This is a genomic window from Butyrivibrio sp. WCD2001 (assembly GCF_000424485.1).
GTDB lineage: Bacteria > Bacillota > Clostridia > Lachnospirales > Lachnospiraceae > Butyrivibrio.
The window spans coordinates 230686-288356 of the sequence record NZ_AUJZ01000001.1 but is presented as its reverse complement, the minus strand read 5'-3'; the positions used below and the strand labels follow the sequence as shown (position 1 = coordinate 288356).

Below are 57671 nucleotides of genomic sequence, written 5' to 3'. Positions count from 1 at the left end.
CTTGTCTTTAATATATCTACCGTTTACAAAAAAGTTTTCAAAATTTCTGTTTGATCTGTTAAGGGCCGGCTCCCCCAGATACCCTTCAATGGTATAATCGCCTTCTGTTACGGAAATAGGCACCAGACACATTGCCACATCACGTCCGAATATCCTGTAAATAATTTCCTTGAGGTCGCCGTTTCCCGAGGTGGTAAACCTATCATCTCTGTTATTTATAAAATGAAATGAAATCGAGGGATTGTCCATAGCGAGATGTTCCATAAGATCTCCCACATAGGATCCTTCGGTCTGATTTGTTTTAAGGAATTTTTTTCTGGCAGGCGTATTAAAAAACAAATCCCTTACAATAATAGTAGTACCTGTCGGAGCTCCGATCTCTTCAATAGATTCTTCATTGCCTCCGCTGACACAATACCTTGTGCCTATCAACTCATTTTCAGTTTTTGTAATGAGCTCTGTCTGTGAAACAGCAGCTATACTCGAGAGAGCTTCACCACGAAATCCCAATGATTTCAGCCTGTAAATATCATCAATGCTCATGAGTTTACTGGTTGCATGTCTCTTAAAAGCATTTCTTATTTCACTTTTGTCTATACCACATCCGTTGTCAGTAACCCTTATCATCTTGGTTCCGCCGTCATGTATTTCCACTGTTATAGACGTAGCACCTGAATCGATAGCATTTTCAACAAGCTCTTTTACTACGCTTGAAGGTCTTTCAACAACTTCTCCTGCTGCAATCTGGTCTATGGTATTCTGATCAAGCTCAAAAATTTTAGCCATTTGTCACGTCTCCTGCAAAGCCTTTCCATCTGTTTTTCAGTTCGTTTTGAAGCTTATATAACGTATTTAAGGCATCCATAGGCGTAAGATTTGAAATATCAATCTCCTGTAATTCCTTTATAACATCTTCATCTTTAACAGTATCAAAAAGTGACATCTGAGAAAGGTCAACAGAATCATAATGTTTTACCGTATTTCTTCTGTCATTTTTTTGATTAATCTCAATCCCCTGAACTTTATCCGTTATATCATTGTCGGAAAGTTCTTCGGCAATAGCCTTTGCCCTGTCTATTACCATATCGGGGATACCTGCAAGGCGGGCAACCTGAATACCATAGCTCTTATCAGCGCCGCCTTTTATAATCTTGTGAAGGAAAACAATGTCATCGCCCTTTTCTTTTACTGCGATGCAGTAATTATTTACATTGCCGATTTTTCCTTCAAGCTCTGTAAGCTCGTGATAATGTGTTGCAAATAAGGTTCTGGCTCCAAGCAATTTCCTGTTACTTATATGCTCTATGACAGCCCAGGCGATGGACAAACCATCATATGTTGAAGTACCTCTTCCTATCTCATCAAGGATAAGAAGTGACTTTGAAGTGGCATTTCTAAGTATATTAGCAACTTCATTCATCTCCACCATAAAAGTACTCTGACCGCTTCCAAGATCATCGGATGCACCGACTCTTGTAAATATCCTGTCCACGACACCAATCTGCGCAGACTCAGCAGGAACAAAGCTTCCAATCTGGGCCATCAGCACAATCAGAGCAGTCTGTCTCATAAAGGTTGATTTACCTGCCATATTGGGGCCGGTAATTATCGCAACAGCGTGCTTTTTATCATCGAGAAATGTATCGTTCGAAATAAACAGATCGCTTCTGTCAAGCATCTGCTCGATTACTGGATGTCTTCCTCCCGTAATCTTCAATGTTCCTTTATCATTTAGCTCCGGCTTGACATAATGATTTCTTTCAGCCACATAAGCCAGGGAACAATATACATCAAGAAGAGCTATTCCCTTTGCTGTACTTTGTATTCTCTCTATTTCAAGCGATATTGAATCTCTTATCTTACAAAACATCTCATACTCAAGATTATTGAGTTTATCCTGAGCATTTAAAATTGTGTCCTCAAGCTCTTTCAGTTCAGGCGTTGTGTATCTCTCACAATTTGTAAGTGTCTGCTTTCTTATAAAATAATCCGGTACCTTATCTTTAAAGGAATTAGTGACCTCAAAGGAATACCCGAAAACATTGCTGTATTTTATTCTGAGATTTTTAATATCAAGTTTTTCGCGTTCTTTTGCCTCAAGATCAGAAAGCCACTGTTTACCTTCTGTACTAGCTTTTCTGAAATGATCAATATCGCTGTCAAAACCGTCTTTTATTATGCCACCTTCTTTTATTGCAAGCGGTGGTTCTTCGATAATCGCCTTGTCTATTAGTTCATATATATCCTGCAGATCATCTATCTGCTCGTAAACTTCGGCAAGAGAAGCCGTGTCTTTCAATTCCTCAAGAACAATCCTGATCGCGGGTAGCATTTTGAGGGAATTTCTAAACGCCAAAAGATCTCTGGGATTTGCGGTATGGTAATTTATCTTCGCCATCAGACGTTCCATATCATATATAGGACCCAGATACTCTCTAAGCTCATCCCTTGAAATCGTATTTTTAAGCAAAGCTTCTACAGCGTTCTGTCTTCCGATAATATCTTCAACATCTATCAAAGGCTGCTCTATAAAGCTGCGCAGCATTCTAGCACCCATAGCAGTCTTGGTCTTATCAAGAACCCAAAGGAGCGTTCCTCTCTTCTGCTTATCTCTCATTGTTTCAATAAGCTCAAGATTTCTTCTTGTAGAAGAATCAAGAAGCATGTATTTACTCGTAAGATAAGGATAAATATGAATTATATTTGAAAGATCATCCTTTTGAAGCTCTGTCAGATATTTCAAAATTGCCCCTGCGGATAATATGCCGCTGGGAAAATCCGTGATTCCAAGTCCTGAAAGAGAACCCACCTTAAAGTGCTTCATAAGCACCTGCTTATCCGTTTCCTCATCAAAATATCTGGGATCTAGAGGATTGATTACCAGATTACTTCTGTCCTTCAGGTTCTCTATATCAACCCCGCTTACAAGAAAGGCATCATTACAGATAAGCTCTGAGGGTTGATACTTCTGAATTTCATCAAGGATGTCCTTAAGCTGATCCACTTCGGTAAGATAAAAATCTCCTGTAGTAACATCGGCAAAAGCAATACCACTTTTATCATCCGAATAAAAAACACACATCAGATAGTTGTTCTTTGATTCGTCAAGAGCCTGCATATTAAGATTGGTACCGGGAGTAACAACCCTTGTTACATCTCTTTTCACGATACCCTTTGCTTCCTTCGGATCCTCGAGCTGCTCGCATATTGCGACCTTATATCCTCTGTTTACAAGCTTACTCAAATAGCTGTCTACAGCATGATGAGGAACTCCGCACATGGGAGCTCTCTCCTCAAGTCCGCAGGCTTTTCCCGTAAGTGTAAGTTCAAGCTCTTTGGATGCAACTTTTGCATCCTCAAAGAACATCTCATAAAAATCCCCAAGTCTGTAGAATAATATACAGTCTTTATATTCATCCTTGGTGCGAATATAATTCTGCATCATAGGACTTAGTTTTTCAAAATCAATTTTCAACTTTCTCTCCCATATACTTCAAAGCTCGCTTTTATGCATGAACTTTCCCTGTGTAATAAAAGCCATGGCATTCTTCAAGATCTACATCCAGAAATTCACCTATCATTGATTCATCTCCGGGGAAATGAACCAGCGTATTATTTGACATACGCCCTGTGACAAGTGAAGAGTCCTGTTCGTTGATCTCTTCAACAAGAACCCGATGCGTCTGACCTGTAAAGCGTGATGCACGCTCTTTGGCTGTCTCCTGAACCACCTTCAGCAGCCTGTCAAAATTGGGCTTGCTGACTGATTCCGGTACCTGTTCCCATCCCGCAGCGGGAGTACCTGTTCTCTTGGAATAAATAAATGTAAAAGCATTATCAAAAGCCGCTTTTTTAACAACATCGATAGTTTCATCTACATCGCTGTCAGTTTCACCGGGAAAACCGACAATAATATCAGTTGTAATTGAAACATCGGGTATAGCTGCCTTGATCTTATCTACAAGAGAAAGGAAGCTCTCCTTTGTATAGTGTCTGTTCATCTTTTTTAATATTTCATCGGATCCGGATTGAAGTGGCAGATGTATATGTCTTGCCACCTTCTCATTTTCAGCAATAACCTTGATAAGATCATCGGAAAGATCCTTTGGATGTGATGTCATAAAGCGAACCCTCTCTATACCATCAACCTTACAAACCTCCGAAAGTAACTCGGCAAAACTGATCTGCTCACCTTCGGGAAGACCTTTTCCGTAAGAATTTACGTTTTGTCCAAGAAGCATAATCTCCTTCACTCCATCGGAAGCGAGATATTCAATCTCCCTTATAATATCTCTGGGATTTCTTGATCTCTCTCTGCCGCGAACATAAGGAACTATGCAGTAGGTGCAAAAATTATTGCAGCCAAACATGATATTGATTCCGGATTTGAATTTGTACTTACGTACAATGGGAAGATCCTCAACTATCTGATCTGTATCCTTCCAGATATCGATTATCATTCTGTCGGACTCAAACATAGTATTGAGGAGCTCGGCAAACTTAAAAATGTTATGAGTACCGAAAATCAGATCAACATGTCTGTAGCTCTTTTGAATCTTCTCAATCGCTCCCTGCTCCTGCATCATACAGCCGCAAAGCGCAATCTTCATCCATGGCTTTTTCTTCTTAATTCCGCCGACATATCCAAGTCTTCCGAACACTCTCTGATCCGCATTATCACGAACTGTGCAGGTGTTATAGATAACAAAATCAGCATCCTCCGATTCCACTTGTTCATAACCGATTTTGGTGAGTACTCCGATAAGCTTCTCGGAATCTCTCGCGTTCATCTGACAGCCAAAGGTCACAACACAGGCCGTAGGCTTTCTTCCAAGTTCCTTTGAAAGCTCTTCGACCTTCTGCTTTACCTTTTCCATAAATTCAAACTGTCTTTTTGTTTCATCACCGGCATTTCCGGCAGCTTCTGAATGAAGTAATGTATTTTCGTTTTTCAAATCTTAAAATCTCCATAAATCCCGCAAATCTCAAGGATAATATCCACAGTTTTTCTCATTTCACTTACTACTGCAAACTCATATCGGCCATGGTAGTTATACCCACCTGTACAAAGATTAGGACAGGGCAAGCCTTTATAAGAAAGCATTGCGCCGTCGGTACCGCCTCTTATAGGCACCTCTACAGGAACAACTCCCAGAGCTTCCATAGCTGCCTTGGCATTTTCCACCAAATGCATATGAGGCTTAATCTTCTCAATCATATTATAATATGAATCTTCCATAGTAAGCTCTACAGTGCCTTCTCCATATTTATTATTGAGAAAATCCACTATACTTTTTACAAGTTCCTTCTTTTTCGTAAATTTTGCCATGTCATGATCACGTACAATGTAATAAACAACTGCTTTTTCGCAGGTTCCTTTCATCATTGTCAGATGGAAAAATCCTTCTCTTCCTTCTGTATACATGGGATTTTGTGATACCGGAAGCATTGACTGGAATTCATATGCAATTAATGTTGCGTTTAGCATACGATTCTTTGCATCACCGGGATGAACACTTCTTCCGTTTATAATTAGTTCAACCTCTGCAGCATTAAAATTCTCGTATTCCAATGTTCCAAGATCTCCGCCATCCACCGTATAGGCGAACTGAGCCCCAAACCTGTCAAGATCAAAATTATCGGTTCCTTCGCCTATTTCCTCATCGGGTGTAAATGCTATTTTTATCTCTCCGTGAGGTATCTCGGGATTTTTAAGAAGAGTCTCGACCATTGTCATAATTTCGGCAATGCCGGCCTTATCGTCAGCTCCAAGAAGTGTACTTCCATCCGTAACTATCAGATCCTCTCCTTTTTTTGATGTCAAAATAGGAAAATCCTTCGGAGAAAGAATATATTTTCCGTCATCGGAAAGCTTTATGTCGCCACCTTCATATCCTTTTACAATTCGAGCCTTTACATCTTTGCCGCTTACAGCATCAGAAGTATCCATATGAGCAATAAATCCGATAATCGGAGATTCATCCTTTTTACCGTTTGTAGCAGGAATTGTTGCATAAACATAGCAATACTTCTGATCGTAATAAACGTCAGAAGCACCTAATTCAGTAAGCTCATTATATAAAAGCTTTGCAAGATCGTGTTGCCCCGGTGTTGATGGATGTACATTTGTATGTTCATCAGACTGGGTATCAATTTTTGTATAACGGATGAATCTCTCTATCAGATCCTCCGGTTTATTTTTTATAAGTTCATAAATATTATTCAATTCAAACTCTCCTCTAATTCTCTTTCCCAGCGACCTTTATCTTTTCCTGTAAGGAATATTTCCTTTATATATTTAAAAGTCGCAGCTTCTCCCTGATTTCCAAGCATATCCAGGAAGAATTCAAGTTTATTGAGTGTATCCGGATGTACGAGCTTTTTCAGTACCGGTTTCTCTTTTTGATAGTATTTCCAAGCATCCCACGAATCATACTCAGCACCTCTGTAGGTCATGCAGGCCGCAACTCTGTCTGCAATCATCTCAGCAACATACTTATTGGGCATGGGACACGGAACTATTCCGTCGCTATCCGGACCGCCCATTTTAAAAAAATCGATCCAGTACTCAAAATGATGCTTATTCCTGCCCTTGTGATGAAGCCAGGTTCTTGAGTATCCAAACAGTTCACGCTCTCTAGTATTTGGAGAACGAGTTCCCTGATAATATCTTGCACCATTCCAGAACTCAGAGGGAGAATACTTCGATAAATCATGAGTAAGTCCCTGAAAATAAAGCCCCATTTTAAAACAGTTACGCCTAACGATATGTCTGTGTTTAGTTATGGTTTTAAAGTGCATTAGTGCACCGCGAAATGTAATTCTATCGTTATTTTCCATTTTTATTTTGTTTTACCGGCCTTTTTACTGTCTTTTTAATCGGTTTTCCAACACCAATAAGAATTTTTACTGATCTTTCGGCGCATGCAATCTTAGTTTGATCCTTAACGGAATGCATCTTCAAATTGTCTGAAGCCGTATCAGTGTCACCAAGAACATGCCAGGTCATGCCGTCCGGAAGCTTTGGAAGAGCAAATGTTACCGGGTTCCAATGCATATTGTAAGCAACATAAAAGAAATCCTGCTCTTTATCAGCTTTTTCATAAAGTCCGCAATAAAGCATTCCTATGCTGTGGCTGTAGTTTGAAAGGTCCGGTCTCCAGGCTTCTATCCCATGATATGAAAGATCAGGATATCCGCAGGCTTTATAATCCATAAGCTTAAATGCTTTGGATTCATGCAATATCTTATATTTGAATCTAAGTTTTACAAGAGCTTTCAGATATTCTGTAATCCCCGGGTTGAAACCCTTTTCTGCCTGACTCCAGTCAACCCAGCCTGTAGCATTATCCTGGCAATAAGGATTATTATTACCATCCTGGGAGTTTCCGAATTCATCACCACCGAAAATCATCGGGGTACCTTGTGAAAACATGAGCATTGTAAGAGCGTTCCGTATCTGCTTTGCTCTTAGCTCCAATATTGCCGTTTTTCTGGTTTTGCCTTCTATACCGCAGTTCCAGCTAAGGTTATTGTCGGTACCGTCACCGTTGTTTTCTCCGTTTGTCTCATTTCTTTTATGTTCATAAGACACAAGATCTGCAAGACGAAGGCCTTCATAGTCACAAATATAATTGATGCAGCCGGATTCTGCGTTATTATTAAGCATTGCTTTTATGAAGTCGCCCAGTGAATTATCATCACCCTTTAGAAATCTTCGGGATGCATACATGAAATCCGGTTTAAACTCACCAAGTGTACGAACAGCCGGAGCTTTACCGCCATATATTCTGCCGTAATCAAAACCGTAGTACCATATTTTTATATCAGATAAAGCGGGATCTGCACATACCATTCCGGGAGCCGTATAACTTCCCTTCAGATGAACACCGTCGATATGATAATTAAATACCCAGTGTCTTATCGCTCCGCATACAAGATCTTCCGATGCATTGTCATTAAAATAAAACTGCATAATTACTTCTATGCCGTTTTTATGCATCATCCTGACCATATCCTTGAATTCAAGATCTGCATTCTGTGAATCCATGGCATAGGCAGTTCTCGGAGCAAAATAATAGCCTTCTTTGTATCCCCAGAAATTAATCTTCTGACGAACAGAATTGCCTTTTTGTATTAAACCGTTATCTGAAACAACAATCTTTCCGCTGGTTCTGTTATCGTTAAGAAATGATCCTTCCGGCATATTGCCGCTGTTTGAGCCGTTACCGAGCTTTGGAATATCAAGAACATTCATCTCGTAAGTAGGCATAAGTTCAACTGCCGTTACCCCAAGACTCTTAATATACGGAATCTTATCAATAAGCCCCTTGTATGTTCCGCGCTTCTTAAGCTCAAGACCACTTGAAGGCGCTTTGGTATAACCTCTTACATGGAGCGTATAAACAAAGGAATCTTCGTATTTTGTAAGTGGCGGTTTATCCTGGCCCCAATCATACTCAGTCTCATCCAACCTGCAGCGAAGATTTTCAGACTCTACATTTTTCCCCCATCTATCGAGTCCGTCAATATAAAAAGCATACGGATCAACAAATAGCTCTCCGTTCTCATAGAGCATATATCCTGTAAACTCATCCGTTTCGCCTACTATTTCAGAGCAAAAGACCTTACCGTATCTGCTGTTTTCTGAAAAAAGAATTCTGGTACCCTTTTTATCACTATTTCTGAAAAGGACAATACCGCAATCCTTTTTCCCCTTATATGCTGCGCAAACACGTATTCCTTTTGAAGTTCTGCTTACTCCCATTGGATAAGGCCGGGAGGCTGCCTGTTTCAGATTGTCTTTCATCATTCTTCCTTTTCAACTATACGACTCTATATTGTACCACAATTTGTGCCTGTTATGTAGGAAAGTAAATTGTATTACGTCTCAATATCAAAAAAGAGACAGTATGGATAAACCATACTGCCTCGTATTTTAAAACAATCTCGTATTATGATCTTCTCAGTCCTCAGGATCAGCCTCTATAAGCTCATCAAACTCTACATCATCGAGGTACTCGTCAAATGCGTCAGCCACAGCTTCGTACTCATCGTCATCCTCAATATAACCAAGCTCAGGCTCAGCATCCTTCGATGCTTGTTTAAATTCATAAAACCATACATTACCGTCATTATTCTGTCCGTGTTCATCAAGCGGAAGAAGAACTATATAATCCTTTTTATTTACGGTAAGTACGATCAGAACCGCGCAGGTAACTGTTTTGCCCTCATCAAGTTCAAGGTCAACCGTAATCTGCTCATCATTCTGAATTTTAGTGTTCATTTCTGTAGCGATCTCTGAAAAGATCATGTGCACCTCCGTTTAGACCGTAAAGTCAATCTTGTTGCCAAAGCCCTTGATGGGTGTAGCTTCAATCTGGCTCCAGTCTACATTTTTAATTTTCTCAAGAAGCTCGTCTACAGAGTCAGCATATATTGTAGTAACCTTCTCATAAGGAGCTTCCTTCTTTCCGTAAGGTTTGGTCCCTTGTCCCTCACGAAGCTTGTCCATCGCTTCATCTCGTTCCTTACGTTTTGCTTCCTTTGCTTCCTCAGCCTTTGCTGCTTCCTTGTCTGCGGCAACCTGCTTCTGATACTTCTCATTCTGCTCTCTGATCTTCGCAAAGAACTTTACTGTACCTTCAGCATCGATCTTCATACCAATGGAATCAATTTCCTGGCCGGACTCCTTAAGCTGCTCCTTCATCTCATCGAGCTTACCTGTCGACTCATCTATGATGCCCATATATTTATTCTTGACATCCTCATCTGCCGCCATCTGCTCTAAGATTTCAGGCTCAATCAGTACGCTGTACTCTTTTGTTCCGCGAGACATAATACTCTCGGCTTCCTCATCTGAAGAATAGTTTGACACAAAAAAGTCCATATTGCCATACTTTTCTTTGAGTTCGTCCAAAAGTTTTTTGGCGCCTTCGGATAATTCAACCCCTTCCTGGATATGTGTCTCCGAAGCAGCCTTATTTTTTTGCACGCCAATTTGAGAATCCGGTTTTTTTGCATTTTCCATCTTCTCTGTCCCATGTTTTTTAGGCTGATAAGCACTTAGCTGGTTCACAATATTGGAACCAAGGCCATTAACCATACTCATATGAAACCCTCCTTTGCTCTTTGAATCCGTGACTTCCGTGTCACCTAGATGGATATACTACTCCAATATTTTTATCGGAAGATTTACTTAATAACTTAACAGCTAAATAAAAATTTTTTTTAATTTAATCTGAAATAATTGTCTATCTTTGCATGCAGGGAAACTTTATCAATTGTCTTTAGAATATAATCCGCAGGTTTTAATGCCAGCACACGGACAATACTGGCCTTATCTCCCTTTGCAGTAAGGAACATTACCGGAATATCCTTAATGCTCATATCGCTTTTAAACATCTCCAGAACCTTAGGTCCGGGTGTAACAGGCATCTCATAATCGAGCAGAATAAGATCGGCTTTGTTCTTTGCAAGCCATGTTATTGCCTGAATTCCGGAGTTCGCCATTGAAACACGGTAGGAGTCCTTAAGCCAGTCTCTTATGGTTCTCATATAAGTTACATCATCATCAACAATCAATATGCTCTTCTTATGAGATTCCATCATCTCATCCATAAAGAACTTATTCATGGTCTCTATGAATTCATCCATCTGAAGCGGTCTTTCGAAAAAGTTCTGAACATGAGACTCCGGCAGATACTGCAAAGCTTCTTCATATTCCAATGGATTGCTGATGAAAATCACCTGCCTATGCGTTTCAAGGCATAAATCCTTCAAATAAATAAGGGATTTAGGCACAATCTCATCAAGATAATATATAAAAATATTAGCTGATTCCTCATTTTTTTTAAGATCCTCAACCTTATCAGAAGAAAAAGTAGCTTCAATACCTACATCTTTAAGCTTCATGATAAGCCCTTTTACCATAAATGTTTCATTTGAACTTATGATAGTCACGTTCTTTGCCATAGCATTCTCCGAATCTCAAAAACTTATTTTTCGTTTAAAAGCTTCTTCATATCTTCCCAGTTAAGACCGGTTAGAAATTTTTCCATCTCAGCAAATATCTTCTCATCTTTATCCGGTAATTTAAAATCTTTCATAGATTTTATAACCATATCAGCAAGATCAAAATCCATTGCATCAATAAATTCCGAGAGAGCTGCATAAGCATCATTTAAAGCAGACTCGTCAACCGGAGGCTTTTCTTCATCAGTGTCTGTTGACAGAAATGCCAATTTATCTTTAAACGATCTGTAGTCAGAAAGAAGTTTTTCAGTATCATTTTTAATCTTTTCAATGTTATTGTTATTTCCCGCTTCTTCAAGATCCTTCGCATCCGACCACAGCGCAAGTGCACCGACTATATTTGCTGAACTTTTTAGAGCATGAACCTTTATAGTGTAGTTTTTATAATCTTCATTTTTGTAATAGTTCTCAATTTCTTCGGATTTGACATCAATAGAATTATAAAAAATCCCAACTGCGGTAAAATATCCCTCCTCTGAACCACAAAGTGATATTCCCTTTTTATAATCTATTTCAGGAATCTGTGATATTGCCTTTATAAAGTCGCTTGTACCTGAATTATCTTCCTTCTTGGGGGCAGCTTCCGGCTTTTCATCTTTCTTGGAGTTCGCCGGAAGTTTCAAATCATTTCTTATTGCATCAGGCAAATACATTATTAGCACTGCCATAAGCTGTTTAAAATCAACAGGCTTATCAAGATAATTTGAAAATCCTGCTTCCAGGCACATTTTTCCTTCTTCTGGATCATCCGGTGATACCAGAGCTACTGTCGGTGTCGATTCATTTCTGTTGTCAATACCGCCATGAATCTGAGAAAGCGTCTGTATTCCGTTCATCGTAGGCATAAGGTAATCCATCAGAATGAGGGCATACTCATTGTTTCGAACAGCTTTTAGGCATTCTCGCCCGCCATCGGCTTCTTCCGAATCAACGCCCAGATATTCAAGGAGTTTTCGTATAAAAAATCTATCAAGTTCAGAATCATCAACTATTAAAACTTTCGCGTCCACCAGAACCTCCAAACTCTACTTTTGTATGTTTGCACGCTCCATCATAATACCGATCGCCTCATAGAGCTCTTTATCATCAAAATAATCTTCTCGCAGTTCTTCAATATTTGTTATCTTTGACTCGCCTATTTCTCCGGTCTTCGAGTATTTTTGAGGTTTCTTCTTTTTCTTTAAATCGTTGTCATTCTTATAAACCTTGTCTTCCGGCAGGTAATTTATCAGCATTTTTTCAAGAGCATCTCCGATAATCGGTTTTGAAAGATAATCCTGGAATCCTGATTTCCTATAAACATCCCTGGCTCCGGAAAAAGCATTTGCAGTAAGTGCTATGCTGGGAGTGTCTCTGTTGATATTCTTCTCATCACTCTTTAGCCTCCACAGCATCTCCATTCCGTCCATTTCGGGCATTCTATGATCAATTAGCATAAGATCATATTTCTTTTTTGCTGTCATCAAAAGTGCTTCCTTACCGCTTGAAGCAGTTTCTATATTGATCATCGTGTCTTTCAGAAGGTTTCTCGTAACCACGAGATTGATCTCATTATCATCTACAACAAGAATATCCGCATCGGGAGCAGTAAATAATTCTCTGTAATTACTGTCATCCTCAATGATCTTATCGTATGCTACCTTGAAATCTCCTATTGGCTCAAAGCTTCTTATTTGCTGTTCTACTACAAAGGAAAAGGTTGACCCTTTTCCATATTCACTTTTTACATATAGTTCCGAATTCATAAGTTTAAGGAATTTCTGAACTATACTCATTCCAAGACCTGATCCTTCAATATTTCTGTTTCTTGTTTCTTCAAGTCTTTCAAAAGGGTCATAAAGCCTATGCATGTCCTCTTCCCTAATACCAATACCGGTATCGGAAACAGATATTTTCAGTCCTATTGAACTGTCTTTATCCAAATGCCCGCCATCAATATAGTCGACAGCGAATTCAATTGACCCATGCTCGGTGTACTTTACTGCATTGGTCAGTATATTCAAAATAACCTGTTTAAGTCTGACATTATCTCCATACAAAAGATGCGGAATCTGACTGTTTACAATAGTGTTAAATTCCAGCCCTTTATTCTTTGCTCTTTCTTCAACCATATTTACAAGTTCCGAAATCATGTCAGCCAGATCATATTCCACATTATAAAGTTCCATTTTACCGGCTTCGATTTTGGAAAAATCAAGAACATCATTTATAAGTGTAAGCAGTGTATTACTGGCTGATTTAATATTATGAGCATACTTTTTCAGCTGATTATCATCATATTCTCGTAAAATTAGCTCATCCATACCGATTATGGCATTTATGGGTGTTCTGATTTCATGAGACATCTGCGATAAAAACTGAGTTTTCGCTCCATTGGCAGCAATCGCATTAGCTTCAGCTTCCGCTGCCTTGAATCTGAGTTCCTCGAGCCTTGCATTATTCAAAGCTTCTTTCATACGCAGATTTACCAATATAAACGTACATATAGCCGTAACAAACATAGAAGCTATTATCGCAAATATATCTCTGGAAAAATACAATCTGCTCTTCCAGAAATAGCAAAAAACAGCAAAGCCAATGCACAAACTCAGATCAAAAGCAAAGTAAACTCTTAGCTTGTCTATATATATAGTTGAAAACATTATCAAAAAAAAGGGGAAAAGTCCTGCCGGCTGCTCCTTATAGGGAAGAATGTCAATTACTATAAGCATCACATATAAAAGCCCATAAAAAAATATCGATTCAAGCCTGCACAACCTTAGACTTAATGCCCTGTTTTTTAGTTGCTGGTTTGATACAAAAAACAAAAAGAGAATAATGAATAAAATATAATAGGTTACATGTAGTCTGAAACCCTGCAGAAGCGCTTTTGCTACTATAAGCATGATTAAATAGATGCCTACAAGTGCGATAGACATCTTTCTTTGCACCGTCATGTTTATTTTCACTATATTTTTTTCGCAGATTTCAAAATATTTTTCTTCATCATTTCTAAAATCCGCTATGGTCTCACTGAGCATTTGAAAGACATCTCCGTATTATGCGCAGGTTACATACTACCACCAATAACTACTTTTTTTCATCATAACATTAGCGTTATTCAATAACAATAATATGAGTTATTAAAAAAGTATAAGAAAAAAATGCCCTTGGAATTTATAATTTCCAAGGGCATTTCATAAATATTAATTCATTTTTTTATTTATTTATCAGATTCATTATTGTCTGTATTTTCAGAAGTTTTATCTGTTTTGTCGGTAGTATTATTATCTGCCTGCTCGGGCTTTGGTCCGTAGGTATATGCTCCCATACCCGGTAGCGCAGTCCTCTCTGCCGGCGTCATCTTTGAAAGTCTTTCTTTTCTCTTCTTTTCAGACTTTCTGATAAGAATGATAATTATCACTATTATAATAGCCAAAATTATTATAGTGATCAGATGCGTAATAATAAGCAGGGCCAGTTCCTTAAAGAAATCAGCAACATCGTAGCAGTTTTCGATAAATCCGTCCCTTGCTCTCTCAAAGAAAGTAGGATTTTTAACGGGTTCAGGAGTATAGTCAATAACCTCTCTGACTGTCACCCTTAGAGTACTGTAGCTAATCTGATTATCATAGGTTCTGAGCTGTGATTCCATAGACTCAAGCTGATAACGAACATCCGTAAGCTTATCCTGGATAGACATTATATCTTCTATTGTATCAGCTCTCTCCATTAATGTTAAAAGCTGTTCCTCTTCAGCTCTGAGCGCATTTCTGTGGCTTTCAAGATCTGCATAGGTCAGCGTAACATCCGTTACGTTCATATCCTGAGAGACTATATTACTCTCCTTTGCAACCTCATTAACAAATCCGGAGAGCTTTTCTTCAGGAATGCGAAGCGTCATATTGGCTGTTCTTTCGTCCGAATAATTGCTCTTTGAAGTGCTGAAGCTTTCAACATAACCACCAACCTCATCGGTTCTGTTCTTCAGAAAATCGATGGTTTTATCAAATTCCTTGGTCTCTGTTGTCATACTCATATTTGTTATGAGTTTTCTGTTGCTCTTCTTTGAAGCCTTCTCCTCCGTAACGGTTTCGGCATTGCTACTTCCCGATTCTTCCATAGCTTCCGCGACTTCCATATCGTAATCAGCCTCATAAAGAGCTCCGTCTGCAGCTTCTTCCATAGCATAATTGCCTGCAGATTCTGCGGATTTTGAAGCATAATTTGATGAAGAACCGCAACCGGTAACAGCAAAGGTCAAAATGACAGCACCTGTAAGAAATCTGATTTTATAAAAGGATTTTCTTTTCATGATAAATGTCCCCCTCTTAATCTAAATTTCACTTTATTTTATCAAAATATCGTCAATATTGCCATCCCTGAATAAATCTCTTATAGGCCTTAAAAACCCGGACATTCTCATGGGATTTTCTTTTGAACCTTTTACATAGCTAAGATGCAACTCTTCTTTTGCCCTAGTCATTGCAACATAAAGCATTCTTCGTTCCTCTTCTATTTCACTGCTTGTAATACTTTTTCGTGATGGAACAATTCCCTCATTTAGGTCAGGAAGATATACTCTTTTAAATTCAAGCCCCTTTGAAGCATGCATAGTCATAACCCTTACGCCTTTTTTATCACAAACCTTAACATTCCTCATAACTTCCAAAGTTTTGTCAAGTTCTTCAATGTATTCTTTTAAATCCTGATAATCTCTGAAATTTTCACATAGCTTTTCAAACTCATCAAGATCAGACATATGTCCCTCCAATACCTTTGCACTTGCGCAGAATTTATCCTTGAGATATTTATCATATCCCATAAATCCTCTTATGAAATGGACAGCGCCTTTAGGACTAAGCTTAGACATAAGCTTAAGATCTCTAAAAAGCTTTTGAACCGTAGTTGTCATATTGATTTTTGACTGCCTTGCATAAAATAGAAGCAAGTCCTTTTCCTCTATCTTTTCTTTTCCTTCGAGAGCCGCTCTTGAAATATATCTGACAGGCTTATTCATTATTCTTAAAAAATCACTTCTTTTTTGACCGTCATGGATAAATGACAGATAGGAAATCATATCCTTTACAGCTGCCTTCTCGTGAAACGCTACAACTTTTTCTTTGTAAGAGCATGGTATTCCTACTTCACCAAGCATACCTGCAAAAGCTGTCGCCTCAACATTTGTTCTGACAATGATAGAAAAATCTGACAGCGTTACATCCTCTTTGGATGCTATTTTTGCATTAGCTTCAAAGGACTTTATTTCTTTAATAATACTTTTATATTGCTCTTTTTTATCGGAAAAACTTTTTCCTGTTATTATCCCTAAATCTCCTTTTTTGCCTGCCTTAATATCCTTTTTGAATCTTATCTTATTTTCATCTATGATGCTTTTCGATGCTTCAAGTATTTTCGGCGCACACCTGTAATTTGTGTCAAGAATGATCTCCTCGGCATCCTCAAAATGATCCTTAAAGCCCAGCATGAGTTCGGGATCAGATCCTCTGAATCCATAAATCGACTGGTCATCATCACCAACAACAAAAAGATTCCTATCTTTACCGAGTAAAAGCTTTATAACTTCAAACTGCATCATATTTATATCCTGATATTCATCTATCTGGATATATTCAAGCCTATCCTGCCACTTTTTCCTTACATCATCTCTTTGAAGTAAATAATCCCGGCACAAAAGCACCATATCATCAAAATCTATCAGACCTTGTTCTTTCAAAATAGCAGTATATTCCTCATAAATTTCAGGAAAGTCCTCATAAAAAGGGACAGCTTTATCCCGTTCTTCCGGGCAAAGTCCAGAATTTTTAAGTCTTGATATTTCTGAAAGCATAAGTCTTATCATCTCACTATCATAATCGCGCCCATGCAAAATATGACTAAGCACTTTATACTTGTCTGTTTCTTTGATAATAGTGAGTTTATCGCTATTTAGTATATGGTAAAAAATGGAATGGAATGTTCCGAAGAGAACCTCCGGATACACGGAATTTGTTTCTTTAATAAATCTTTGCTGCATCTCTATTGCAGCAGCTTTGGTAAATGTAATCGTAAGTATCGATCCGGGGTTAACTCCCTTCCGGATAAGACTTATTATTCTTTGAATTATTACAAAGGTTTTACCGCTCCCGGGACCTGCTATTACACAAGCAGGTCCCTTATCATGCATAATTGCACGCTTTTGAGCGGGATTACAATTTAAATTCATATCAGGCTTCAAGTTTTGCAATTGAATCCTTTAATCTCTTAAGAGTCTCATCTTTTCCGATGACCTCCATAGCTTCCGTAGCGCCGCAGGGAGTCATGGCTTTTCCGGAAACAGCTATACGAATCGGCCAAAGTACATAGCCGTTCTTATATTCCTTCTCCTTGATATACTCCTGAAGTCTCGCATAGAGGGCATCATTGCTGTAATCCTCCTGAGCTTCAAGTATGGGAAGAAGATCTTTTAAAACAGAAAGCGAAGAAGCTTCATCAGTCTTCATCTTCTTATGCTTATAAATTGAAACGTCATAATCAGGCATTTCCTCGAAGAAATCGATCATCTCGGTAATATCGGGCCATATCTCGATTCTGGTCTTTATCATAGCCGCAATCTTATGAAGGTCGAGATCCTTCTTTATGACCTCTTTCATATAAGGCTCTGCAAGCTCATAGAACTTGTCATCATCCATGGCTTTCAGATACTCACCGTTCATCCACTTAAGCTTTGTATAATCGAAAACCGCAGGTGATTTGTTTATTCGTCTGTAATCAAACTTTTCAACAAGCTCCTTGAGACTCATGATCTCGGTATTATCATCCGGTGACCAACCAAGAAGTGCTACAAAGTTAACAACAGTCTCGGCAAGGAAGCCCTGTTCAACAAGATCCTCGAAAGAAGAATGTCCGCTTCTCTTACTGAGCTTATGATGCTCCTCATCAGTAATAAGAGGACAATGAATATACTTCGGAACTTCCCAGCCAAAGGCATCATAGAGTCTGTTGTATTTGGGAGATGAAGAGATATATTCATTTCCTCTGACAACATGAGTTATACCCATAAGGTGGTCATCTACAACATTCGCAAAGTTATAGGTCGGATATCCGTCAGATTTGATAAGAACCATATCATCAAGTTCCTTGTTCTCAACGGAAACATCACCATAAAGCTCATCGTGGAAAGTTGTTGTACCTTCTGTGGGATTGTTCTGTCTTATAACGAACGGCTTACCCTCAGCGAGGTTCTTCTCAACTTCTTCTTTTGAAAGGTGAAGACAGTGCTTATCGTATACACTTATTTCCTTTTTGCCGCCATTACCGTCATCTATTTCCTGTACAAGAGTTGCAAGTCTTGCCTCATCGCAGAAGCAATAGTATGCTTCACCCTTATCAACAAGCTGCTTTGCATACTCCATATAAATTCCGGCTTTCTGTCTCTCACTCTGAACATAAGGACCTACACCTCCATCCTTATCAGGGCCTTCATCATGAATAAGTCCTGTCTTCTCCAGAGTTCTGTAGATAATCTCTGTTGCGCCTTCAACATAGCGCTCCTGATCAGTATCCTCAATTCTGAGTATGAAATCACCGCCATCATGCTTTGCAATAAGATAAGCATATAATGCGGTTCTCAAATTTCCTACATGCATTCTTCCTGTAGGACTCGGTGCATAACGCGTTCTTATTTTCTGTGCCATAGTACTCCTCAAATCCTGCTGTTATATCAGCTTTTTTACATTACCTCCGGATATTCCTTTTTCTCAAATTCAACAATAATACCGGAAGCAACATTGCGACAAAGAGCTATCTGCTTCTTTTCAACCTGAATGATTACTCCGCCGCGTTCTTTTTTATTAATTACTTTAATGTGAGACCCACCAGTGACGCCAATGGATTTAAGTCTCTTAGAATAGATAGACTGTTCGACATTTAACTCTTTTACAAGGTAAATGCCGTTCTTCTCCCCATCAGTAAGTGTCATAAATTACCTCAAAAACCTTTTCTACATATAGTATTTCGTGCCAAATGCCGTGACGCATTTAGTTTTACACTATCAGGCACAAAAAGATTTTAAAATTATATAACACCTTTTTCCAAATGAAAAGAGCACCACTTTAATGTGTTAAAGTCATTCAACAATCTCCCTGTAGCACTCAGGCCTTCTGTCGCGGAATAATCCCCATGACAAACGATTTTGCCTGATCTCATTGAAATCATATACCGCCATGATGATTTCTTCCGAAGAATCACCTGCCTGCCTTAAAATATCGCCGGTTTCATCAGTCATAAAACTGTGTCCATAGAACTTAAGAGATGAAAGCTGTCCTCCGTTTTCTTCTGAAGGAACAACATTCTCCGTACCGATACGATTAGCAGCTACAACAGGGATTATATTGGCAGCTGCATGCCCTTGCATGGTTCTCTGCCAGTGTCCTGAACTGTCTACATTAAGAATAGGCTCGGATCCGATAGCAGTCGGATACAGAATTATATCTGCCCCCTGCAAAGCAAGACATCTTGCAGTTTCAGGGAACCACTGATCCCAACAAATTCCTACACCTACTCGTCCATACGCCGTTTCAAATACGGAAAATCCGGTATCACCTGGTGTAAAATAGAACTTTTCCTGATAGAAATGATCATCCGGAATATGCGTTTTTCTGTACACACCGAGAATATCGCCATCGGAATCGATCATAGCTACGGAATTGTACATCACATTGCCTTCACGCTCATAAAAACTTATTGGCATTACTATCGAAAGCTCTCTGCATATCTGCCTGAAATGAGCAACAGCCCGGTTTTGATCTACGGGAGTAGCAAAATCATAATAATCATATCTTCTTTCCTGGCAAAAGTACTGTCTTTCAAAGAGCTCTGAAAGAAGAATTATCTGCGCTCCCTGCGAGGCTGCTTTTCTGACAAGTTTTTCTGCCTTCTTTATATTCAGTCTAACCAGTTCTTCATCTGATATTTCTGTATTGTTATAGCTTTCTCTGCCACATGCAAACTGTATTGCGGCAACTGTAGTAGAGGTGCTGTTTTTATAGGTCATCTTCTGACTCCTTATTCAAAATTTATTACCTTTCTTTTCATATTGGTTATGCTTGCCGGAATCTGCTGAGTAATACAGTGAATATTACCACCGCCAAGCAGAATATCTCTTGCCGGTATTGAAACCACATTTCGATTTCTGCAGATTTTACGCATTATTTCTACTGCTCTCATATCGCTTTGTTTATTTTCGCCTCCAAAGCTAGGAATAAGCACTTCTGTATTTGTAAAATAGAAATTCACGTAACTTGCAGCCATTCTTTCACCTACTTCCCTTTCGGCTTCACCTTCTTCGAATTCGAAATTGTAAATGTCATGTCTGCTTAAAGTAATCGGAACATCGGGTATCGGAAGCTTGTGAATCTTAAGTTTTCTTCCCCGTGCATCAGTCTCAGTCTGAAGATACTCATAATCAGACAATGAATTTGAATATTGAGGATCAAGAAAATCATCAGTCCACGCAAGCACAACTTCACCGGGCGCTGTAAACGCGCAGACATTATCTACATGTTCGTTAGTTTCGTCATTATATATACCGGAAGGCAGCCATAAAACTTTTTCAGCTCCGAGATAATTCCTTAGCATTTTTTCTATCTCATATTGAGACATATCGGGATTTCTGCCCTTGCTCAAAAGGCAGTTCGAGGTAACCATAACTGTTCCCTCTCCATCAGAATGAATCGCACCTCCTTCAAGGACAAAAGGATGAGCATCATAAACATCTTTTCCCAGATAATTACAAAACTCTGAAGCAACATTATCATCCTTATCCCAGTGTGCATAAAGGCCATCAACATTACCGCCCCAGGCATTAAAGGCCCAGTCAATACCTCTGATTTCTCCCTCTTCGTTTCTTACAAAGGTAGGTCCGACATCCCTTGCCCAGGCATCATCGGAATCCATTTCAATCAGGATTATCGTTCCGATATCTCTTTCGCCTACGGAAACAGGATGCATATTATCACTTGTAATATTGAAGATTCTTTTTATATTTGTCGTATTCTTTTTAATAAAATAATGAGCTTCGTTATAGTTCCTGTGATCGCAAAGAACATATAGTTTTTCTGATTTGAGAATGTGTGAAAAAATTCTGCAAAATGCCTTTTTGGCTTCAGTTGAATCCTTCCCCCAGCTTCCTGGTCTTGTCGGCCATATCATCACTGTCGCATCGTGAATATCATATTCAGCCGGCATATAAAAACCGTCTTCTCTTGGAGTAGATTTAATAATTGTAGACATAATCATTCACCCTCATCATTTTTGAAAATAAGACATAAACAATTTGCTTTATTGTTTCGTAAATAGAACGGTTAAAAATGCTTTTATTAGAAAATTATATAAAAAAATAGACCGTGTGCAAAGTATATATTCTTTGACACACGATCATATTTTAATGAATTATTTTGTACCGAAAATTCTGTCTCCGGCATCGCCAAGGCCGGGTACAATATATTTGTTATCATTAAGCTGGTCATCAATATGTGCACAGATGATCGGAACGTCCGGATGCTCTGCTGTAACCTTCTCAAGTCCTTCGGGAGCAGCGATCAGACATATAAATCTCATCTTCTTAACACCTTTTTCCTTGAAAAGCTCAATGGCATCACATGCGGAGCCACCTGTTGCAAGCATGGGATCAAGAATAATAACTTCTCTGTCTCCGATATCCTCCGGAGCTTTAAAGAAATAGTTTACAGGCTCAAAGGTTGTCTCATCTCTATACATACCGACATGAGCAATTTTCGCATTGGGGATAACCTTAAGGACACCGTCAAGCATTCCCATTCCGGCTCTCATAATAGGGGCAAATGCATAATTATCTTCGTTTAGTCTGCCCATTTTTATAGTCTTTATAGGTGTTTCAACTACAGTCTCCTCAAGCGGAACGTCGCGCATAGCCTCATAAATAAGGTAAGCTCCTATCTCACTTACAAGCTCTCTGAAAAGCTTTGTTCCTGTATGCTTATCTCTTAAAATTGAAAGTTTATGCTCGATGAGCGGATGTTCCAACGCTGTAACATTTTTCATATCATTCTACCTCCGAAAAATTAACTGTAAGAATAATAACACAATATCATTTATAATAATACCCCAAGACTTAGGAATCTTGAGGTATTACTTCTACAATTTACAAACTGTACATTTTACAGGCGCATCTTAAAATCGTCATATCCAAAACGTTTTACAACCTCGGTGCTTCCATCCTCATGGAGTATGGCTATATCTGGCAGTGGCATACCGTTGAAGGTATTGTTCTTAACCATACTGTAAATAGCCATATCTTCAAAAGTAAGACGGTCACCGATTTTCATTTCATGATCAAAGCTGTAATCCCCGATAACATCACCGGCGAGGCAGGTTCGTGACGAAAGCCGATACCCGAAAGATTTATCCCCGATTTCTCCACTATCTCTAAGCGGTGGTCTATAGGGCATCTCAAGGACATCAGGCATATGACAAGCAGCGGATGTATCAAGGATTAGCACCGGAAGTTTTTCTGTTTCTATAATGTCCATAACTGTGGTAACAAGGTATCCTGCATTCAATGCAATGGCTTCACCCGGTTCCAGATATACATCAATTTTGTAAGTATCCTTTATGTATTTGAGGAGCTTTACCAGTCCCTCTCTGTTATAGTCATCTCTGGTGATATGATGACCGCCTCCAAGATTGAGCCATTTTATTTGACTTAGATACTTTCCGAATTTGCTTTCAAACTCCTCAAAGGTATCTTTAAGAGGCTCAAAGCCCTGCTCACATAATGTATGAAAATGCAGGCCTTCCACACCGGTTGGCAGTTCTGACGGCAAATCACATAGTCTGATTCCAAGTCTTGAGCCCGGAGCACAGGGATCATATATCTCATGATCTTCCTGAGTAGAAAACTCAGGGTTGATGCGTAGTCCCGCAGATAAGCCTCTGTCATTACATGCTTTCTCCCAGGTTTTTCTGTGATGCTCAAGCTGCTTTAAGGAATTAAATACAATATGATCAGCGAAGCTGCAGATCTCTTCCATCTCATCATCATGAAAAGCCGGTTCAAAGACGTGAATCTCAGGAAAATCGCCGTCTTTTTTAGTATATCCATCAGCTATTTTTTGTTTCTGCGCTTTGGTATAAAATTCCTCATTTGCGAGCTTTGCTTCGAAAAGTCCCGAAGATGTTGTCCCTGAGAGATATTCCGCTATAAGAGGATATGTAGAATATGCAGAAAAAGCTTTTTGAGCAAGCAATATTTTTACTCCGGACTTATCCTGTACATCCCTTAGAATTTTGCAATTTTCTTTGAGTTTCTTCTCATCTATCACATAGACAGGAGTCTTTAAATTGTTCATTTATCTTAATCCTTTAAAATTATTTTGAGATAATATCCTTCACAACCTCGCTCGCAATAACAAGTCCGCAGGCAGCAGGTGTAAACGCAGTGCTACCAGGTGTACTTCTTCTTGAAGAGCCCGAAGCCTTAAGATCTTCCATATCAGTTTCTCTAACCTCTGGTTTTAGCGGTTCTTCCTCGGAATATACCACCTTGAGGTTCTTTACGTTTCTCTTTTTGAGTTCTTTTCTCATCACCTTGCAAAGAGGACAAACCTTTGTTTTGTAAATATCTGCTACTTTAAACGCAGAAGGATCAAGCTTATTTCCTGCTCCCATGGCACTGATAACAGGAACTCCGACCTCTTTTGCGCGTAAAATAATGTCAATTTTCGCAGTAACAGTATCAACCGCGTCAACAACATAATCATAAGAGCTAAAATCGAAATCCCCTGCATTTTCGGGAAGATAAAAGCATTTATGAACATTCACCTTCACATCGGGATTTATATCAAGCATCCTGTCCTTCATAACATCTACCTTATACTTGTCTACAGTGCTATGAAGTGCAATAATCTGGCGGTTCAGATTGCTTGCAGCAACGGTATCACTGTCTATTAAGTCAAATTCTCCGATTCCGCTCCTTACAAGAGCCTCGCAAACATAGCCTCCTACACCTCCGACACCAAATATCGCTACACGAGAGCCCTTCAGTTTTTCAACGTTGTTCTCACCTATGAGAAGCTCTGTTCTTGAAAATTGTTCATCCATAAGTATGCATTCTTTCCTGATTAATTGATTTTATTTTTTATTTATAGAATTGTAAGTCTTTTTTATTGGATATTGCTGAAAATAATTGTCATAATAATTATGGGTAAGATATTTTAAAAAATCAAATCCAAATTAGCAAAGCATTTTATGCGGGGGTTAATATGCGTAAAAGAATCCTAATAGCAGATGACACAACTTTCATGAGAGAAATGTTGAAATCAGCACTGGACAAAGAACAATATGAAATTGTCGGTGAAGCGACAACCGGACAGCAGGCCGTAGACCAGTTTAAGCAAAAAAAGCCCGATCTTTTAATTCTGGACATTAATATGCCTGTAATGAATGGAATAGATGCCCTTACCGAGGTAATGGAATTTGACCCCAAGGCCAATGTAATCATGTGCTCAGACCAAAAGCAGGAGCCAATGATTGTCCTTGCCCTGAAAAAAGGCGCAAAAGATTTTGTCGTTAAGCCCTTCATGGCCAGCGATGTTGTTCGCGCATTAAACAAAGTTTTTAAAGAATAATTTGTTAAACACCATAATTATAGACAATCTTGAGGGGACGACTTCAATTCTGAAGCCGCCCCCTCTTTCTTTATTTTTATATTCTTTTTTATTTATCAGTCGATAAGTGTGGGATTTTCCTCAACCACCCAAGGAAGACCATACTCGTTAAGCATCTCCATGTACGGATCGGGATCAAACTCGTCTGTAGTAAATACTCCTGGTTTCTTCCACTGTCCGGTAACTACGAGAGCTGTTCCGATCATTGCAGGTACGCCGGTTGTATAACTTATTGCCTGACTTCCGAGTTCCTTGTAGCACTCCTGATGATCACACACATTATAAATATAAATTGTGCGTTCCTTTCCATCCTTGATACCTCTGAAGATACAGCCGATATTTGTTTTTCCGACTGTTCTGGGGCCAAGACTTGCAGGATCGGGAAGCAGTGCTTTCAAAAATTGAATAGGAACAATTTCTCTGCCCTCGAACATAACAGGACTTGTAGAAAGCATTCCAACATCCTCAAGACATCTCATATGGTCGAGATAGCTCTGTCCAAAGGTCATGAAGAATCTGATTCTCTTTACCTCAGGAAAATTTCTTCCGAGTGCTTCAATCTCCTCGTGGTGAAGAAGATACATATCTTTCTTACCTACCTGGGCGAAATCATATTCTCTTTTTATCTCCATGGGCTTTGTCTCAACCCAATGGCCATCCTCCCAATAGCTTCCGTTTGCGGAAACCTCTCGAAGATTTATCTCCGGATTAAAATTTGTAGCAAATGCATAACCGTGGTCACCGCCATTGCAATCCATGATATCAATGTAATGGATTTCATCAAAATAATGCTTTTTAGCATAAGCTGTGAAGACCGAAGTTACACCGGGATCAAAGCCTGTTCCAAGCAGAGCTGTAAGACCTGCTTCCTTAAATCTGTCGAAATAAGCCCACTGCCAACTGTAGTCGAAATAAGCTGTAAAGCCCTTCTCCTTGCAGCGTTTTTCATAGATTTTTCTCCACTCAGGATCATCGGTATCTTCCGGCTCATAGTTAGCAGTATCGATATAATCTACTTTACATTCAAGGCAGGCATCCATTATTGTGAGATCCTGATAAGGAAGGGCAACATTAAGCACAGCGTCGGGCTTGTAGTTGTTTATGACCCTCTTAATATCCTCTACATCGTCTGCATTAACAGTTTCTGTTGTGATTTTTACGGGTGTTCCTGCCTTCTCGAGTTTTTCCTTCAGAGCATCACATTTGCTTACTGTTCTTGATGCTATACACATTTCAGTAAATACCTTGCTGTTCTGGGCGCACTTCTGAATTGCTACCTGAGCTACGCCACCGCAACCAATAACCAATAATCTACTCATATTTTCCTCCTTATGGCAGTTTACCTTGACATTGCCTCTTCTTCCTGCAAAAGATCCTCTACATACTTTGGAAGCATGAAGGCTCCCTTATGAAGATGCGTTGTGTAGTACCATGTTTTTATATTTCTTTCATCCCATCTGTCAGGATTAAAATCCTTAAGCGGATGATATTTCTTGCTGGCAAATCCAAAAAGCCAGTAGCCAGCAGGGCATGTGGGAATGTGCGCCTGATAGACCCTGTTTATAGGGAAAACTCTGTAGGCTTTTCTGTGCATAGCTCTACAGCTCTCCTCATCCTCATCATAGAAAGGACTTCCATGCTGATAAACCATTATTCCGTCATCATGAAGAGCCTTGTAGCAGCTACCGTAAAACTCTTTTGTAAAAAGTCCGGCCTCATGTCCCAAAGGTTCCGTAACATCATTTATTATTAGGTCATACATATCCTCACATTTTCGAAGATATTTAAGGCCGTCCTGATAATAGATATGAACTCTGTCATCATCAAGTCCGCAGGCATTATCGGGAAAATACTGCTTGCATACTTCAACAAACATGTTATCAGGCTCAACTACATCAATAACCTTTATTTCATCATAGTGGCTCAGCTCTCTGGCAACACCGCCATCGCCTCCGCCAAGTACAAGAACTCTCTGAACCTTAGGATGAACAGCCATAGGAACATGTACGATCATCTCGTCATAAGTGAATTCGTCCTTTTCGGAAAAAATAATATTACCGTCGGAAGTAAGAAATTTTCCGAATTCCGGTGAATCAAACACATCAATTCTCTGAAACTCGCTCGATCCCGAAAATAATTGTTTTGCAAGACGAATGCTTATTTTTACATTCTTCGTATGCATGTCACTAAACCAATAATCCATTTGCGGCATCTTTTTTCTCCTGTCAAATATAATCAGATATCTTATTTTAAAACCTGAAGCTCAGAAATATCCTCACTCTCAGGTCCCTGCATGGAGCATCCCTTTTCCTTCGCAGTCTGAATATAATCAAGTATCTCTTCTGTCACTACCTCTCCGGGTGAAATGATCGGAATTCCAGGAGGATAACACATAACAGATTCTGCTGAAATCCGCCCAACCGTCTCTTTTATCGGAAGCGATTCCTTTTCAGCATAGAATGCTTCCTGCGGCGTAGCCTTCACAATAGGAGTAACATACTCTGCCGAGAAAAAGCTCTGTTCCGGCTTAGCGTATAGTCTTCTGATATCCGCCAGAGCTCCCGCCAGTCTCTCAATATCCTGCAGTCTGTCTCCAATAGAAATGTACGCCATAACGTTTGATAAATCACCAAATTCCATCTGGATATCATACTCATCGCGAAGAAGATCATATACTTCAATTCCGGTAAGACCCACACCTCTTGTATTTACAACAAGTTTAGTCTCATCGAAGTCATAAATGCTACCACCGTTTATAAGCTCATGTCCGTAGGCATAATATCCCGGAATCTCGTTTATCTCTTCCCTCGCATACTTAGCCATTCCTGTTACTTTTTCGAAACTGTCCCGGCCATGGAGCGCCAGATTCCTTCTTGAAATATCAAGGCTTGCAATCAAAAGATAGCTTGCACTGGTAGTCTGTGTCAGATTAACAATTCTGCTTATATATCCTATATTAGCATTTTTTCCGCAGAGAAGTATCGAACTTTGCGTAAGACTTCCTCCGGATTTATGCATACTTATTGCTGCCATATCCGCGCCTGCCCTCATGCCGCACAGAGGGAGATTTGGTCCAAAATACAGATGTGTTCCGTGAGCCTCATCCACAAGGGCCTTCATCCCGTTTGCATGCGCAAGGTCAACTATTGCCTGCAAATTAGAACAAATACCATAATACGAAGGATTATTTATTAAAATCGCTTTCGCATCAGGATTATCCCTTACTGCAGCCTCAACATCTGCAAGTTCCATACCGAGCGGAATTCCAAGCTTGGTATCAACCTTGGGATCAATATATACAGGAACTGCGCCACACAAAATAAGTGCATTTATGGCACTCTTATGCACATTTCTTGGCATAATGATCTTCTCACCATGCTTAACTGAAGACAAAACCATAGCCTGAACAGCACTTGTGGTTCCATTTACCATCAAAAATGCATGTTCGGCTCCAAATGCATCCGCAGTAAGTTCCTCCGCATCCTTTATTACGGAAACAGGATGGCACAAATTATCGAGAGGCTTCATGGAATTAACGTCAATGCCCACGCATTGCTCACCAAGAAAACGCACGAGTTCTGCGTTTCCACGACCTCTCTTATGTCCGGGCACGTCAAAGGGTACCACTCTCTGCTTTCTAAATCTCTCAAGTGCCTCATAAACAGGCGCTTTTCTCTGACGATCCAGATCCAACTTTTCATCCTCCAAATCAACTATATCATGAGAAAAAAAGAGCGGTATGTCTTTTTGACATACAGCCCTCTTTTAAATTGCATTATTCAGGCAAAATCATCTTAACATTAATGAAATCAAAGTCAAGGAATTACCTATATAATTAAGCAACTTTTAAGTTTTATATCGCATGTATAAACAAACCGCTAAGCAGCTTTGGTTCAAACCAGGTTGATTTAGGCGGCATAAGGCGTCCTGCATCTGCTACAGCAAACAACTCATGAATATCTGTAGGATACATGGAAAAAGCAAGAACGCAGTCGTTTTTGCATCTCTTCTCAAGCTCCGATAGTCCTCTGATTCCACCAACAAAATCAATTCTTGGATCATTCTTAGGGTCACTGATATCAAGAAGAGGCGTCAGTACCTGATTTTGAAGCACACTGACATCCAGCCCGTCAACAGCATCAGAGCTCTTTATTTCATCATGAGCATAAAGTCTGTACCACTTTCCTCCAAGAAGCATGCCAACTTCATATTTCCTTGAAGGTTTAACAGCTTCAGCCTCTTCCTTTACATCAAATTTTTCCGATATTTTTGAAAGGAATTCATTTTCGCTCATGCCGTTTAAATCTTTTATTACCCTGTTATAATCCATGATCATCAGCTCACTGTCAGGGAAAAGAACGGATAAAAAGAAGTCATATTCTTTATTGCCTGTGGGATTCGGGTCTGCTTCTCTTCTTTTTTTAGCGACTTTAACCGCAGAAGCACATCTGTGGTGGCCATCAGCTATATATATGCTGTCCATTCCCTCAAATGCAGATTTTATTGTGTCAATTTCATTTTCCTTATCCACAATGAAAACTCTGCTCTTTATTCCATCTACTGTAACAAAATCATATACAGGCTTATCTTCAGTTTTTACTCTGTTAATAACACCTCTGATTGCTTCGTTTTCCCTGTAGCACAAAAAGATTGGTCCGGTCTGAGCATCACAGGTATCCACATGGTGAATTCTGTCGGCTTCCTTTTTTGCAAGAGTATTCTCGTGCTTTTTAATTATATTATTGTCGTAGTCTCTTACTGAGCTGCAGGCAACAATCCCAGTCTGAACCCTTCCGTTCATAGTCTGCTCGTAGAGATAATAGCAGGGTTTACTCTCGTGAACAAAAGTGCCGTCCTCGATTTTCCCCCACAGCATATCATGAGCCTTCCTGTATACTTCTTCAGAATACATATCGTAATCTTCGGGAAACTGAGTCTCAGGTCTGTCTATCGCAAGAAATGACATAGGCTCCCTGGCAACCTCTGCTCTTGCTTCTTCTCTGTTGTACACATCATAGGGAAGAGCCGCAACCCTGTCAGCTATATCTTCTCTTGGTCTGTAAGCCGCAAATGCTCTAATATCTGCCATTTAAATAAAAGTCCTTTCGATTATGTTTCAGACATCTTTTCTGACAACACGAACTCTGATAACGCCCTCGATATTCTTGAGTTTATCAGTAATTTCATCAGAAATGGTGCTCTCTACATCGATGATGGTATAAGCGTAATCACCACGGGATTTATTGGTCATATTTGAAATATTGAATCCATCATTACCAAGAACCTGTGTAAATTTACCGATCATACCTGCAACATTCTTATGAATGATTGCAAATCTGGGACTTGTGCAGATACCCTGCTCACAGCGAGGCATATTTACTGAATTTACAATGTTACCGTTCTCAAGATAATCTTTCATCTGAAGAACAGCTTTCACTGCGCAGTTATCCTCTGATTCCTCCGTTGAAGCGCCAAGGTGAGGAATAACAATACAGCCATCATGACCTGCGGTAACAGTATTCGGGAAGTCAGTAACATACTTTCTGATTTTTCCTGAATTGATTCCGGAAAGAACATCTGTCTCGTTGCAAAGAATATCTCTTGCGAGGTTGATAAGGATAACACCCTTCTTCATCTTAGCTATAGCTTCGGCGTTAACCATGCCTTTTGTATTTTCAAGTGCAGGAACATGAATTGTTATAATATCGCACTTTGAATAAATATCATCGACGTTAGTAACATGCTTAACATCAGAGGAAAGGCTCCATGCAGCATCAACAGAAAGATACGGATCATAACCGTAGACATCCATACCTAAATTTCTGGCAGCATTTGCCACTCTTACACCAATAGCTCCGAGGCCTATAATTCCGAGCTTCTTACCGGCAATCTCAGTACCTGCAAACTTTTTCTTTGTCTTCTCTGTAAGTTTTGCAATTTCAGGGTCACCCGCATTTGCACTTACCCACTGAACTCCACCGATGATATCACGGGAAGCGATGAGCATAGCTGCAATTACCATTTCCTTTACACCGTTAGCATTTGCTCCGGGTGTATTGAATACAACAATGCCTTCCTCAGCGCAGCGATCTACGGGAATATTGTTGACTCCGGCACCTGCTCTTGCGATAGCAAGGAGATTCTCGGAAAACTCCATCTCGTTCATATTGGCACTTCTTACAAGCACGCCGTCTGCATCATCGATATTATCTACTACTTCATACTGATCTGTGAAATTGTTTAATCCAACCTTTGCAATAGGATTAAGGCACTTATATTTAAACATTTTATTCTCCTTTATCTATGTTCCGATCAACCATTATTTTTCTCAAATGCTTCCATGAAGTCTACTAGCTTCTGTACGCCTTCCTTTGGCATAGCATTGTAGATACTTGCGCGCATTCCGCCTACACTTCTGTGTCCCTTAAGACTTACAAGGCCGTTAGCTGTAGCCTCTGCGATGAATTTTGCATTGAGCTCATCAGAATCTGTAACGAAAGGAACATTCATAAGTGATCTGTCTTCAGGTCTTACAGTACCCTTGAACATCTTGCTGTTATCAAGGAAATCATAGAGAATTGCAGCCTTCTCCTCATTTCTCTTCTTCATCTCTACAAGGCCGCCCTGAGACTTAAGCCACTTGAATACCAGTCCGCACATATAAATTGCCCAGCAGTTGGGAGTATTGTAAAGAGAACCGTTGTCAGCCTGTGTCTTCCACTTAAGCATCGTAGGAACGAAATCAGGAACATCATCTCTGATGAGGTCTTCTCTGATAATACTAATTACAAGACCTGCAGGACCTACATTCTTCTGAACACCGCCATAGATAACACCGTAATCATTTACATTTACAGGCTCAGAAAGGAAGCATGAAGATACATCCGAAACAAGGATATGTCCCTTAGTATTGGGAAGCTTCTTAAACTTTGTGCCGTAAATTGTGTTATTTTCACAGATATATACATAATCTGCATCTTCTGGAATATCCAGATCAGAGCAATCCGGAATATATGAGAAAGTCTTGTCTGCACTTGATGCAACCTCTACAGCATCGCCGTACTTTTTAGCCTCAGCAAGGGCCTTCTTAGCCCACTGACCGGTAACAATATATGCCGCCTTTTTGTTCTGCATAAGGTTCATCGGAACAGCTGCAAACTGCTGGCTAGCACCTCCCTGGAGGAATAAAACCTTATAGTTGTCCGGAATATTCATAAGATCTCTGATATCCTGTTCAGCTGTCTGAATAACCTGATCAAACGTTTTTGATCTGTGGCTCATCTCATTGATAGACATACCGCAGCCGTTATAATCAAGCATTTCTGCCGCTGCCTGCTTCAAAACCTCTTCCGGAAGTACTGCCGGACCTGCACTAAAATTGTAAACTCGTGACACTGTTTCTTTCCTCCTGTTTTTTCCAAAAATACAAAAATTTTTTTCACACTTTTACACTTTACTTTTTCAAAGTGTTAATATCATTCTATATAGAAATATTTTTTTGTCAACTATATATTCAATAATTATTGTTATTTAATGATTCTAAAATAAAAAATGATGTCACACGGACATCATTTTTTATCTCTTAAAAACAAATCTTCTATTAAACTGATAAGCAACAAAAAACAGAACAAAGTCAGTAGGAATCTTGATTAATACCTCTTCGCCGCCTATATATCCGTGCAGCAGTGAAACAACTATTGCACTTATAAGCATTTGGCAGGTAGCCACAAGAACAAATCGATTAAATGTTTCTTTTTGCCTGTGCTTCTTTTTAAAAACGAAGCGATGATTGAAATTATATGACATACTCGCAGATATAACTCTTGCAATAATTGTCGAAACATAGATGTATATCTGGTGCATATTCATAAATTTAAATTGTCCCAAAAAGGCACACAATAATGAAAACAGCAAAATATCGATTATCGTTGCCCATATGGAAATAAGCATATAAGTTACAAAATTTACATATATAAAGAAACTTTCACGCAGTGTCCGGTACTTTTCGGTATTTGTACGCCTGGAATATAACGTCTCAAGTTCGATTTCGATAACATCTATATGGTAGTTTCTTGTATATACAAGTATATTTGTATCAAAAGGATATCCCTCTCCATTCACTTTTAGGAGTTTCTCCATATATTTAACAGGAATAGCTTTCAAAATAGATTGCGGATCGTTGACAGTAATACCAAACAAAAATCGGTATGAATAAGTAAAAAGCTTGTTAATGATCTTATTTGAAAGCGGAATATCTTCGCTGCTTCTTTGGCGTTTTGTTATTATTAACGAGTCCGGGTTTTCTTTAAGCTTAATAGCACAGCTTAAAATATCCGAAGTAAGATATACCCCCTTGCAGTCACTTATTACGCAGCCGGTAAGGTCATTATACTCCTGCAGTGCATAATTAAATGCCGTCTTGAGGCTCCTTCCAAGCCCGAGATTCACATGATGGTGAAGTACATAAGCACCGAATTCCTTCTCAATCCCCTCAAAAAAAGTCTTCATGCTTTCGCCATTACCATCATCAACAATAATAAATCTGCTAAATCCGGATATTTTTAAATCATTTAGAAGCTTTATTAGATTATCTCCCGGTTTATAAGCCGGGATAATAACCGGTATATCATCAATCTTCATTCTGTTTCTTTCCGAATTATTATAAGCTTTAATTCTTTATCAATAATATAAAAGGACCGGCACACCAACATCTACGAGCTCATAAAGCCTTTCCATGAGATCCAGAGGAGAATTGATACATCCGTGTGAGCCTGAATGTTTATATATCTCACCGCCGAATTCGCTTCTCCAGGTAGCATCATGAATTCCAATTCCTTTATTAACTCCAAGCCAATAATTCACGTAGGACGCATAATCCACTCCACGAAGAATTGTATGATATCTTTTATTATATATATGAAAAAGCCCTACCGGGGTACCACGCCCCAGCGCAGTATTACCGGTAACTATATCATATTGAATGGTTAGTTTTCCGTTCTTATAATATCTTAATCTCTGATTGCCCATATCAACAAGAATATATTCATCCCCGAGCTCTTTTGCATCTATTGTAAAGGATTTGTTCGGAAATGTTATTTCGGTTTCAGCAGGCCCCGTGCCCTCAACAGAGTTTACAAAATCCTCGAATTCCTGCTTTTCATCATAAAGTTTTCCGTTCTTGTTACCACTTACATAAATCGTACTTTTCTGGCCTTTTTGGTATCTTTCTATACAATTGTTGGTATCATATTTCCTTAGCCCCTCGCAAACAAAATCATAGATTTTAGAGCAGCTAAGAAGAAGATTCCCTTCCTTATCAGTTATGAATTCCTCTTCTACCTTGTAGTCCTTATCCGGGAATTCAATCATCTTATCGCCGGCAAGGAAGAATCCTTTTCCGGGATTTTCCTCATCAAAATCTTCTTCCCGGGCCTCCTCAAGTTCATCAATTTTAACAATCCAGTCCGCTAAATCGGATGAATCTGCCTTCATCAAATTTTCGCCGATTTTGATTGAAGCTTTAATATTCTGAACGCTCTCGATCTTATCATAAAGTGCCTTTAATTCTTTATCATTTTCGGTTATTGTTCTTACATCGTACAACTCTTTATTACTACTAAGATCCAATTCATAGAGTTTATTGTAAAATCCCTCTTTTACACTTTCGTAGAACTTATCGAAATTAGGTGTCTTCTGATCACACACTTCAAGATAGAAACCTTCATCATTTCTTTTTAATTCGTAAGAATCAGATCTTTCCACATCAAAAATAGCCCAGGTAGACAATAAGTCCCTAAGTTTATTCTCATCAAACGTCGGATTTCCCGGTATTTTTTTGCTTCTGGAAGTTAACAGATTGATTCCCCACGCAAAAGGATTCTGGTCATCTAGCATTTTTTTGAGTTCATTGTAATAATCAACCTTGAAATCAATTGCATTTGCATCAATAAAGAATTTCTCACCCTCAGCGGAAGATATAATCATTCCGCTGTAGTATGAGTTATTTATAAGATCGTTATTGGCTTCTTCCGCTGTTTTTCCGGTACAATAAATATTATTTACCCAAGTTCCATATGCATAGGTGTCATTATAGTAGAACCCAAGCATCAGATAGACCGCTATCAGCGATAGCACGGAAAAAGCCAATAATGTATATAAGATTCCCCGCTTCTTCATACCTTACCCTGAACAGAATTATGCTCTGTCCTTATCCTCTAAGTCTTTCTCATCAAAAGCTTCACTGATAGAACCGCCAGGTGAAACCATAGGAAATACCTTCTCATCAGGGTCAACCGCTATATCGATGAGAACAGGTCCCTTTGCTGCAAGAGCTTTTTTAAGAGCAGCTTCAACTTCATCCTTCTTCTTTACTCTTATAGCCATGCATCCAAGACCTTCTGCAACCTTACAGTAATCAACCTTATCTGTAAGAACAGTATTTGAATAATGCTGATTGTAATACAGATTCTGCCATTGTCTTACCATACCGAGAACCTGATTGTTTATAACAATTTCTATTACATGAATATCATATCTGCTTGCTGTCGCAAGTTCGTTCATATTCATTCGAAAACATCCGTCACCGGCTATATTAACAACAGTCTTGTCAGGCATTCCGACCTTAGCACCTATAGCCGCTCCCAGTCCGTAGCCCATAGTTCCAAGGCCGCCTGAGGTAAGGAAAGTTCTCGGATGCTTAAACTTGTAAAATTGGGCAGTCCACATCTGGTGCTGACCTACATCGGTTGAAACGATTGCTTCACCATCAGTAAGTTTATCAATAGTTTCTATAACATAAGGACATGTAAGCCCCTTCTTATCATAGCGAAGAGGAAACTGCTTTTCGTACTCTTTTATATGCGATATCCATTCAGCATGATTTTGCTGAGTAAGCTTATCATTAATTTTACTGAGTACCTCTTTTAAATCACCAACGATGGAGAAGTCTGTCCTGATGTTCTTGTTTATTTCTGCAGCATCAATATCAATCTGAAGTATCTTAGCCTTTTTGGCGAAGGTCTTTGCATTACCGATTACTCTGTCAGAGAATCTTGCTCCCAGTGTAATAAGAAGATCACATTCACTCACACCAAAATTTGAGGTTTTGGTACCATGCATACCTATCATACCCGTATAAAGGCTGTTATGTCCGCTAAAAGCACCTTTGCCCATAAGGGTATCACATACCGGTGCCTGAATCCTTTCAGCCAGAGTAAGAAGCTCTTTATCAGCTCCGGAGATAACCGCACCGCCTCCCACATATATAAAAGGCTTCTTGGCATGCTCAATCATCTTTACAGCCGTTTTAATATCATCTTCGGTATATTTAAGAGGTTTCTCTTTATGAACAGGTTTTTGAGGCTTATAATCGCATTTATTTGCGGTTACATCCTTTGTAATGTCCACAATAACAGGGCCGGGTCTGCCGCTTCTTGCGATATCAAAAGCCTTTCTTATGGTTTCTGCAAGCTTTTTAACATCTTTTACAATATATCCGTGCTTTGTTATGGGCATTGTAATCCCGGCAATATCAACCTCCTGGAAAGTATCCTTTCCAAGCAGCGGAAGATTTACATTACAGGTAATAGCAACCATTGGAACAGAATCCATGTAAGCGGTAGCAATACCGGTAACAAGATTTGTTGAACCGGGGCCACTGGTTGCAAGACAAACACCGACTTTTCCCGTTGCCCTTGCATAACCGTCGGCAGCATGTGATGCTCCCTGCTCATGAGAAGTCAGAATATGTTTTATCTTATCCTGCTGTTTGTAAAGCTCATCATATACATTAAGAATTGTTCCGCCCGGATAGCCGAAAACAGTATCTACTCCCTGTTCCTTAAGGCATTCCAGGACAATTTGTGCTCCTGTAAGCTGCATTCTACTTATGCTCCTTTTACTTTATTTCTAAGATAGCGCCTCTGTTACCACTGGTAACCATCTTTTCATAACGTGAAAGATATCCTGTTGTTACCTTGGGCTGTCTCGGCTTCCACTGTGCCTTTCTCTTTGCAAGTTCCTCATCGGATACTTTAACATCGAGCTTATTATTATTAATATCTATGGAAATAATATCGCCTTCCTGAACAAGCGCTATAGGTCCTCCGACAGCTGCCTCCGGTGAAACATGTCCAATGGAAGCGCCTCTGCTAGCTCCTGAGAATCTTCCGTCTGTGATAAGAGCAACTGAAGAACCAAGTCCCATACCTGCAATTGCGGATGTAGGATTAAGCATCTCTCTCATACCGGGGCCACCCTTAGGTCCTTCATATCTGATAACAACTACATCTCCTGCTACAATCTTGCCACCAAGAATAGCAGCAATTGCATCTTCTTCGCAGTCAAATACTCTTGCAGGGCCTTCATGAGCCATCATCTCCGGAACCACTGCTGATCTCTTTACGATACCGGTATCAGGCGCAAGATTTCCTTTAAGAACTGCTATTCCACCATTGGGCATATAGGGATTCTCGATAGGTCTGATAACCTCCGGATCGAGATTTCTGACATTGGCAATATTTTCTCCTACAGTCTTTCCTGTGCAGGTAATAAGATCGGTATGAAGAAGGTTCTTCTTGTTAAGCTCAGCCATAACAGCATAAATACCGCCTGCCTCATTAAGATCCTCCATATATGTAGGACCTGCAGGTGCAAGATGACAAAGATTGGGAGTGCGATCCGAAATCTCGTTCGCCATCTCCATATCAATATCAATTCCTGCTTCATGCGCAATTGCGGGAATATGAAGCATGGTGTTTGTAGAGCATCCAAGAGCCATATCCATAGCAAGCGCATTTTCAAAGGCTTCCTTGGTCATAATATCTCTTGGACGGATATTGTTTTTAACAAGTTCCATTATCTGGTAGCCTGCCTTCTTAGCAAGTCTGATACGTGCCGAGTATACAGCAGGAATTGTTCCATTACCGCGAAGACCCATTCCGATTGCTTCGGTAAGACAGTTCATGGAGTTTGCGGTGTACATACCTGAACAAGATCCGCAGGTAGGGCAAACCTTTTCTTCAAATTCAGAAAGCTCGTCTTCTGTCATATTACCGGCAGAATAGGTTCCGACTGCCTCGAACATGGAACTTAAGGATCTCTTTTTTCCTCCGACCCTTCCTGCCATCATCGGTCCGCCGGAACAGAAAATAGTAGGTATATTTACTCTTGCAGCAGCCATAAGAAGTCCGGGAACGTTCTTGTCACAGTTGGGTATCATTACCATACCATCAAAAGCGTGTGCCATTGCAAGGCACTCGGTGCTGTCCGCAACAAGATCTCTTGTAACAAGTGAGTATTTCATTCCGATATGTCCCATTGCAATACCGTCACATACTGCTATTGCAGGTACAATAACAGGCATTCCGCCGGCTTCCGCAACGCCAAGCTTTACAGCCTGAGCAATTCGATCAAGTTCCATATGTCCGGGAATAATATCACTCTGAGAGCTGACAATACCGATAAGAGGCTTTTTCCTCTCCTCAGCAGTAAAACCAAGTGCATTAAACAGACTTCTGTGAGGTGCCTGTTGAAGTCCTTCCATTACGCGATCACTGTTCATAATAACCTCCTATCTTTTGTAAAGAACAAAGTCTTCATTTTCATAAAAAATAAAATAATTGGCATTTATATAGTCCCAGGGTAAGGATTCATAATTCGCATAAAACTTCCAGCTATCCTCCCCAGTATACCCTTCTGTCATCATATCTCTGTCAACAAGAATATAATCACAGTCTGTAACATCTGAATTTTCACATTCAATATTCCAACCAAACTTAAGCAAGTATTGTTGGTCACAATCAAGTACACATATATTCTTTTTTTGAGACGGATGCGCTATATACAAAGCATTATAACAATTCGTCTCACGAATACCATACTGGCTGTGATATTCCGGTTTCAGCATAAGAACCGCGCAGAAAACTATCATAGCTATAACGGGCACCCATTTAATCATAGCTCTAAGAGACCCGGCATTCTCGTTTTTTCTTAAAAAATATCTAATCATCGTACTCTGATGTTCAAGTACAAATGCATATGCAATTGCAGTAAGAACACCCACATAGGAAAACACCCTGTAATAAGGGAGTTTAGCTTGAATGATCAGCATAATGGGATAGCCCATTATATTAAAAATCATCAAAAGATTAAATATGGTTCTACTGTTTTCAAAATGTCTGACACACTCGGCAATCAATATTATAAGTGCACATATTGAAATCAAAAGAGTCACTATGCCGAATCCCGGAAACATAAGTCCGCTTAAGGATTTAGTCCAGCTGGCAAAACTGGTGAAGTATCCGGTTCTGCTCACACTCTGAATATAAGGCTGAGAAAGCATATAATTAAGGCCTTCCCGCACCGCTGCAAAAGGATGTGACAATATAAGCTTAGTATGAGACATCCCAAAGAATTGCCCCGCTTCATCCTTTACCAGAAGATTTGAACCGACAGCAAGCCATATTATCAGGTACAGGCAAAAGACTATTACAGCTGAAATAAAACCTGTGATAATACAGTTTTTCAACCTTTTAAAATATCTTGTCTTCCATATAGAATCACGATAATCATAAGTCCTGTATCCATTTACCAGAAGAAATATTCCGGCAGCAAGGCAGGATGGTATCACCCAGTAAATACTACTCGGTAATGTATATAAACCAAGTATTAATGCAAAACCAAAGACAATGTAATCGGGAAGCTTAAATTCCTCCGATCTGCATATAATCGTAAGTTGTCGCAGAGTAATCAAAAAGCATGTACAGGCCAGAGTATACCCTCTCCCCTGTATTGACAGGTCATTAACCAGCATGCAGGAAAAGAAAAGAAGCATTGCGCCATACGCATAGCAATCTTCCAAAAACCTTCTGCTCAGTCTGTATACAAGATACGGATTAAAAACAGCGCAAAGAAATGATATTCCCCTCAGCCCTATATATGAGTTGCCAAATGTATTGAGCAGTGATGACAGAACAGAATATCCAACATGATTGTTGGGAAGTGGCCAGTGGATAGCGGAATATACCGGCCCTCTGCTTATAAAATAGTAATATGTATAGAGCTCATCATACCAGGGGGTTAGATAAGTGGCCCTCCAAATATAGTAAAAAGCCATTGCTATTATAGAGAGAACCACAACCATATCTATCGGTTCCTGGGGCAGATAATCGTATAAAGTTTTATCTTTAGGTTCAGTTGATTCTCGAAGCAATTATATCTCCCATCTTCCTGCATCCGCACTTTTTATCTTCACTTATATTTTCGCCGGCGCGAATAAGATCAGAAGTACGATAGCCCTCTTCAAGAGCTTTTTTTACAGCATTTTCGATGCTGTCCGCTTCTTTCTCAAGTTTAAATGTATATCTAAGCATCATGGCAGCAGAAAGAATGGTTGCAATAGGATTTGCAATATCCATTCCGGCAATATCAGGTGCACTTCCATGACTTGGCTCATATAATCCAAAGCTAGTCTCATTAAGTGAAGCACTGGGTAGCATTCCTATGGATCCGGTAACCATGCTGGCTTCATCAGAAAGAATATCTCCAAACATATTTTCTGTAAGTACAACATCAAATTGAGAAGGATCCTTAACCAGCTGCATAGCACAGTTGTCTACAAGCATATGTGAAAGTTCCACTTCCGGATAATCCTTCGCAACCTCCTCGACAACCTTTCTCCAAAGCCTCGAGGAATCAAGAACATTAGCCTTATCAACACTGATTACCTTTTTAGAGCGCAGCATCGCAACATCAAAGGCTTTAATAGCTATTCTTCTAATCTCGCTCTCAGTGTAAACAAGAGTATCGGTTGCGACCATCTCCCCGTCAACTTCCTTTGTGTATCTGTCACCAAAATATAGACCACCCGTAAGTTCGCGCATTATTAAAAGATCAAAGCCTTTTTCAGAGGTCTCTGATTTAAGAGGGCATGCATCCTTTAACTCTGGATACAAGAAAGCAGGTCTTAAATTTGCAAAAAGATTCAAGGATTTACGAAGCCTAAGAAGTCCGGCTTCAGGTCTGAGAGATGGCTCAAGCTTATACCAGGGTGAAGTGGAAGTATTTCCACCGATTGAACCCATGAGAACAGCATCAGCCTGTTTACAAGTTTCGATAGTTTCATCTGTAAGTGGTGATCCGTATGCATCAATCGATGCTCCGCCCATCAGAACATCCGTGAAAACAAACTCATGTCCATAAGCTTCAGCGACTTTATTAAGTACTTTCTTGGCTTCTGCTACGATTTCCGGACCGATTCCGTCACCAGGAATACATGTTATCCCCATTTTCATAATCATTTCTCCCCATATTATAATGATAGCCGGCAAAAATTTTTGTTCCGCCGGCTGCCACTTTATAATGCAGACTTAAAAACAAGTCTTCTTTTTACTTGGATTTTTCTTCTTTTGAATTATCCTTTACAGCATCCTCAGGCTTTTCAACCTCTACGATAGCATCTTTAACCATAGGAATGCGGCAATTCTTGTTGTTACCAAACTCAACGATAACTGTTGATGACTCATCATCAATATCGATAACAGTTCCGATAAATCCTCCTGTAGTACGAACGCTGTCTCCTACAGCGAGCTGAGAAAGGAGCTGTGCTTTCTGCTTCTGTTCCTTTCTCTGAGGACGGATCATAATAAAATACAGAACCGCAAAAATAGCAACATAAACAAGTATGATCAACATACCGCCGGCTCCGCCTGCTGCACCGGTACTTTCGAGAGCCATAGTGTTAACAAAACTCATATCAACCTCCAAATATCCTTTTTACTAGCTTTGTAAGCATATGAATAATCTTACAATTAATAGCACTTTAAAACAAGTATACTTTTTAACCCTTTTTCCAACCTTTTGCTATGTCATATCTTTCAGCCGGTTCATCCTTATCAAATTCCTTCATGGCATCAAGGGTTTCTTCTTTAAACTTTTTATATCTTCCCTCATCAAGGGCACTTCTGATATCCTCCATAAGATGATTATAGAAATACAGATTATGAAGAACACACAATCTCATTCCCAGCATCTCGCCGGATTTAAGAAGATGTCTTATATAGCTTCTTGAATATCTTCTGCAAGCAGGACAATTACAGCCCTCTTCGATCGGTCTGTCATCCAATTCATATTGTGCATTAAGAAGATTAATATGGCCTCTCTTTGTGTAAAGATGTCCATGCCTTCCGTTTCGACTGGGATAAACGCAGTCAAAGAAATCAATTCCTCTGTCAACTGCCTCCAGGATATTGGCCGGAGTACCGACTCCCATAAGATATGTAGGCTTATTCTTAGGCAAATGATCTGTTACAATATCAAGAACATGATACATCTCCTCATGCGTCTCACCTACCGCAAGTCCACCTACAGCATAACCATCAAGCTCCATCTCTGAGATTCTCTTAGCATGTTCAATTCTGAGGTCATCAAATATGGCACCCTGATTTATTCCGAACAAAAGCTGATCCTTATTTATTGTATCCGGAAGAGAATTAAGTCTTTTCATCTCATCCTGACAACGCTTAAGCCATCTGGTGGTTCTGTCCACGGAAAACTTTACATAGTCATGATCAGCACGTGCTGAGGGACACTCATCAAACGCCATCGCAATAGTAGAAGCTATATGGGACTGTATCCTCATACTCTCTTCCGGTCCCATAAAAAGCTTATGTCCGTCAATATGCGATCTGAAGTATACTCCCTCTTCCTTAATTCTTCTGTTCTCAGAAAGAGAAAATACCTGAAATCCACCTGAATCGGTCAAGATAGGCTTATTGCAGCTCATAAATTTATGCAGTCCACCCATCTTATAGATAACATCATCACCCGGGCGCAGATGAAGATGATAGGTGTTGGACAAAACTACCTGTGTATCAATCTGCTCAAGATCTTCTGTGGATACTGCTCCTTTAATGGCAGCAACGGTCGCAACGTTCATAAAAACCGGCGTTTCGATTTTGCCGTGAACTGTTTCGAAGCTGGCTCTCTTAGCCATTCCTTCCTGTTTTAAAATCTTATACATTCATTATCCTTCCGCTTCATGAAATAACATCTTTTTTATATAAAAATGGAAGCTGTTGCATTATATTGCAACAGCCCCAAAAAATCAATCATACAAATACATATCCCAAAATTCTTCCAGACAAAGGTCCTGCTCATGCATTATCGTAGCAGCATCGACACCAACATATCTGAAATGCCATGGCTCGTATTCAATACCTGTAATGTTTTCCTTGCCTTTAAGATATCTTACGATAAAGCCATACTTATAACTGTTATCCGCAAGCCATTTACCTGCAGCAGTATCGCCAAATCCCTCATCCAGACTGTAGTAAGTCCCACAGACAATGTCAAATGCAAGCCCTATCTGGTGCTCAGAGGCTCCGGGCACGGTAACTGCCTGCGATGTTACATTATAAGCATCCTTGTATGAAAGCCCTGCCTCAAGGTAATTATTTATTTTCCTGGAAAACAGCCCCTCCTGACGATCATTGTCTCTGAAAGGAGAACAAATTGCCAGGTTTATTCCTGCATTTGCAGCATCTTTAATCATCGCCATAAGGGGTGAAATAACCCTCTTATCACAATGCATTGATTCATTTATATCACCAAAGGGGAATTCGTAACCCTCCGGTATTGGATGCTGTTTATTTACAAGAATCAATTTCCAGTCTGTTTTGTCAAACGATACTTCCGAAGAATCCTCTGTCTCTTTAAAATCATCCTCAGAATCATCTAAATCATCTATCTGATTAGCAAGTACAAATCCCTGTGCAAGCTCCTGATCCTCGGAAAGTCCGTTATCCTCTTCCTCAATGATCTTATCCTTATCAACAGGCGTATTCGAAGCGAGCTCTGCTTCTGATTCTGAAGAAACAGCCTCGAGTGAATCCAAAGTATAATACTCTTTCTGCTCCGCCTCTTTATCAAAATCCGAAATAAAGCTGACGTTCAGACTGATTGCATCCGGATAAGTAAAACTACTGCTGGCGATAAAGAAAAACAAAATGCTTGCAAGGCATGTATACCTTTTAACATTGTGGCAAAAATGAAGCCCAATGTTATAAAAAAGTAATACTACCATCGCGTAAAACATCCCAAAAAATTTTAATTTCTTGTGCTTTCGGTTAAACGAGCGGACCTGTTCCATTAACTTATCCCGGAACGTCGGTCCCATCTGTAAACTATTTGCACGCATTACATACCAACCTCATAAAAAAAATATTCATTTCTATTTTAGCACTTTTGCATAATATTTAAACAAAAAGTTAAGAATATTTTAAGAAATACCACATTTTCATCATAAAATCAAGGTTTTTTGTTTGTTTTGTTTCAAAATATGTGTAAAATAAAGAAAAATAATTTCAAAAAAGAGAAGAAGGACATAATTTATGAGCGGATCTACATTCGGTAAAAACATTTCAATGACAACCTGGGGGGAATCTCACGGAGCCGCACTGGGTGTCGTTTTAGACGGGTTTCCTGCCGGTCTTGAACTTTCCGAAAGCGATATACAGTCATTTCTTGACAGAAGGAAGCCCGGATCTTCGAAAGTCACTACCCCAAGAAAAGAAAATGATTCAGTAAAAATCCTTTCAGGAATATTTGAAGGAAAAACCACCGGAACACCTATTTCTTTGATGGTCGAAAATACTTCACAGATATCTGCCGATTATTCTGAGATAGCCGGATACTACAGACCCGGTCATGCAGATTATGGTTTTGATAAAAAATACGGTTTCAGAGACTATAGAGGTGGCGGCAGAAGTTCAGGCCGTGAAACTATCGGCCGTGTTGCTGCAGGGGCAATATGTCATAAGCTCCTTTCGCAGTTGGGAATAGATGTATATGCTTATACCAGATCCATCGGTAATGTTGCTATCGATGATTCCAAATTCGACAGGGCTCAAATTTTAAGTTCCATTACAGCCATGCCTGATGCCCAAGCTGATAAAAGAGCAACCGATCTAATTGTTAATTGCCGGGAAAAAGGTGATTCCGTTGGCGGAGTAATCGAATGCAAAATAACAGGCATGCCGGCAGGTATCGGTGAGCCCGTCTTTGATAAGCTTGATGCCCTGCTTTCTAAGGCTGTTATGAGCATAGGTTCTGTAAAAGCCGTAGAGATCGGGGATGGTGTACTTGTATCCTCAGCTTTTGGTTCCGACAATAATGACGCATTTTGTATGAATGGCGACAAAGTCTCCAAAAAAACAAACCACTCCGGCGGAATACTTGGCGGAATGAGTGATGGAACCGATATTCTCCTCCGTGCCCATATAAAACCTACACCAAGCATTTCTTCAACGCAGCAAACAATAAATAAAAAAAATGAAGAGATTGAAATTAATATAAAGGGACGCCATGACCCTGTTATTGTACCCCGTGCGGTCGTAGTTGTTGAATGCATGTGCGCTTTCACTATACTTGATCTCCTTATGTCCAACATGCACTCAAGGATTTCCTACCTGACCGACTTTTATAGTCACTAAAAAATCAGCCGGTACACATAGTATGCCGGCTGATTTTTTAGTATAAATAATTTTTTAATTAGCCCTAACTTTGATTCTCTCCCCAAGTTTATGGAATACAATACAGTTGGGACGGTCAACTTTCATTTCAGGACCGTTCATAACAAGTGTATTCTTATCAAAATTTACATTGAAGAAAGTCATTGTACTTGATTCCTGATTAAGTGATACCAAATGCTTGTTATCAGGGAACAGACATGCATCCTTTGGATACTCTCCGGAAATAGGAAGTTCGATCTTCTTTGTTAATAGACCGGTTTCCTTATCAACCTTATAAACAATTACATTGTTTTCGCCCGCAACAGAGCTTACAAGATAATTGTAATCATCGGAGAATTTCAGAGCACTGCTGGCAACACCGATTGTATCCTGTTCATCAGAATTCTGTACTGACTGGATCTCTTCAAATGAAGGAAGCCCCTTCTCCTCTGTATATTGATAAACATTGATGCTGCACTGCTGCTCAAATACGACATAAAGGAATTTACCATCCTGTGAAAACTGCATATGTCTGGGAGATGATTCCTGATCACAGTGAATTACATCGATATCAGAAATCTTACCGTTTTCAGTATCGAATCTGTAAACATTAACACGATCCATACCAAGATCAGCAGCAAGAAGATATTTATTATCCTTGGTCACTTTTATGCATTGCACATGTGGTGTATGGTTTCTACCTGCTATTGTGCCAAGCCCCTTATGGAATTTCTCATCGGTAATCTTCCCGATACTTCCATCTTCCTTAAGCTCCAGAATAGTAACCTTACCATCATGGTAGCCTGCGCATACAAGAAACTTATCATGCTGATCCATATTGATATAACAGCCACGCATACCATTAATTGATGCCTTGTTGAGAATTGTAAGGCTACCGTCATCCTCAATGTGATAAGCCTCAACACCGGCATCTGTAATCGAATATAGTGTCTCTCTGCTGTGTGACAGAACAATGTAAGAAGAATTGGTGATTTTTACCTTCTCCTTCTCTGTCAATCTTCCGTTCTTCATATCTACATCATAGATACGAATACCGTAGTTTTCCTTAGAACCTGAAGTATAACTCGCAACGTAAGCTACGTACGAATCTTTTTTTGTTTCCTTCGCCATAACCTGTCACCTCATAAAATTTTTTGTATATAAATATAATACATGCTATTTTACTGAATTTGCAAGGATACTATAATTCTTGATATAGTTTCTGTTCATCTTTTTACAGTCGAATAAAGATATAAATCTTCCCTCTCCGAATCTTGTTGCACTGATATGAGCAAGGCATCCTTTATCAAGCACAAGAGCCGCAGATTTCGCGTTTTCTTCGGTATCTCCGAGACAATAAGCTCCGTCATTATATGCAAAAACGGCATTAATATTTTTCTTAACCACAAGGGGGGCTCCCTCTGCAGTCGGAATTCGGACACTTATTCCAATTATCTGAGCGAAGTCATCAAGAAGCGGTCTCATGTGATTTACTCTTCTTGATATTGTCATAACAGCTTCGGACTTGTTATGGAAAACGTAGTGTACATCAGGCCTTTTGGAATATATTGTCTGATGAATCAGTTTAACTCTCTCAGGAGTATCATTCCTTAGGTAAACTATTTTACCATCTTCCAGTTTACTGCTGAATCCTTCAATTATTTCATTTGGAATCTCAGTTTTACATATACTGTATATATATTTTTTTGATGCCATTTCAAGCTTTATTGCTTCATTGACAGCGTCTCTGGCGTTATGTCCGAAACATACGGCGCCGTGATTAGCCATTATAATGCTTCTGGTTTCATTATTTTTGATTGCTGCATCCTTAACGTTATCCGCCAGAGTTTTAGTTCCGGGAAGTGCATATTCGGCAACAGGAAAAACAATTTTACGTTCCTTATGTTCTGCCTTAAGCCTCTTTTTCCCAAGAGCCCCGACACAGGTTGCATATACCTGATGCGTATGAACAATAAATTCCGCATCATTCCTTGAACTGTATATTGCAGTATGTACCAGATACTCACTTGAGGGTTTGTATTCTCCTTCATAAGAACCATCCTCAATTGAAACAACAGGAAGCATCTGAGGTTCCAAATCTTCATATCTTATGCCGCTTGGCGTTATAAGATAATGTTTATCATCAATCCTTGCGCTTATATTTCCCCAGGTTCTTACAATAAGTCCCTGTTCAAGTAGAGAAAGCGACACATCGATTATCTCTTCTCTCAATCTCTGAATTTCTTCTTTCGTCTTCATCCTGCTTTTTCTTTCTGCTTTTATTCTCTGATCTGGCCATCACCTGTAATGGCATATTTGTAGGAGGTAAGTTCCTTAAGTCCCATAGGCCCTCTGGCATGGAGCTTTTGCGTGCTTATTCCGATTTCGGCGCCAAAGCCAAACTGAAATCCGTCGGTAAACCTTGTTGAAGCATTTACATACACACAAGCTGCATCAACACCGTTCAAAAACAACTCGGCGCTTTCCTTATCTTCAGTAATTATGCTCTCGGAATGACCTGTATTATATTTATTGATATGCTCTATGGCTTCCTTGGTACTCTTAACAGTTTTTACAGATAAAATATAATCAAGATACTCAGTGGCAAAATCTTCCTCAGTAGCTTTTTTAGCTCCGGGCAAAAGCTGAATCGAAGCATCATCAGCTCTGAGTTCAACATTATGCTCCTGCATAGCGGCATTCAGCCTCGGCAGCAGGTCATTCTTAATATCCTCGTGAACCACAAGTGATTCGGCCGCATTACAAACACCTATTCTCTGGGTTTTAGCATTTATTATTATCGGAATAGCTTTATCAATATCTGCTGTTTTATCAATGTATATATGACAGTTACCGCTGCCGGTTTCTATCACAGGAATTTTGCTGTTCTCACACACCATCTTTATCAGGCCTGCGCTTCCTCTCGGAATAACAACATCAATATACTCTCTAAGAGAAAGCATTTCACCCACCGCGCTCCTATCAGTAAAAGGAATAAGCTGTATAAAATCGGGATTATATCCTTTTGCTTCAATAGCCTTCCTGATGATGTCGGTAATTACCATATTGGAGTTTATCGCATCAGATCCCCCCTTTAAAATAACAGCATTTCCTGCTTTAAAGGTAAGACTGAATGCATCAGCGGTTACATTTGGTCTTGACTCGTATATTATGCCGATAACACCGAGCGGAACACTTACTTTTTTAATCTTCAGTCCATTCTCAAGTTCCCAGCTGTCTATAACATTACCGATAGGATCGGGAAGCTCGGCTACCTGCCTGATTCCCTCAGCCATATCCTCTATTCTGCTTTCGGTAAGGCGAAGTCTGTCAAGGAGCCCCTGATGCATTCCTTTCTCCTCACCGTTTTTTATATCAATACCGTTCGCCTTAAGAATATCTTCGGTGCTGTCTGTCAAAGCTTTTGCTACGCTTAAGAGCACCTCGTTTTTTTTGCTCTCCGTGAGATTTTGAAGCTCAAATTTCGCACTATGAGCCTTTTGTCCCATTGTCTTTATAGTCTCGCTAATGTTATCTTTTTGGATACTCATATACTTATCTTCTCCTTATCGGTGATTATCATTGATGTCTTGAAATCGAAACTACCTATATATTCTGTAAGATCATCAGATACAAGCTGAAAATTATATCCAATTGCTATAGGTTTCATAGTATCATCACTGATCTCATTTTTAAAGCGCATTATATATCTGTCGTAGAATCCGCCTCCGTAGCCTATTCTGTTTCCTTTTCTGTCAAATAATAATCCCGGCAGAATAATGAGTGTCTTGCCTTCATGTCCTTTATACAAAACGGAATCATTGTTTATCTGAGGCTCGTTTATTCCAAATTTCCCGGGTATTAAATCACTAAGGGCTTCTATTCTCACAAATTCCATAGCTCTACCTTTAGTATCTGTTATCACGGGGCAGAAAACATTTTTATTATCACTTAAAGCACTGCATATTATATTATGAGTATCAGCTTCATTACCCATACTGCAATAAACCAGAATGTTATTCGCATCTGTATACTCTTTTGAATCTATTAGTTTCTCGAATATGTTGCTATCTAGCACAGCTTTTTCTTTTTCAGAAAGCAAATTACGCTTATCGGACATCTGCTTTCTAAGTTCTGCCTTCGGGCATCTGTAATGAATTGCAATCTGCTCTGCAACTCTTATTCCATCCATAGCAGCAGACGTTATTCCGCCGGCATAGCCTGCACCTTCTCCGCAAGGATAAAGCCCTTTGATTCCCAGTGCTTCAAGATTATCATCCCTATTAATTCTGACAGGAGAAGAAGTCCTTGATTCAACACCTGACAAAATAGCATCATCGGAGTCAAATCCTTTTATCATTCTTCCAAACTGTTCCATACCTTCAGTAATGGAAAGATTTATATTATGCGGCAATATTTCATGTACCGGTGCAAATTTCCACAATCCTTTTATTCTTGGCTGGTTTCTTTCGGATTCATGTCTATTGTTTACATCATTATCTAAAACCGCATTCTTGAAATCATCAAAATACTCTGCCGGAACCTTTCCCTCTCCGATACTAAATGCCTTCTCTTCAAGTCTTCTTTGAAATTCCATACCGGATAGGACATCATTGCCTCCAAAGTCCTTCGGTTCCACAGTTACTACTATTGCGCTGTTAGCATTATCTCCGTCGCGCCCGGAATAACTCATACCATTAACGCAAAGTCTGTTTTCTTCCGATGAGGCGTTGACCACATACCCCCCGGGACACATGCAAAATGAGTACACACCTCTTCCATCCGAGCTTCTGGCTGTGACTTTATAAGGAGCGGGTGGTAATGACTCCGGTTTTTCTATCCCATACTGAGATTTATTGATCAAAGTCTGCGGATGTTCAACTCTAAGGCCAACCGCAAAGGCCTTTGGCTCCATATTTATGCCTGTTTCTTTTAGTTCCTCAAATGTGTCTCTTGCACTATGACCGATTGCAAGAACGACAATATCAGATCTAAACTCTTCACCGTTATCACACTTAACACCTTTTATTTTCCCATCAGAAATCACAAGCTTTGTGACCTGTGTTTCAAAGTAAAATGTGCCTCCAAGCGCTATTATTTCATTTCTGATATTTTTTATGACTTTTCTTAAAACATCTGTACCAATATGCGGTTTGGATTCGAAAAGAATATCTTCCTTCGCACCGAATTCATGAAAGACAGAAAGGCATTCAAGTGCAAGGCCCTTCTTATCCTTGACCATAGTATTTAGCTTACCGTCTGAAAAAGTACCGGCACCCCCCTCTCCAAACTGCACATTGCCTTTTGGCAGCAGCTTGCCACCGTTCCAAAAGTTTTCAACAGCTTCATGCCTTTTATCAATATCCATGCCCCTCTCTAATACGATTGGGCAATACCCTGCATTTGCAAGTTCATAAGCACAAAAAAGACCGGCGGGCCCGGATCCGATAATAATCGGTCTTGTGACACCTCCGCTGTACTCTCTTTTGCTTTCCTCATCTTCTTTTCTGTTTACTGGGAACTTATATTTCTTTGAAGAAACAACAGCTGCAGTTTTGCATCTGGATTTTTTTATCACCTCATCTTCGGAAGGCGCTTTTGAAGAGAGTCTCAAATCCACTACATAAACATCGTAGATTTCCGCTTTTTTTCTGGCATCTATTGAATGCTTGCGTATTATTATCTCGGAAATGTTTGAAGGATTGATTTTTAAAAGCTTAGCTGCTTTATTTTTGAGATTGTTTTTTATCGCATCATAAGGTTCGCTACCTTTTAGGTAAGCTTCGAAGCCATTATTTCTTATTTTTACCGAATTTAATCGTATCATAAGGAGCCTGCAGCCTCCCCTGCAATATATCCGCTGGTCCATGCCCACTGAAGATTATAACCACCGCATCTGCCATCGACATCGCATAACTCGCCGACAACATAGACTCCCGGACACCTTTTTGACGAAAGAGTGTCAGAGAGATCGCCTAAACTTATGCCACCACGGGTTACCTGAGCTTTTTTATAGTCACCGATACCTGTAATATTGATTCTTATATCCCTATATTTATATAAAATGCATGCCAGCATCGACTCGCCTACGTTTTTAACTTTCATGCCCCTGCTAATTTTCATTCTGCGAAGTACCATTTCATTAATATGAGAATTGCAAAAGCCATCCAGAAGATCGCCAACCTTTCTTTCCTCCGAAAGGCACATCATCCTATCTACAAGAGCGTCAAATTCGCCATCACTGTATCCGGGAAAGAAATCAATTGAACAGGTAACAGGTCTTCCCTTTGAAAGATGTTCTGCAACTGTCCCAGATGCCTGCATAACAGGAATTCCGGAAATACCTTTTGAGGTTATCTGAACCTCACCGTACTCTTTCGCTATCTCCCCGTCGCCAATCATAAATGTCACACGGGCAAGTGCTCTCACACCACTTTCCGTGGGAAGTGTCTCATCCTCAGAAAGAAGAGAAACCAGTGCCGGAAACGTATCTTTCTTTGTCATTCCTAGCTGTTCACATATATAGTAGCCATCTCCGGTTGAACCTGTTGACTTCGGACCTGCCAGACCTCCTGTTGAAAGAATTACACTGTCGGCTCCATATTCACCCTTGTCGGTTTTTACAGTAAAAGTACCGTCCTCATTTTTGATAATGCGCTTTACCTGCTCATTATACGTGAAATCTACGCCAAGCCTTACACATTCATTTAAAAGTACAGAAACAACAGAGCCGGCTTGCCCTGATATGGGATAAAGATATCCATCTTCTCCTACTATGACCAGGCCAAGAGAAGAAAAAAACTCAGTTACTCTGTCAACGCCAAACTGCTTAAGCCATTTCTTCATTCTTGTCCTTGAGTTGACATTATAATCATCCGGGGACACCTTGAGATTGGCAAGATTACAGCGACCATTTCCGGTCATGGAAAGTTTCTTCCCACAAACATCTGTTTTTTCTATAATTCTCACTACGGCGCCTTTTCTTGCAGCAGCAATTGCAGCGCACATACCTGAGGCACCGCCTCCCGCAATTACAACTTGATTTCTTGATGACACTTTTTTTAATTCCTTTCTCCGTTCACCATATCCGAAACAAGAGCAAAATAATCTCCCAGAGGCATTCTCTCTACCTCATAACGATTCACGCTTCTTAAAACAATAAGCAGAAGCATATATATCACAAATGCAACAACAACGCATATGAATAATGTCAGTATTTCTCCAATAATATTTACCAGAATACGGTCTATCAAAAGTGCAATAAGTCCTGAGCCAGCAGCTGCAATGAGCGGCATAAGAATATTTCTTACCATTTGCAGATTAACATCAAGCATAACCTTGATTTCCAAAAGCCCAAGAATTCCCTGAACAACAAACATTGCAGCAAAAGCTGCTATTGATGCATGAATTCCAAAGCCTCCTATATAGGACATTGCCAGAAGAACTGCAAAATGGATGATTGCACCGATTATTAAATTCATAGCCATCACAAACTTATTTTTCAACTGTTTCAACAAAAAGGATTGAAATACAATGATTGCCGCAGGAATCACTACCGGAATTGCAAGTATTACCATATCAACTCCCGCATCATTACTTTTCCCGAAAACAACAGTATTAAAAGTATTAGCCAGAAGCATAATCCAAATAACGACAGGGAAAATAAGCATTGCTTCAAAATGAACAAGACTCTGCAGTCTGACTCTTGCAGACTTATAATCCTTTTTCATAATGCTGACATGAACACCGTACCAGGATTTTACAAACGGAAGGGCTGTAATGAATACAAAAAATACCACAACCGCAACACATTGACCGATATAAATTCCCCAGTTATCAATATTATCTTCCATGGGATGAAGCTTATGTGCAACATTCAAGTATACACACTCATCAGCAAGAACCAGCAAGCCTGTGGCTGCTGCTATTATGCAATTAGTAATGAGATCATTTACGCACTCGTTCTTATGGTTATCATTCACCGGTATACTATCCTGCGTCTTCTCATTAAGGTCTTTCTTTCTGATAAGAAACATTATAGTCACAAAAAGAAAACTTATCAGTGAGCTGATAGCAATACCAAGGCAGGCACCAATAGCACCATATGCAGGTGCAATATCATCTATATGCATAAGTGCATCTACTTTTTTACCATAGTCAAATACCGCATTTGACAAAACAAAGGTTGAAACAACCGTAATACATGTAAGAATGGCATCTGAAATGATAGAAACGATAGCAAAACCGGATCCGCTTAAATATCCTCTTAAAACACCCTGAATGCTCAGGAACAAAAATACGGGCGAAACCAAAAGAAGTACATAAAAACTCCTCGGTGAGTGAAATACCGGATTAGCCAGAACTATTGAAATTCCAGCGCTGAAAAGAGTACAGAAAAGACCAACGCCAAAGCTTATAAACATAAGTTGCCTTACATTTTTCCTTGCCGATAGCATCTGGCTTCTGTGCAATCTGTTTTTAACCATCTCCCGTGTGGTGTTTTCAAAAGCACAAATAAATACAAGATAAGCTACCATAAATAAAGAAATTGGAGCAGCAAGAAAGCCTACCCCATCAGCTCCGGCCATATCAAAAAATGCCACCAAAAGAGCCATAATAGCCAATATAAAAATCATTCCGGACGAAAGAACAACGTCCGGTCTTATCCTAAACTTTTTACTCATACCTCTCACCCGTTTCCGCTTAGTCTCTGGTAATTCCCAGTGACTGCAAAACATTTTCCTGTTTTTCTTCCATCACTTTGGCTTCATCCTCTTCCATATGGTCATATCCACAAAGATGAAGCATGGAATGTGCCACAAGAAAGGCAAATTCTCTAAGCTCGCTATGTCCGAATTCCTCAGCTTGCTGCCTTACACGGTTTTCATTTATAACTATGTCCCCAAAAACTATGAGGCCGCTCTCAGGATCCGTAACATCTATCTTTTGTTCACCCATTGCTGCCGAAAAATCTCCCGGATTTTCGTAGCTTATATTGGGGAATGAAAGCACATCTGTTGGAGAATCGATTTCGCGAAATTCTGAATTGATCTGCCTTATACCTTCATCATCCGTTATCAGAAGGCTAAGCTGAACATCAAACGGACATCCTTCACTCTTAAGGACTTCTCCCGCAACCTTCTTTGCAGTCTCTTCAATATCAAAAGAAAACTTCGCATCAACTTCATTATCAACGAAGAAAATCATAATATAGTTTCTCCTTTTTCATAAGCTTTTTCATGCGTTCAATTTCATAAAGAGAAATATCATAATTATACAGATCTTTATTTTCTATCTTATGAAGGAAAATCTTATCTATAAGTTCATCGTAATTGATCTTTGTATTCTTATCCTTTTCAAAAAGGTACGTAATAGAAGCAATCAGCGTCTCACACATAAAAATGATAGCCGCTTCCTTTGAGCGGTGTTTTGACTTATCATTTTCAATATATTCTTTAAGATACTGCACAGCCTCATCAGGAAAGTTATTCTCAATATAAAAATGCTTAACCTCGTCCCATGTTTTTGAGTCGTCAATAACACCGATCTTATAATAATAGGACATAGTCTTTACAGCTCTGGCATTCAGTCCAAGATCCATGGCTATTCTCTCAGAAAGGTATGCAATATGAATTGCCCTAAAATAGGCTGCCTTATCCTTCTCTTTGAGCCTGACTAAAAGCGGAAATTCCGTGTCATTAATGTCCATGTATCTGTCATTACTTTTTCTTATGACATAAACCCCGAAGATATTCAAAAGAATAAGCATCAAAATTATTGTCACAACGATATTAACAATCGGAACAATAAGCATAGTAGGGGTAAGTGTCCTATTCTGAAAAAGTATGTCATACGCTACAATAAGTGAAAACAGCAGCGCCATGGAAATGAAAACCGGAAAACCGATTTTTGTCGTTTCATTAAGATCACGTAAGAGGACAAGTACAACTGCTCCGGCAACAAAATAGATAAAGAATTCCGAATAACTCCCCTCTTTTTCAAGAAGAACCGAGAACATTACAAGCATTGAGCCTGAGAACAGACCAATCTCATTTGTGGAAAAAAGACCAAGCAAAAGGAAAATAAAAACATAGGGCCAAACTTCTGCAGTAATAAGCGGAAGTGCCATAGAAATAATCAGCCCAACATAATATGAAAATACATATCTGTTTCGTTTTTGACCGTTGTCGTATGCAAAAAGTCCACGAACACTGGCATCATTTATCATGTATAGCAAAACACCGCCACATAGAAAACCCGTAAAAGTATTCCTTATAACAGCCTCAATGCTTAATTTGTAAAGAATTGAAAATCCTAAAAGCATAAGTCCTGTTACAAAAAATATTGATCCAAAGAAAAATCTTATAGGTCCCTCCCCCTTATCAAAAATTGATGTCAAAACAGGGTTATCACCTCTTACCTGATTATTTTCCGTCTGCTTACCGTTTTCTGCTGCTACTCCGTTTACATGTGTCATGATTTAATGTCTTTCCCGCCTCTTAATTGCACGTTTTTTTTCTTCGTTAGTTTTGGATTTTTCAAAATCCTCATATGCCTTAACTATCTGCTGAACCAGTGGATGACGTACAACATCCCTGCTGGTCAGATTGCAAAATGCTATATCATCTATTTTCTTTAACACAGCTGATGCAACATCCAAACCGGACTTTGTATCAGCCGGAAGATCCTTCTGCGTCGAATCTCCTGTGATAATGACTTTTGAGCCAAACCCGATTCTTGTCAGGAACATCTTCATTTGAGCAGGCGTTGTGTTCTGCGCCTCATCAAGAATTATAAATGAATTATCGAGAGTTCTTCCCCTCATATATGCAAGAGGAGCAACCTCAATAAGACCTTTTTCCATATTTTTGACAAAATTGTCTGCACCCATTATCTGATACAATGCATCATAAAGAGGCCTCAGATATGGATCAACCTTACTTTGAAGATCCCCCGGCAAAAATCCGAGCTTTTCTCCTGCTTCAATAGCCGGCCTTGTAAGAATGATTCTCTCAACTTCTCCTTTTTGAAAAGCTGTTATTGCCATCGCCATACCAAGATATGTTTTACCGGTTCCGGCCGGTCCCAACCCGAAAACTATCATGTTGTTTCTAATGGCATCTACATATTTCTTCTGCCCGAGTGTCTTGGGTTTAATTGGCTTACCATTAATTGTATGGCAGATAACATCTCCATCAATCTGAGTCAGAACATGCCCTTTTGCCTGGATTTCATCTTCCGTCGGTTCATTACTAATCTGAATGGCATAATTTATGCTCTGTTCCTCAATCTCAGCCCCTGTTTCGGAGAGATCTGCCAGTTCAGCAATAATATCTGCAGCCTTTTTTACGGCTTCGCCTGTACCAATAATATGAAGTTCCCCGCCTCTGTCTATTATTTCAACCTTAAGGTTATCCTCAATCTTGCGAATATACTTATCATGCTGCCCGAATATACTTTGCATCTGTTCTATTCCAAGATGCATAGTCTTCTCAGTAATATTTCTCATTTATGATATGGTTCTCCATTAATTATTCTATGTGCGCGATATATCTGCTCAAGCAGTATCACGCGCATCATCTGATGAGGAAAAGTCATATCCGAAAAGCTTATTTTTCTTTCGCATGCTTTTAATACCTCATCAGAAAGTCCTAAAGACCCACCGATGATAAACTGTAGCTTGCTCACACCTCTTGTACATTCATCCTGAATGGTATCCGCAAAGGATGTGGAAGAGAATCGTTTTCCGTCAATAGCAAGAGCAAACTTAAGAGCCTTCTGATCTATATGCTTTAAAAGACGTTCTCCTTCTTTTTCCTTTATCTGCTGTTCCAATGCAGGCGGAGCATTATCCGGAGTCTTCTCATCCTGAACTTCAATAATATTTAGCTTACAGTATCTTGTGAGTCTTTTGGAATATTCCGAAATAGCTTCATTCCAATATTTCTCTTTAATCTTTCCGACACAGAGAATATCAATAGCTATCAATTTTCATCTCCGTAAAGTTTGTCATAGTAACTGTCAATAAAAGAATCTACGAGTTCCTCACTGACATTTACATATTTTTTCATTATTTCCTTCTTAATAAACTCCGAACGTTTAAAGAACAGGCTCTCCTTATCGGTAAGCTGTTCATATTCTTCGTCATCATCATACATATGTGTATCTATGTAATCAGAAGTCAGTTCTGCCTCGCTCCAGGCCTTTATCTTCTCAAGAACGGTGTCTTCCTCAGCCGCTTTTCCTTTGAAAATCTTATAGCTTCTGACTGCAAGAATACCCATAACAAAAAACAGTACAAAAAGTGCACCCATGACTCCGCAGGTAAGGTATTTATTAAACATAGGCATATCCAATGGATTTTTTACAAGAAAAAACACATCTGCGATAAGTCCTATTGCACCAACGGTAATTAGCATTATTCCTGATGACTGATTATCTTCTG

The 57671-nt window shown here is 39.5% G+C and carries 47 protein-coding genes and 2 pseudogenes (2 of these 49 only partly in view); 2 read left to right on the top strand and 47 right to left on the bottom strand.

Annotation, left to right across the window (positions count from 1 at the left end; all coding sequences use genetic code 11):
• The 20 genes from mutL to G630_RS0101155 form a co-directional block, all read right to left on the bottom strand.
• A protein-coding gene (mutL, locus tag G630_RS0101250) for a DNA mismatch repair endonuclease MutL (RefSeq protein ID WP_026497488.1) crosses the window boundary here: on the bottom strand, window positions 1–786 show its 5' end (the start). 1182 nt of this gene lie to the left of the window's left edge; 786 of the gene's 1968 nt are visible here — the first part of the coding sequence; it begins with the start codon at window positions 784–786; its stop codon lies off the left edge, out of view.
• Window positions 779–3445 carry a DNA mismatch repair protein MutS gene (mutS, locus tag G630_RS0101245; RefSeq protein ID WP_026497487.1) on the bottom strand — a complete coding sequence of 889 codons (2667 nt, stop codon included), beginning with the start codon at window positions 3443–3445 and terminating at the stop codon, window positions 779–781. The genes mutL and mutS overlap by 8 nt, the downstream gene beginning before the upstream one ends.
• Before the next feature lie 61 nt (window positions 3446–3506).
• Window positions 3507–4955 (bottom strand): tRNA (N6-isopentenyl adenosine(37)-C2)-methylthiotransferase MiaB, encoded by a 1449-nt coding sequence (miaB, locus tag G630_RS0101240; protein ID WP_022760006.1) that lies wholly within the window; start codon window positions 4953–4955, stop codon window positions 3507–3509.
• Window positions 4952–6226, bottom strand: coding sequence for a peptidase T (pepT, locus tag G630_RS0101235; protein WP_022760007.1), 1275 nt, complete (start codon window positions 6224–6226; stop codon window positions 4952–4954). The genes miaB and pepT overlap by 4 nt, the downstream gene beginning before the upstream one ends.
• Complete coding sequence (locus G630_RS20230) at window positions 6223–6840, bottom strand: DUF5662 family protein (RefSeq protein WP_022760008.1); 618 nt, start codon at window positions 6838–6840, stop codon at window positions 6223–6225. Before G630_RS20230 ends, pepT begins: the two co-directional genes overlap by 4 nt.
• A complete protein-coding gene (locus G630_RS23195; RefSeq protein WP_196805725.1) occupies window positions 6830–8767 on the bottom strand; it encodes a hypothetical protein in 1938 nt (645 codons plus the stop codon). Before G630_RS23195 ends, G630_RS20230 begins: the two co-directional genes overlap by 11 nt.
• Window positions 8768–8965: 198 nt before the next feature.
• Window positions 8966–9313, bottom strand: a complete 348-nt coding sequence (locus tag G630_RS0101220) for a DUF1292 domain-containing protein (protein ID WP_022760010.1) — start codon at window positions 9311–9313, stop codon at window positions 8966–8968.
• Window positions 9314–9325: 12 nt separating this feature from the next.
• Entirely contained in the window at window positions 9326–10111 is a 786-nt protein-coding gene (locus tag G630_RS0101215) for a DUF6033 family protein (protein WP_026497484.1), read from the bottom strand.
• 119 nt (window positions 10112–10230) lie between these two features.
• On the bottom strand, window positions 10231–10974 hold the full coding sequence (locus tag G630_RS0101210; protein ID WP_022760012.1) for a response regulator: 744 nt from the start codon (window positions 10972–10974) through the stop codon (window positions 10231–10233).
• A 23-nt stretch (window positions 10975–10997) separates the two neighbouring features.
• Window positions 10998–12044, bottom strand: a complete 1047-nt coding sequence (locus G630_RS0101205) for a response regulator (RefSeq protein WP_026497483.1) — start codon at window positions 12042–12044, stop codon at window positions 10998–11000.
• A 15-nt stretch (window positions 12045–12059) separates the two neighbouring features.
• On the bottom strand, window positions 12060–14054 hold the full coding sequence (locus G630_RS23190; protein WP_049946031.1) for an ATP-binding protein: 1995 nt from the start codon (window positions 14052–14054) through the stop codon (window positions 12060–12062).
• Between the two features lie 182 nt (window positions 14055–14236).
• Window positions 14237–15328, bottom strand: a complete 1092-nt coding sequence (locus tag G630_RS23185; protein ID WP_049946030.1) for a DUF4349 domain-containing protein — start codon at window positions 15326–15328, stop codon at window positions 14237–14239.
• Window positions 15329–15361: 33 nt separating this feature from the next.
• Window positions 15362–17239 carry an ATP-dependent helicase gene (locus G630_RS20210; RefSeq protein ID WP_049946029.1) on the bottom strand — a complete coding sequence of 626 codons (1878 nt, stop codon included), beginning with the start codon at window positions 17237–17239 and terminating at the stop codon, window positions 15362–15364.
• 1 nt (window position 17240) lies between these two features.
• Window positions 17241–18710 carry a glutamate--tRNA ligase gene (gene gltX, locus G630_RS0101185; protein ID WP_044958381.1) on the bottom strand — a complete coding sequence of 490 codons (1470 nt, stop codon included), beginning with the start codon at window positions 18708–18710 and terminating at the stop codon, window positions 17241–17243.
• A 35-nt stretch (window positions 18711–18745) separates the two neighbouring features.
• Window positions 18746–18994, bottom strand: coding sequence for a ferrous iron transport protein A (locus G630_RS0101180; RefSeq protein ID WP_022760018.1), 249 nt, complete (start codon window positions 18992–18994; stop codon window positions 18746–18748).
• Window positions 18995–19141: 147 nt separating this feature from the next.
• A complete protein-coding gene (aguB, locus tag G630_RS0101175; protein WP_022760019.1) occupies window positions 19142–20068 on the bottom strand; it encodes an N-carbamoylputrescine amidase in 927 nt (308 codons plus the stop codon).
• Between the two features lie 11 nt (window positions 20069–20079).
• Window positions 20080–21306 (bottom strand): agmatine deiminase, encoded by a 1227-nt coding sequence (aguA, locus tag G630_RS20205; protein ID WP_044958505.1) that lies wholly within the window; start codon window positions 21304–21306, stop codon window positions 20080–20082.
• 159 nt (window positions 21307–21465) lie between these two features.
• Entirely contained in the window at window positions 21466–22095 is a 630-nt protein-coding gene (gene upp, locus G630_RS0101165) for a uracil phosphoribosyltransferase (RefSeq protein ID WP_026497480.1), read from the bottom strand.
• Window positions 22096–22211: 116 nt separating this feature from the next.
• On the bottom strand, window positions 22212–23402 hold the full coding sequence (gene nspC, locus G630_RS0101160) for a carboxynorspermidine decarboxylase (RefSeq protein ID WP_026497479.1): 1191 nt from the start codon (window positions 23400–23402) through the stop codon (window positions 22212–22214).
• 19 nt (window positions 23403–23421) lie between these two features.
• A complete protein-coding gene (locus G630_RS0101155) occupies window positions 23422–24153 on the bottom strand; it encodes a tRNA threonylcarbamoyladenosine dehydratase (protein WP_022760023.1) in 732 nt (243 codons plus the stop codon).
• A gap of 161 nt (window positions 24154–24314) precedes the next feature.
• Here G630_RS0101155 and G630_RS0101150 point away from each other — a divergent pair, with 161 nt between their 5' ends.
• Window positions 24315–24680 carry a response regulator gene (locus tag G630_RS0101150; RefSeq protein ID WP_022760024.1) on the top strand — a complete coding sequence of 122 codons (366 nt, stop codon included), beginning with the start codon at window positions 24315–24317 and terminating at the stop codon, window positions 24678–24680.
• A 95-nt stretch (window positions 24681–24775) separates the two neighbouring features.
• On the opposite strand, the gene G630_RS0101145 is transcribed toward G630_RS0101150, so the two are convergent.
• From G630_RS0101145 to G630_RS23175, 15 genes are all read right to left on the bottom strand, one after another.
• Entirely contained in the window at window positions 24776–26038 is a 1263-nt protein-coding gene (locus G630_RS0101145; RefSeq protein ID WP_026497478.1) for a saccharopine dehydrogenase family protein, read from the bottom strand.
• Window positions 26039–26058: 20 nt separating this feature from the next.
• Window positions 26059–26922 carry a polyamine aminopropyltransferase gene (gene speE, locus G630_RS0101140; protein WP_026497477.1) on the bottom strand — a complete coding sequence of 288 codons (864 nt, stop codon included), beginning with the start codon at window positions 26920–26922 and terminating at the stop codon, window positions 26059–26061.
• 41 nt (window positions 26923–26963) lie between these two features.
• Window positions 26964–28412 carry an aminotransferase class I/II-fold pyridoxal phosphate-dependent enzyme gene (locus G630_RS0101135; RefSeq protein ID WP_026497476.1) on the bottom strand — a complete coding sequence of 483 codons (1449 nt, stop codon included), beginning with the start codon at window positions 28410–28412 and terminating at the stop codon, window positions 26964–26966.
• 160 nt (window positions 28413–28572) lie between these two features.
• The gene (locus G630_RS0101130; protein WP_022760028.1) at window positions 28573–29808 is read right to left on the bottom strand and encodes a DUF1015 domain-containing protein; all 1236 of its coding nucleotides are present in this window, start codon (window positions 29806–29808) and stop codon (window positions 28573–28575) included.
• A gap of 27 nt (window positions 29809–29835) precedes the next feature.
• The gene (locus G630_RS0101125; protein ID WP_022760029.1) at window positions 29836–31005 is read right to left on the bottom strand and encodes a phosphoglycerate dehydrogenase; all 1170 of its coding nucleotides are present in this window, start codon (window positions 31003–31005) and stop codon (window positions 29836–29838) included.
• A gap of 26 nt (window positions 31006–31031) precedes the next feature.
• Entirely contained in the window at window positions 31032–32114 is a 1083-nt protein-coding gene (gene serC, locus G630_RS0101120; protein WP_022760030.1) for a 3-phosphoserine/phosphohydroxythreonine transaminase, read from the bottom strand.
• Window positions 32115–32294: 180 nt separating this feature from the next.
• Entirely contained in the window at window positions 32295–33359 is a 1065-nt protein-coding gene (locus tag G630_RS0101115) for a GtrA family protein (RefSeq protein WP_026497475.1), read from the bottom strand.
• Window positions 33360–33398: 39 nt separating this feature from the next.
• Window positions 33399–34895 (bottom strand): L,D-transpeptidase, encoded by a 1497-nt coding sequence (locus G630_RS23180; protein WP_081667750.1) that lies wholly within the window; start codon window positions 34893–34895, stop codon window positions 33399–33401.
• A gap of 18 nt (window positions 34896–34913) precedes the next feature.
• Window positions 34914–36599, bottom strand: coding sequence for a biosynthetic-type acetolactate synthase large subunit (gene ilvB / locus G630_RS0101105; protein WP_026497473.1), 1686 nt, complete (start codon window positions 36597–36599; stop codon window positions 34914–34916).
• A gap of 16 nt (window positions 36600–36615) precedes the next feature.
• Window positions 36616–38280, bottom strand: a complete 1665-nt coding sequence (ilvD, locus tag G630_RS0101100; protein ID WP_022760034.1) for a dihydroxy-acid dehydratase — start codon at window positions 38278–38280, stop codon at window positions 36616–36618.
• Window positions 38281–38289: 9 nt separating this feature from the next.
• Complete coding sequence (locus tag G630_RS0101095; RefSeq protein WP_026497472.1) at window positions 38290–39930, bottom strand: glycosyltransferase family 39 protein; 1641 nt, start codon at window positions 39928–39930, stop codon at window positions 38290–38292.
• Window positions 39911–41011, bottom strand: coding sequence for a 3-isopropylmalate dehydrogenase (gene leuB, locus G630_RS0101090; protein WP_026497471.1), 1101 nt, complete (start codon window positions 41009–41011; stop codon window positions 39911–39913). Before leuB ends, G630_RS0101095 begins: the two co-directional genes overlap by 20 nt.
• Before the next feature lie 94 nt (window positions 41012–41105).
• On the bottom strand, window positions 41106–41471 hold the full coding sequence (yajC, locus tag G630_RS0101085; RefSeq protein ID WP_026497470.1) for a preprotein translocase subunit YajC: 366 nt from the start codon (window positions 41469–41471) through the stop codon (window positions 41106–41108).
• A gap of 85 nt (window positions 41472–41556) precedes the next feature.
• Entirely contained in the window at window positions 41557–42738 is a 1182-nt protein-coding gene (tgt, locus tag G630_RS0101080) for a tRNA guanosine(34) transglycosylase Tgt (RefSeq protein WP_026497469.1), read from the bottom strand.
• Window positions 42739–42822: 84 nt separating this feature from the next.
• Window positions 42823–43800 carry a M15 family metallopeptidase gene (locus G630_RS23175; protein WP_049946028.1) on the bottom strand — a complete coding sequence of 326 codons (978 nt, stop codon included), beginning with the start codon at window positions 43798–43800 and terminating at the stop codon, window positions 42823–42825.
• Window positions 43801–44107: 307 nt separating this feature from the next.
• Here G630_RS23175 and aroC point away from each other — a divergent pair, with 307 nt between their 5' ends.
• Window positions 44108–45208, top strand: a complete 1101-nt coding sequence (aroC, locus tag G630_RS0101070; protein WP_026497468.1) for a chorismate synthase — start codon at window positions 44108–44110, stop codon at window positions 45206–45208.
• 54 nt (window positions 45209–45262) lie between these two features.
• On the opposite strand, the gene G630_RS0101065 is transcribed toward aroC, so the two are convergent.
• The 12 genes and pseudogenes from G630_RS0101065 to G630_RS0101015 all read right to left on the bottom strand — a co-directional run.
• On the bottom strand, window positions 45263–46357 hold the full coding sequence (locus G630_RS0101065) for a lactonase family protein (RefSeq protein WP_026497467.1): 1095 nt from the start codon (window positions 46355–46357) through the stop codon (window positions 45263–45265).
• Between the two features lie 45 nt (window positions 46358–46402).
• Window positions 46403–47485, bottom strand: a complete 1083-nt coding sequence (locus tag G630_RS23170) for a class II aldolase/adducin family protein (protein ID WP_049946027.1) — start codon at window positions 47483–47485, stop codon at window positions 46403–46405.
• Window positions 47486–47505: 20 nt separating this feature from the next.
• Window positions 47506–48777, bottom strand: coding sequence for a glutamate-5-semialdehyde dehydrogenase (locus tag G630_RS0101055; protein ID WP_081667748.1), 1272 nt, complete (start codon window positions 48775–48777; stop codon window positions 47506–47508).
• A pseudogene (locus tag G630_RS25790) lies at window positions 48774–49355 on the bottom strand (5-formyltetrahydrofolate cyclo-ligase); the annotation flags it as partial. The pseudogene G630_RS25790 and the gene G630_RS0101055, both read right to left, overlap by 4 nt.
• 21 nt (window positions 49356–49376) lie before the next feature.
• Window positions 49377–51053, bottom strand: a pseudogene (locus G630_RS20185) (NAD(P)/FAD-dependent oxidoreductase); the annotation flags it as partial.
• Window positions 51050–52282: an aminoacetone oxidase family FAD-binding enzyme gene (locus tag G630_RS20180; protein WP_022760044.1), complete on the bottom strand. Its 1233-nt coding sequence runs from the start codon at window positions 52280–52282 to the stop codon at window positions 51050–51052. The pseudogene G630_RS20185 and the gene G630_RS20180, both read right to left, overlap by 4 nt.
• A 5-nt stretch (window positions 52283–52287) precedes the next feature.
• A complete protein-coding gene (locus G630_RS0101040) occupies window positions 52288–53910 on the bottom strand; it encodes a polysaccharide biosynthesis C-terminal domain-containing protein (RefSeq protein ID WP_026497465.1) in 1623 nt (540 codons plus the stop codon).
• A gap of 19 nt (window positions 53911–53929) precedes the next feature.
• On the bottom strand, window positions 53930–54433 hold the full coding sequence (gene ybeY, locus G630_RS0101035; RefSeq protein WP_026497464.1) for an rRNA maturation RNase YbeY: 504 nt from the start codon (window positions 54431–54433) through the stop codon (window positions 53930–53932).
• Complete coding sequence (locus G630_RS0101030) at window positions 54417–55703, bottom strand: hypothetical protein (protein WP_026497463.1); 1287 nt, start codon at window positions 55701–55703, stop codon at window positions 54417–54419. Before G630_RS0101030 ends, ybeY begins: the two co-directional genes overlap by 17 nt.
• 3 nt (window positions 55704–55706) lie before the next feature.
• The gene (locus G630_RS0101025; RefSeq protein WP_026497462.1) at window positions 55707–56735 is read right to left on the bottom strand and encodes a PhoH family protein; all 1029 of its coding nucleotides are present in this window, start codon (window positions 56733–56735) and stop codon (window positions 55707–55709) included.
• Window positions 56732–57211: a 23S rRNA (pseudouridine(1915)-N(3))-methyltransferase RlmH gene (gene rlmH, locus G630_RS0101020; RefSeq protein ID WP_026497461.1), complete on the bottom strand. Its 480-nt coding sequence runs from the start codon at window positions 57209–57211 to the stop codon at window positions 56732–56734. Before rlmH ends, G630_RS0101025 begins: the two co-directional genes overlap by 4 nt.
• Window positions 57211–57671: the 3' portion of a hypothetical protein gene (locus G630_RS0101015; RefSeq protein ID WP_026497460.1), read on the bottom strand. 28 nt of this gene lie beyond the right edge of the window; the window shows 461 of its 489 coding nt (coding positions 29–489); the start codon falls outside the window, past its right edge; its stop codon occupies window positions 57211–57213. The genes rlmH and G630_RS0101015 overlap by 1 nt, the downstream gene beginning before the upstream one ends.

What these genes read in the sequence shown, in the direction of transcription:
- mutS (WP_026497487.1), bottom strand. Translation starts at nt 3,445, where the DNA reads ATGATGCAGAATTATATTCGCACCAAGGATGAATATAAAGACTGTATA.
- G630_RS20230 (WP_022760008.1), bottom strand. Translation starts at nt 6,840, where the DNA reads ATGGAAAATAACGATAGAATTACATTTCGCGGTGCACTAATGCACTTT.
- G630_RS23195 (WP_196805725.1), bottom strand. Translation starts at nt 8,767, where the DNA reads ATGGGAGTAAGCAGAACTTCAAAAGGAATACGTGTTTGCGCAGCATAT.
- G630_RS0101220 (WP_022760010.1), bottom strand. Translation starts at nt 9,313, where the DNA reads ATGATCTTTTCAGAGATCGCTACAGAAATGAACACTAAAATTCAGAAT.
- G630_RS0101215 (WP_026497484.1), bottom strand. Translation starts at nt 10,111, where the DNA reads ATGAGTATGGTTAATGGCCTTGGTTCCAATATTGTGAACCAGCTAAGT.
- G630_RS0101210 (WP_022760012.1), bottom strand. Translation starts at nt 10,974, where the DNA reads ATGGCAAAGAACGTGACTATCATAAGTTCAAATGAAACATTTATGGTA.
- G630_RS23190 (WP_049946031.1), bottom strand. Translation starts at nt 14,054, where the DNA reads ATGCTCAGTGAGACCATAGCGGATTTTAGAAATGATGAAGAAAAATAT.
- G630_RS23185 (WP_049946030.1), bottom strand. Translation starts at nt 15,328, where the DNA reads ATGAAAAGAAAATCCTTTTATAAAATCAGATTTCTTACAGGTGCTGTC.
- G630_RS20210 (WP_049946029.1), bottom strand. Translation starts at nt 17,239, where the DNA reads ATGAATTTAAATTGTAATCCCGCTCAAAAGCGTGCAATTATGCATGAT.
- gltX (WP_044958381.1), bottom strand. Translation starts at nt 18,710, where the DNA reads ATGGCACAGAAAATAAGAACGCGTTATGCACCGAGTCCTACAGGAAGA.
- G630_RS0101180 (WP_022760018.1), bottom strand. Translation starts at nt 18,994, where the DNA reads ATGACACTTACTGATGGGGAGAAGAACGGCATTTACCTTGTAAAAGAG.
- aguB (WP_022760019.1), bottom strand. Translation starts at nt 20,068, where the DNA reads ATGACCTATAAAAACAGCACCTCTACTACAGTTGCCGCAATACAGTTT.
- aguA (WP_044958505.1), bottom strand. Translation starts at nt 21,306, where the DNA reads ATGTCTACAATTATTAAATCTACTCCAAGAGAAGACGGTTTTTATATG.
- upp (WP_026497480.1), bottom strand. Translation starts at nt 22,095, where the DNA reads ATGAAAAATGTTACAGCGTTGGAACATCCGCTCATCGAGCATAAACTT.
- nspC (WP_026497479.1), bottom strand. Translation starts at nt 23,402, where the DNA reads ATGAACAATTTAAAGACTCCTGTCTATGTGATAGATGAGAAGAAACTC.
- G630_RS0101155 (WP_022760023.1), bottom strand. Translation starts at nt 24,153, where the DNA reads ATGGATGAACAATTTTCAAGAACAGAGCTTCTCATAGGTGAGAACAAC.
- G630_RS0101150 (WP_022760024.1), top strand. Translation starts at nt 24,315, where the DNA reads ATGCGTAAAAGAATCCTAATAGCAGATGACACAACTTTCATGAGAGAA.
- G630_RS0101145 (WP_026497478.1), bottom strand. Translation starts at nt 26,038, where the DNA reads ATGAGTAGATTATTGGTTATTGGTTGCGGTGGCGTAGCTCAGGTAGCA.
- speE (WP_026497477.1), bottom strand. Translation starts at nt 26,922, where the DNA reads ATGGATTATTGGTTTAGTGACATGCATACGAAGAATGTAAAAATAAGC.
- G630_RS0101130 (WP_022760028.1), bottom strand. Translation starts at nt 29,808, where the DNA reads ATGGCAGATATTAGAGCATTTGCGGCTTACAGACCAAGAGAAGATATA.
- G630_RS0101125 (WP_022760029.1), bottom strand. Translation starts at nt 31,005, where the DNA reads ATGTTTAAATATAAGTGCCTTAATCCTATTGCAAAGGTTGGATTAAAC.
- G630_RS0101115 (WP_026497475.1), bottom strand. Translation starts at nt 33,359, where the DNA reads ATGAAGATTGATGATATACCGGTTATTATCCCGGCTTATAAACCGGGA.
- G630_RS23180 (WP_081667750.1), bottom strand. Translation starts at nt 34,895, where the DNA reads ATGAAGAAGCGGGGAATCTTATATACATTATTGGCTTTTTCCGTGCTA.
- ilvB (WP_026497473.1), bottom strand. Translation starts at nt 36,599, where the DNA reads ATGCAGCTTACAGGAGCACAAATTGTCCTGGAATGCCTTAAGGAACAG.
- ilvD (WP_022760034.1), bottom strand. Translation starts at nt 38,280, where the DNA reads ATGAACAGTGATCGCGTAATGGAAGGACTTCAACAGGCACCTCACAGA.
- leuB (WP_026497471.1), bottom strand. Translation starts at nt 41,011, where the DNA reads ATGAAAATGGGGATAACATGTATTCCTGGTGACGGAATCGGTCCGGAA.
- yajC (WP_026497470.1), bottom strand. Translation starts at nt 41,471, where the DNA reads ATGAGTTTTGTTAACACTATGGCTCTCGAAAGTACCGGTGCAGCAGGC.
- tgt (WP_026497469.1), bottom strand. Translation starts at nt 42,738, where the DNA reads ATGTATAAGATTTTAAAACAGGAAGGAATGGCTAAGAGAGCCAGCTTC.
- G630_RS23175 (WP_049946028.1), bottom strand. Translation starts at nt 43,800, where the DNA reads ATGGTAGTATTACTTTTTTATAACATTGGGCTTCATTTTTGCCACAAT.
- aroC (WP_026497468.1), top strand. Translation starts at nt 44,108, where the DNA reads ATGAGCGGATCTACATTCGGTAAAAACATTTCAATGACAACCTGGGGG.
- G630_RS0101065 (WP_026497467.1), bottom strand. Translation starts at nt 46,357, where the DNA reads ATGGCGAAGGAAACAAAAAAAGATTCGTACGTAGCTTACGTTGCGAGT.
- G630_RS23170 (WP_049946027.1), bottom strand. Translation starts at nt 47,485, where the DNA reads ATGAAGACGAAAGAAGAAATTCAGAGATTGAGAGAAGAGATAATCGAT.
- G630_RS0101055 (WP_081667748.1), bottom strand. Translation starts at nt 48,777, where the DNA reads ATGAGTATCCAAAAAGATAACATTAGCGAGACTATAAAGACAATGGGA.
- G630_RS0101040 (WP_026497465.1), bottom strand. Translation starts at nt 53,910, where the DNA reads ATGAGTAAAAAGTTTAGGATAAGACCGGACGTTGTTCTTTCGTCCGGA.
- ybeY (WP_026497464.1), bottom strand. Translation starts at nt 54,433, where the DNA reads ATGATTTTCTTCGTTGATAATGAAGTTGATGCGAAGTTTTCTTTTGAT.
- G630_RS0101030 (WP_026497463.1), bottom strand. Translation starts at nt 55,703, where the DNA reads ATGACACATGTAAACGGAGTAGCAGCAGAAAACGGTAAGCAGACGGAA.
- G630_RS0101025 (WP_026497462.1), bottom strand. Translation starts at nt 56,735, where the DNA reads ATGAGAAATATTACTGAGAAGACTATGCATCTTGGAATAGAACAGATG.